The sequence below is a fragment of the Citrobacter sp. CK185 genome, from assembly GCF_030333565.1.
GTDB lineage: Bacteria > Pseudomonadota > Gammaproteobacteria > Enterobacterales > Enterobacteriaceae > Citrobacter_B > Citrobacter_B koseri.
In genome coordinates, this window is sequence record NZ_JAOWFR010000010.1 from 172368 (window position 1) to 227696 (window position 55329).

Annotated in this window: 50 protein-coding genes (1 of these 50 cut by a window edge); 20 read left to right on the top strand and 30 right to left on the bottom strand. The window is 53.5% G+C overall.

Annotation, left to right across the window (positions count from 1 at the left end; translation table 11 throughout):
• A protein-coding gene (locus tag OGV79_RS02035) for a TonB-dependent receptor domain-containing protein (protein ID WP_286466951.1) crosses the window boundary here: on the top strand, positions 1-1423 show its 3' portion. The gene continues 839 nt to the left of window position 1, outside the view; 1423 of the gene's 2262 nt are visible here — the last part of the coding sequence; its start codon lies off the left edge, out of view; the stop codon is at positions 1421-1423.
• Positions 1424-1491: 68 nt separating this feature from the next.
• Positions 1492-2667, top strand: a complete 1176-nt coding sequence (gene senB / locus OGV79_RS02040) for an enterotoxin production-related protein TieB (RefSeq protein WP_286466959.1) — start codon at positions 1492-1494, stop codon at positions 2665-2667.
• Between the two features lie 113 nt (positions 2668-2780).
• Here the strand turns inward: senB and yidA are convergent, their stop codons facing one another.
• From yidA to dnaA, 5 genes are all read right to left on the bottom strand, one after another.
• The gene (gene yidA / locus OGV79_RS02045) at positions 2781-3593 is read right to left on the bottom strand and encodes a sugar-phosphatase (RefSeq protein ID WP_012000803.1); all 813 of its coding nucleotides are present in this window, start codon (positions 3591-3593) and stop codon (positions 2781-2783) included.
• Between the two features lie 212 nt (positions 3594-3805).
• Positions 3806-6220, bottom strand: a complete 2415-nt coding sequence (gyrB, locus tag OGV79_RS02050) for a DNA topoisomerase (ATP-hydrolyzing) subunit B (RefSeq protein ID WP_012000804.1) — start codon at positions 6218-6220, stop codon at positions 3806-3808.
• 28 nt (positions 6221-6248) lie between these two features.
• Positions 6249-7322, bottom strand: a complete 1074-nt coding sequence (recF, locus tag OGV79_RS02055; protein WP_012000805.1) for a DNA replication/repair protein RecF — start codon at positions 7320-7322, stop codon at positions 6249-6251.
• Positions 7322-8422: a DNA polymerase III subunit beta gene (gene dnaN, locus OGV79_RS02060; protein ID WP_012000806.1), complete on the bottom strand. Its 1101-nt coding sequence runs from the start codon at positions 8420-8422 to the stop codon at positions 7322-7324. The genes recF and dnaN overlap by 1 nt, the downstream gene beginning before the upstream one ends.
• 4 nt (positions 8423-8426) lie before the next feature.
• A complete protein-coding gene (dnaA, locus tag OGV79_RS02065; protein WP_024130081.1) occupies positions 8427-9830 on the bottom strand; it encodes a chromosomal replication initiator protein DnaA in 1404 nt (467 codons plus the stop codon).
• A gap of 608 nt (positions 9831-10438) precedes the next feature.
• Between dnaA and rpmH the strand changes: the two genes are divergently transcribed.
• The 9 genes from rpmH to OGV79_RS02110 all read left to right on the top strand — a co-directional run bounded on the left by rpmH (position 10439) and on the right by OGV79_RS02110 (position 18080).
• Positions 10439-10579, top strand: a complete 141-nt coding sequence (gene rpmH / locus OGV79_RS02070; protein WP_000831330.1) for a 50S ribosomal protein L34 — start codon at positions 10439-10441, stop codon at positions 10577-10579.
• 17 nt (positions 10580-10596) lie between these two features.
• On the top strand, positions 10597-10956 hold the full coding sequence (rnpA, locus tag OGV79_RS02075; protein WP_012000809.1) for a ribonuclease P protein component: 360 nt from the start codon (positions 10597-10599) through the stop codon (positions 10954-10956).
• Entirely contained in the window at positions 10920-11177 is a 258-nt protein-coding gene (yidD, locus tag OGV79_RS02080) for a membrane protein insertion efficiency factor YidD (RefSeq protein WP_001307474.1), read from the top strand. Before rnpA ends, yidD begins: the two co-directional genes overlap by 37 nt.
• 2 nt (positions 11178-11179) lie before the next feature.
• Entirely contained in the window at positions 11180-12826 is a 1647-nt protein-coding gene (yidC, locus tag OGV79_RS02085; RefSeq protein WP_012000810.1) for a membrane protein insertase YidC, read from the top strand.
• A 101-nt stretch (positions 12827-12927) separates the two neighbouring features.
• Positions 12928-14292, top strand: coding sequence for a tRNA uridine-5-carboxymethylaminomethyl(34) synthesis GTPase MnmE (gene mnmE / locus OGV79_RS02090; protein ID WP_286466969.1), 1365 nt, complete (start codon positions 12928-12930; stop codon positions 14290-14292).
• Between the two features lie 180 nt (positions 14293-14472).
• Positions 14473-15645, top strand: coding sequence for an MFS transporter (locus OGV79_RS02095; protein ID WP_058668318.1), 1173 nt, complete (start codon positions 14473-14475; stop codon positions 15643-15645).
• Entirely contained in the window at positions 15614-16573 is a 960-nt protein-coding gene (gene yidZ, locus OGV79_RS02100; protein WP_012000814.1) for an HTH-type transcriptional regulator YidZ, read from the top strand. The genes OGV79_RS02095 and yidZ overlap by 32 nt, the downstream gene beginning before the upstream one ends.
• Positions 16574-16720: 147 nt before the next feature.
• Entirely contained in the window at positions 16721-17473 is a 753-nt protein-coding gene (locus OGV79_RS02105) for a 4'-phosphopantetheinyl transferase family protein (RefSeq protein WP_071259092.1), read from the top strand.
• A 40-nt stretch (positions 17474-17513) separates the two neighbouring features.
• On the top strand, positions 17514-18080 hold the full coding sequence (locus OGV79_RS02110) for an NADPH-dependent FMN reductase (protein ID WP_012000816.1): 567 nt from the start codon (positions 17514-17516) through the stop codon (positions 18078-18080).
• 125 nt (positions 18081-18205) lie between these two features.
• On the opposite strand, the gene adeP is transcribed toward OGV79_RS02110, so the two are convergent.
• On the bottom strand, positions 18206-19543 hold the full coding sequence (gene adeP / locus OGV79_RS02115) for an adenine permease AdeP (RefSeq protein WP_012000818.1): 1338 nt from the start codon (positions 19541-19543) through the stop codon (positions 18206-18208).
• 164 nt (positions 19544-19707) lie between these two features.
• On the opposite strand from adeP, the gene yieH reads away from it, so the two are divergent.
• On the top strand, positions 19708-20373 hold the full coding sequence (gene yieH, locus OGV79_RS02120) for a 6-phosphogluconate phosphatase (RefSeq protein ID WP_012000819.1): 666 nt from the start codon (positions 19708-19710) through the stop codon (positions 20371-20373).
• A gap of 121 nt (positions 20374-20494) precedes the next feature.
• Here yieH and phoU read toward each other — a convergent pair whose 3' ends face one another.
• From phoU to asnC, 20 genes are all read right to left on the bottom strand, one after another.
• Positions 20495-21220 (bottom strand): phosphate signaling complex protein PhoU, encoded by a 726-nt coding sequence (gene phoU, locus OGV79_RS02125; RefSeq protein ID WP_012000820.1) that lies wholly within the window; start codon positions 21218-21220, stop codon positions 20495-20497.
• 13 nt (positions 21221-21233) lie between these two features.
• Positions 21234-22007: a phosphate ABC transporter ATP-binding protein PstB gene (gene pstB, locus OGV79_RS02130; protein WP_012000821.1), complete on the bottom strand. Its 774-nt coding sequence runs from the start codon at positions 22005-22007 to the stop codon at positions 21234-21236.
• A gap of 110 nt (positions 22008-22117) precedes the next feature.
• Positions 22118-23008 carry a phosphate ABC transporter permease PstA gene (gene pstA / locus OGV79_RS02135; RefSeq protein ID WP_012000822.1) on the bottom strand — a complete coding sequence of 297 codons (891 nt, stop codon included), beginning with the start codon at positions 23006-23008 and terminating at the stop codon, positions 22118-22120.
• Positions 23008-23967: a phosphate ABC transporter permease PstC gene (gene pstC / locus OGV79_RS02140; protein ID WP_012000823.1), complete on the bottom strand. Its 960-nt coding sequence runs from the start codon at positions 23965-23967 to the stop codon at positions 23008-23010. The genes pstA and pstC overlap by 1 nt, the downstream gene beginning before the upstream one ends.
• A gap of 144 nt (positions 23968-24111) precedes the next feature.
• Complete coding sequence (gene pstS, locus OGV79_RS02145) at positions 24112-25152, bottom strand: phosphate ABC transporter substrate-binding protein PstS (RefSeq protein ID WP_024130085.1); 1041 nt, start codon at positions 25150-25152, stop codon at positions 24112-24114.
• Positions 25153-25471: 319 nt separating this feature from the next.
• Positions 25472-27301 carry a glutamine--fructose-6-phosphate transaminase (isomerizing) gene (gene glmS, locus OGV79_RS02150; protein WP_130028778.1) on the bottom strand — a complete coding sequence of 610 codons (1830 nt, stop codon included), beginning with the start codon at positions 27299-27301 and terminating at the stop codon, positions 25472-25474.
• 241 nt (positions 27302-27542) lie between these two features.
• Positions 27543-28913: a bifunctional UDP-N-acetylglucosamine diphosphorylase/glucosamine-1-phosphate N-acetyltransferase GlmU gene (gene glmU, locus OGV79_RS02155; RefSeq protein WP_110494872.1), complete on the bottom strand. Its 1371-nt coding sequence runs from the start codon at positions 28911-28913 to the stop codon at positions 27543-27545.
• 313 nt (positions 28914-29226) lie between these two features.
• Positions 29227-29646 (bottom strand): F0F1 ATP synthase subunit epsilon, encoded by a 420-nt coding sequence (locus OGV79_RS02160; protein ID WP_012000828.1) that lies wholly within the window; start codon positions 29644-29646, stop codon positions 29227-29229.
• 20 nt (positions 29647-29666) lie between these two features.
• Positions 29667-31049 (bottom strand): F0F1 ATP synthase subunit beta, encoded by a 1383-nt coding sequence (atpD, locus tag OGV79_RS02165; RefSeq protein WP_012000829.1) that lies wholly within the window; start codon positions 31047-31049, stop codon positions 29667-29669.
• A gap of 26 nt (positions 31050-31075) precedes the next feature.
• Positions 31076-31939, bottom strand: coding sequence for a F0F1 ATP synthase subunit gamma (gene atpG, locus OGV79_RS02170; RefSeq protein WP_047460091.1), 864 nt, complete (start codon positions 31937-31939; stop codon positions 31076-31078).
• A gap of 50 nt (positions 31940-31989) precedes the next feature.
• Positions 31990-33531 carry a F0F1 ATP synthase subunit alpha gene (gene atpA / locus OGV79_RS02175; protein WP_012000831.1) on the bottom strand — a complete coding sequence of 514 codons (1542 nt, stop codon included), beginning with the start codon at positions 33529-33531 and terminating at the stop codon, positions 31990-31992.
• A gap of 12 nt (positions 33532-33543) precedes the next feature.
• Positions 33544-34077, bottom strand: a complete 534-nt coding sequence (gene atpH / locus OGV79_RS02180) for a F0F1 ATP synthase subunit delta (RefSeq protein WP_012000833.1) — start codon at positions 34075-34077, stop codon at positions 33544-33546.
• A 14-nt stretch (positions 34078-34091) separates the two neighbouring features.
• Positions 34092-34562: a F0F1 ATP synthase subunit B gene (atpF, locus tag OGV79_RS02185; protein WP_003827022.1), complete on the bottom strand. Its 471-nt coding sequence runs from the start codon at positions 34560-34562 to the stop codon at positions 34092-34094.
• Positions 34563-34621: 59 nt separating this feature from the next.
• Positions 34622-34861 (bottom strand): F0F1 ATP synthase subunit C, encoded by a 240-nt coding sequence (atpE, locus tag OGV79_RS02190; protein WP_000429386.1) that lies wholly within the window; start codon positions 34859-34861, stop codon positions 34622-34624.
• Positions 34862-34908: 47 nt separating this feature from the next.
• Positions 34909-35724, bottom strand: coding sequence for a F0F1 ATP synthase subunit A (gene atpB / locus OGV79_RS02195; RefSeq protein ID WP_047460083.1), 816 nt, complete (start codon positions 35722-35724; stop codon positions 34909-34911).
• Positions 35725-35732: 8 nt separating this feature from the next.
• Positions 35733-36113 (bottom strand): F0F1 ATP synthase subunit I, encoded by a 381-nt coding sequence (gene atpI, locus OGV79_RS02200; RefSeq protein ID WP_012131096.1) that lies wholly within the window; start codon positions 36111-36113, stop codon positions 35733-35735.
• Between the two features lie 615 nt (positions 36114-36728).
• Positions 36729-37352 carry a 16S rRNA (guanine(527)-N(7))-methyltransferase RsmG gene (gene rsmG / locus OGV79_RS02205; protein WP_047460080.1) on the bottom strand — a complete coding sequence of 208 codons (624 nt, stop codon included), beginning with the start codon at positions 37350-37352 and terminating at the stop codon, positions 36729-36731.
• A gap of 102 nt (positions 37353-37454) precedes the next feature.
• Complete coding sequence (gene mnmG, locus OGV79_RS02210) at positions 37455-39344, bottom strand: tRNA uridine-5-carboxymethylaminomethyl(34) synthesis enzyme MnmG (RefSeq protein ID WP_047460077.1); 1890 nt, start codon at positions 39342-39344, stop codon at positions 37455-37457.
• Between the two features lie 372 nt (positions 39345-39716).
• A complete protein-coding gene (mioC, locus tag OGV79_RS02215) occupies positions 39717-40166 on the bottom strand; it encodes an FMN-binding protein MioC (protein ID WP_012131099.1) in 450 nt (149 codons plus the stop codon).
• 88 nt (positions 40167-40254) lie between these two features.
• Positions 40255-40713, bottom strand: a complete 459-nt coding sequence (gene asnC, locus OGV79_RS02220) for a transcriptional regulator AsnC (protein ID WP_012131100.1) — start codon at positions 40711-40713, stop codon at positions 40255-40257.
• A gap of 151 nt (positions 40714-40864) precedes the next feature.
• On the opposite strand from asnC, the gene asnA reads away from it, so the two are divergent.
• Positions 40865-41857 carry an aspartate--ammonia ligase gene (gene asnA, locus OGV79_RS02225; RefSeq protein WP_024130086.1) on the top strand — a complete coding sequence of 331 codons (993 nt, stop codon included), beginning with the start codon at positions 40865-40867 and terminating at the stop codon, positions 41855-41857.
• 4 nt (positions 41858-41861) lie between these two features.
• On the opposite strand, the gene viaA is transcribed toward asnA, so the two are convergent.
• Together viaA and ravA are read right to left on the bottom strand one after the other, a co-directional pair.
• Complete coding sequence (gene viaA, locus OGV79_RS02230; RefSeq protein WP_049010841.1) at positions 41862-43313, bottom strand: ATPase RavA stimulator ViaA; 1452 nt, start codon at positions 43311-43313, stop codon at positions 41862-41864.
• Positions 43307-44803 carry an ATPase RavA gene (ravA, locus tag OGV79_RS02235; RefSeq protein WP_049010843.1) on the bottom strand — a complete coding sequence of 499 codons (1497 nt, stop codon included), beginning with the start codon at positions 44801-44803 and terminating at the stop codon, positions 43307-43309. The genes viaA and ravA overlap by 7 nt, the downstream gene beginning before the upstream one ends.
• Before the next feature lie 304 nt (positions 44804-45107).
• Between ravA and kup the strand changes: the two genes are divergently transcribed.
• The 7 genes from kup (at position 45108) to rbsR (ending at position 53039) form a co-directional block, all read left to right on the top strand.
• Positions 45108-46976 carry a low affinity potassium transporter Kup gene (kup, locus tag OGV79_RS02240; RefSeq protein WP_049010844.1) on the top strand — a complete coding sequence of 623 codons (1869 nt, stop codon included), beginning with the start codon at positions 45108-45110 and terminating at the stop codon, positions 46974-46976.
• A 172-nt stretch (positions 46977-47148) separates the two neighbouring features.
• Positions 47149-47568, top strand: coding sequence for a D-ribose pyranase (rbsD, locus tag OGV79_RS02245; RefSeq protein ID WP_275165879.1), 420 nt, complete (start codon positions 47149-47151; stop codon positions 47566-47568).
• A 7-nt stretch (positions 47569-47575) separates the two neighbouring features.
• Complete coding sequence (gene rbsA, locus OGV79_RS02250) at positions 47576-49081, top strand: ribose ABC transporter ATP-binding protein RbsA (protein WP_058668328.1); 1506 nt, start codon at positions 47576-47578, stop codon at positions 49079-49081.
• Between the two features lie 5 nt (positions 49082-49086).
• On the top strand, positions 49087-50052 hold the full coding sequence (rbsC, locus tag OGV79_RS02255; RefSeq protein ID WP_286466997.1) for a ribose ABC transporter permease: 966 nt from the start codon (positions 49087-49089) through the stop codon (positions 50050-50052).
• 24 nt (positions 50053-50076) lie between these two features.
• Positions 50077-50967: a ribose ABC transporter substrate-binding protein RbsB gene (rbsB, locus tag OGV79_RS02260; RefSeq protein ID WP_012131108.1), complete on the top strand. Its 891-nt coding sequence runs from the start codon at positions 50077-50079 to the stop codon at positions 50965-50967.
• 140 nt (positions 50968-51107) lie between these two features.
• Positions 51108-52037 (top strand): ribokinase, encoded by a 930-nt coding sequence (gene rbsK, locus OGV79_RS02265; RefSeq protein WP_286467001.1) that lies wholly within the window; start codon positions 51108-51110, stop codon positions 52035-52037.
• 3 nt (positions 52038-52040) lie between these two features.
• Positions 52041-53039: a ribose operon transcriptional repressor RbsR gene (gene rbsR / locus OGV79_RS02270; RefSeq protein ID WP_101744155.1), complete on the top strand. Its 999-nt coding sequence runs from the start codon at positions 52041-52043 to the stop codon at positions 53037-53039.
• Here rbsR and mdtD read toward each other — a convergent pair.
• Both mdtD and OGV79_RS02280 read right to left on the bottom strand, forming a co-directional pair.
• A complete protein-coding gene (gene mdtD / locus OGV79_RS02275) occupies positions 53005-54432 on the bottom strand; it encodes a multidrug transporter subunit MdtD (RefSeq protein ID WP_058668330.1) in 1428 nt (475 codons plus the stop codon). The genes rbsR and mdtD overlap by 35 nt on opposite strands.
• Before the next feature lie 11 nt (positions 54433-54443).
• Positions 54444-55148 (bottom strand): FadR/GntR family transcriptional regulator, encoded by a 705-nt coding sequence (locus OGV79_RS02280; RefSeq protein ID WP_012131112.1) that lies wholly within the window; start codon positions 55146-55148, stop codon positions 54444-54446.
• Positions 55149-55329 lie beyond the last annotated feature (181 nt).

Below are 55329 nucleotides of genomic sequence, written 5' to 3' on the forward strand. Positions count from 1 at the left end.
AAATAAATTTACACGTCGCGATATAACCAGTGACGACTATTACATTAAATATCATTACACCCCTTTTTCTGAATTAATTGACTTTAACGTAACGGCCAGTACCAGCCGCGGTAATCAAAAGTATCGTGATGGCTCGCTGTATACTTTCTACAAAACCTCAGCGCAAAATCGTTCTGACGCGCTGGATATCAACAATACCAGCCGGTTCACTGTCGCGGACAATGACCTGGAGTTTATGCTGGGCAGCAAACTGATGCGTACCCGCTATGACCGGACCATTCACTCAGCGGCGGGCGACCCGAAAGCGAATCAGGAAGCGATCGAGAACAATCCGTTCGCACCCTCCGGCCAGCAGGATATTTCAGCGCTGTATACCGGGCTGAAGGTTACGCGCGGCATCTGGGAGGCAGATTTCAATCTCAACTACACACGTAACAGGATCACAGGGTACAAGCCCGCCTGCGATTCACGCGTTATCTGCGTGCCACAGGGTAGCTACGATATTGACGATAAGGAGGGTGGCTTCAACCCTTCAGTTCAGCTTTCTGCTCAGGTAACACCATGGCTTCAGCCGTTCATTGGTTACAGCAAATCCATGCGCGCCCCGAACATCCAGGAAATGTTCTTCTCTAATTCAGGAGGCGCATCCATGAACCCATTCCTGAAGCCTGAACGTGCAGAAACCTGGCAGGCGGGTTTTAACATTGATACCAGAGATTTACTGGTCGAACAGGATGCCCTGCGCTTTAAGGCTCTGGCGTACCGCAGCAGGATCCAGAACTACATCTACAGCGAGTCTTATCTGGTTTGTTCTGGAGGTCGTAAATGCAGTATGGCTGAGGTGATTGGCAATGACTGGGAGGGCATGAGCGATGAATACAGCGACAATATGTACATCTACGTTAACTCGGCAAGCGACGTTATCGCAAAGGGCTTCGAACTGGAGATGGATTATGATGCAGGTTTTGCCTTTGGCCGACTCTCTTTCAGCCAGCAGCAAACAGACCAGCCAACCTCCATCGCCAGCACCTACTTTGGCGCAGGGGATATGACCGAACTGCCCAGAAAATACATGACGCTGGATACCGGTGTTCGCTTCTTCGATAACGCGTTGACCCTGGGCACTATCATAAAATACACAGGCAAAGCTCGTCGCCTGTCGCCTGATTTTGAGCAGGACGAACATACCGGCGCAATAATCAAACAGGATTTGCCGCAGATTCCAACGATTATCGATCTCTATGGTACTTACGAGTACAACCGCAATCTGACACTGAAACTTTCGGTACAAAACCTGATGAACAGAGATTATTCGGAGGCGCTGAATAAGCTCAACATGATGCCAGGTCTTGGTGACGAGACCCACCCAGCCAATTCCGCGCGTGGCAGAACATGGATATTTGGCGGGGACATTCGTTTCTGATGACAATTTCCGCCAGGTTCAGACAATACGTTTTCTCTCTTATGTCAATTTTATTGCAGGAACGAAAAATGAATATTTTCACTTTATCCAAAGCACCGCTATACCTGTTAATTTCACTATTTTTACCCACGATGGCCATGGCTATCGATCCACCTGAACGCGAACTTTCGCGATTTGCCCTGAAAACGAATTACCTTCAGTCCCCTGATGAAGGCGTCTATGAACTGGCGTTTGATAATGCCAGTAAAAAGGTGTTTGCAGCAGTCACCGATCGTGTAAATCGTGAAGCCAATAAAGGCTATCTGTATTCGTTTAATTCAGATTCGCTGAAAGTCGAAAATAAATACACGATGCCATACCGGGCATTTTCGCTGGCGATAAATCAGGATAAACATCAGCTCTATATCGGACACACCCAGTCAGCGTCCCTGCGTATCAGTATGTTTGACACCTCAACCGGCAAACTGGTAAGAACCAGCGACAGGTTAAGTTTTAAAGCGGCAAACGCTGCAGATTCGCGTTTTGAGCATTTGCGCCATATGGTTTACAGCCAGGATTCCGATACCCTGTTTGTGAGTTATAGCAATATGCTGAAAACGGCCGAGGGCATGAAGCCTCTGCATAAGCTGTTAATGCTCGACGGGACGACGCTTGCCTTAAAAGGCGAGGTTAAGGATGCTTACAAAGGTACAGCGTATGGTCTGACGATGGATGAAAAAACACAGAAAATCTACGTTGGCGGAAGAGATTACATCAACGAAATTGATGCGAAAAATCAGACGCTGCTGCGTACCATCCCGTTGAAAGATCCGAGACCACAAATCACAAGTGTGCAGAATCTGGCGGTGGACTCCGCTTCTGACCGTGCCTTTGTGGTGGTATTCGACCATGACGATCGCTCCGGTACAAAAGATGGACTCTATATTTTTGACTTACGCGACGGTAAACAGCTTGGCTATGTGCACACAGGAGCCGGAGCTAACGCGGTGAAATACAATCCGAAATATAACGAACTGTATATCACCAACTTCACCAGCGGCACCATCAGCGTAGTGGATGCCACCAAATACAGCATCACCCGTGAATTTAACATGCCGGTCTACCCAAACCAGATGGTGTTATCGGACGACATGGATACCCTTTACATTGGCATCAAAGAAGGCTTTAACCGCGACTGGGATCCAGATGTGTTTGTAGAAGGGGCTAAAGAACGCATTCTGAGCATTGATTTGAATAAGTCGTGATCGGACCGTTCCCCCGTCAAACTGGCCGGGGGAACGGCAAACCAGCGAAGTACTGTAGTCCGCCGCGTCAGCGGGTTCTCGGATGGCGGCTTCTCTTAATCCAGGCCAGCCACTTAATTCAGCACAAATTTCTCAATTGCGTATGCCACACCGTCTTCCAGGTTGGATTTAGTGACAAAATTAGCCACCTCTTTCACCGACGGAATCGCGTTGTCCATCGCCACCCCCATGCCTGCATATTCGATCATCGCGATGTCGTTTTCCTGATCGCCAATCGCCATGATTTCTTCCGGCTTGATCCCCAGCGCATCAGCCAGCGACTTCACGCCAGTGCCTTTATTGACGCGTTTATCCAGGATTTCGAGGAAGTACGGCGCACTTTTTAACACGGTATATTTCTCTTTTACTTCCGCCGGAATACGCGCAATGGCCTGATCAAGGATGACGGGTTCATCAATCATCATCACTTTCAGGAACTGCGTTGCCGGGTCCATTTTCTCCGCTTCACAGAACACCAGCGGAATGGTGGCGACATAGGATTCATGTACGGTGTAGTAGCTGATATCACGGTTTGCGGTGTACAGCGTGTTGCGATCCAGCGCGTGGAAGTGTGAGCCGACTTCGCGGGACAACTTCTCCAGAAAGCGGTAATCGTCATAGCTCAGCGCCGTTTGCGCAACGGTACTGCCATCGCCCGCTTTCTGCACCAGCGCGCCATTGTAGGTGATGCAGTAGTCGCCGGGTTGTTCCATGTGAAGCTCTTTCAGATAGCTATGGACACCCGCATACGGACGGCCAGTGGTCAGCACCACGTTAACGCCACGGGCGCGTGCGGCGGCAATCGCCGTTTTTACCGCAGGTGAAATGGTGTGATCGGGCAGCAAAAGGGTGCCATCCATATCGATAGCAATGAGTTTGATAGCCATGAGTTCCCCGGATTAAATGAGTCGCGTCCTCATGCTAACGCGATTCCGCTCAAAAAACAGCAACGAAAAGGGGGATGGAAAGGGGAACCGGGATTCCCCTTTTGCAGATCGGTTGTAGGCCGGATAAGGCCTAAGCCGCCATCCGGCAAAGGCTGACGAACTGCCTGATGGCGCTTCGCTTATCAGGCCTACAGGAGAGGCCTACAAGCTGATTAGATATCGATGTTTGCCGCTTTCAGGGCGTTCTCTTCGATAAAGGCGCGACGCGGTTCAACAGCATCGCCCATCAGCGTAGTGAACAGCTGGTCGGCGGCAATCGCATCTTTCACGGTGACGCGCAGCATACGACGGCTTTCCGGGTCCATCGTGGTTTCCCACAGCTGATCCGGGTTCATCTCGCCCAGACCTTTATAGCGCTGAATCGCCAGGCCACGACGGGACTCTTTCACCAGCCACTCCAGCGCCTGCTCGAAGCTCGCAACCGGCTGACGGCGCTCGCCACGTTCAATGAACGCATCGTCTTCGATCAGACCGCGCAGCTTCTCGCCGAGCGTGCAGATGCGACGGTATTCGCCGCCGGTAACAAACTCGTGATCCAGCGGATAGTCGGTATCCACGCCGTGAGTACGCACGCGAACAATCGGTTCGAACTGCTGCTGTTCGGCGTTCTCGCGAACGTCAAACTTCCACTGGCTGCCGTGCTGCTCTTTCTCGTTCAGCTCGGTAATCAGCGCGTTCACCCAACGGGTGACAGCCTGTTCGTTGCTAAGATCGGCTTCCGTCAGCGTCGGCTGATAAACCAGCTCTTTCAGCAGCGCTTTCGGGAAGCGACGCTCCATACGGCCAATCATTTTCTGCGTCGCGTTGTAATCAGAAACCAGTTTTTCTAACGCTTCGCCCGCCAGTGCCGGTGCGCTGGCATTGGTGTGCAGCGTTGCGCCATCCAGAGCGATGGAGATCTGGTACTGATCCATCGCTTCATCGTCTTTAATGTACTGTTCCTGCTTGCCTTTCTTCACTTTGTACAGCGGCGGCTGCGCAATGTAGACGTGACCGCGCTCGACGATTTCCGGCATCTGACGATAGAAGAAGGTCAACAGCAGCGTACGGATGTGCGAGCCATCGACGTCCGCATCGGTCATGATGATAATGCTGTGATAGCGCAGTTTATCCGGGTTGTACTCGTCACGACCGATGCCGCAGCCCAGTGCAGTGATCAGCGTCGCCACTTCCTGGGAAGAGAGCATCTTGTCAAAGCGCGCTTTCTCCACGTTGAGGATTTTACCCTTCAGCGGCAGAATCGCCTGGTTCTTGCGGTTACGACCCTGTTTAGCAGAGCCGCCCGCGGAGTCCCCTTCCACAAGGTACAGTTCAGACAGCGCCGGGTCGCGTTCCTGACAATCCGCCAGTTTACCCGGCAGACCCGCCAGATCCAGCGCGCCTTTACGACGCGTCATTTCACGCGCACGACGCGCGGCTTCACGCGCACGCGCCGCATCGATAATTTTGCCGACCACGATTTTGGCGTCGGACGGGTTTTCCAGCAGGTATTCGCTCAGCAGCTCGTTCATCTGCTGTTCCACCGCCGATTTCACCTCGGAAGAGACCAGTTTATCTTTGGTCTGGGAGGAGAATTTAGGGTCCGGCACCTTCACGGAAACCACGGCAATCAGGCCTTCACGCGCATCGTCGCCGGTGGCGCTGACTTTGGCTTTCTTGCTGTAGCCTTCTTTATCCATATAGGCGTTCAGGGTACGGGTCATCGCCGCACGGAAGCCTGCAAGGTGCGTACCGCCGTCACGCTGCGGAATGTTGTTGGTAAAGCAGTAGATGTTTTCCTGGAAACCGTCGTTCCACTGCAATGCCACTTCCACGCCGATACCGTCTTTTTCGGTGGAGAAGTAGAAGATATTCGGGTGGATCGGCGTTTTGTTCTTGTTGAGGTACTCAACAAACGCTTTGATGCCGCCTTCGTAGTGGAAATGGTCTTCTTTGCCGTCGCGCTTGTCTTTCAGACGAATAGAGACGCCGGAGTTCAGGAAGGACAGCTCACGCAGACGCTTAGCCAGAATTTCGTATTCAAATTCGGTGACGTTGGTGAAGGTTTCCAGGCTCGGCCAGAAACGCACCATCGTACCGGTTTTGTCAGTTTCGCCAGTCACCGCCAGCGGCGCCTGCGGTACGCCATGCTCATAGATCTGACGGTGGATTTTGTTATCGCGCTGGATAACCAGTTCCAGTTTCTGGGACAGGGCGTTAACCACGGAAACACCCACGCCGTGCAGACCGCCGGACACTTTATAGGAGTTATCGTCGAATTTACCGCCCGCGTGCAGCACGGTCATGATCACTTCCGCAGCAGAAACGCCCTCTTCCGGGTGAATACCGGTCGGGATGCCACGCCCGTCATCCTGCACGGATACGGAGTTATCGGCATGAATGGTGACGATAATGTCTTTACAGTGACCCGCGAGCGCTTCGTCGATAGCGTTATCTACCACCTCGAATACCATGTGGTGCAGACCGGTGCCGTCATCCGTGTCGCCGATATACATACCCGGGCGCTTACGCACCGCATCCAGCCCTTTCAGGACTTTGATACTGGAGGAGTCATAAGAATTCGACATCAACGTTTCTCGCTCAATTTATCTTGGGTTAATCCGTTATTTTACCCTTTTCCACGGTGAACATCTTCGAATTTTTGTCCGACATGTCCAGAACGTGTTCAGCGCTGATTGCGCTGACAAAGACCTGTGATTGCGTCGCTTTCAAGCGGCTGGCCAGCAGCCCGCGACGCGCATCATCAAGTTCAGAGGCAAAATCATCTATCAGGTAGAGACACCGCCGCCCGCTTTCACGGGTGAGGAACTCCCCTTGCGCCAGTCGTAAAGCGCACATCAGCAGTTTAAGCTGCCCACGCGATAAGGTATCTTCCACCGGCGCACCGTCAGCACGAATGCGGAAATCCGCTTTGTGCGGGCCATGCGCGGTGTAGGTCAACATGCGATCGCGTTCGAAGCTCCGCTCCAGCACCTCGGCATAATCCGTCTCTTTTTCCCAACCGCGCTGAAAAGAGAAGGTGAGGGAGAACTCCGGTAGAAATTGCTGGCAGGTATCCGCCATATCCTGCGCAATACCAGCACTGTACTCAGCACGCCAGGTACTGATTTGTTCCGCGAGAGGAATCAACTCCTTATCCCACGGACGCAATTGTTCATAACGGCTTACCTGGCGCAGCGCCGCGTTGCGCTGCTTGAGCAACCGCTTCAGGTTGCTCCAGGCGGTAAAAAAACCGACTTCGTTGTGAAAGCATCCCCAGTCAAGGAACGCTCTTCTGTATTTGGGGCCGCCGTTGAGTAAAGTAAACCCCTCAGGGGTAATCAACTGCATCGGCATCAGGTGCGCCAGCTCCGCCACTTTGTGACCGTCGGTGCCGTCGATGCGCACTTTGCTGTCGCCCAGCTTGTCTTTCGTCAGGCCGATGGCGGTTTCGCGCTCTTCCCCTTGCAAACGTCCGTGGAGGACAAACGACTCCTGCTCGTGACGAATGACGCGGCCAATCTGCAAACTGCGAAACGCCCGGCCGTGGCCGAGCGTATAGATAGCCTCCAGCACGCTGGTTTTGCCGCTACCGTTTGCGCCAACCAGGAAGTTAAAGCCGGGGGATAAAGCGAGATCCGCATTTTCAATATTGCGAAAGTCGCGGATCAACAGGCGGGTGAGCGACATTACAGTCTCATTGGCATCACAACATACGCAGCACTTTGAGACGCCGCATCTTCAATCTGTACGCTGGAAACGGAGTCTGTCAGCAGAATACGCACGGTTTCACATTTCAGCGCGTTCAGCACATCGAGCACGTAGCTGACGTTAAAACCGATCTCCATCTCAGTACCGCCGTAGGTGACGTCCAGAATTTCTTCCGCTTCTTCCTGTTCCGGGTTGTTGGCGGTGATTTTGAGTTGGTTTTCGCTCACATACAGGCGTACGCCACGGAATTTCTCGTTGGAGAGAATCGCCGCGCGGGCAAACGCCTGCTTGAGAATATCGCAACCCGCTTCCAGCGTTTTGTCCGGGTTCTTCGGCAATACGCGGCGATAATCCGGGAAACGACCATCAACCAGCTTGGACGTAAAGATAAAATCACCGACGTGGGCGCGGATGTTGTTACTGCCGATCTGTACGCGCAGCGGGGTTTCGCCGCCGTCGAGCATACGCATCAGCTCAATCACGCCTTTACGCGGCACAATCACCGAATGGTTAGGCAGAGATTGCCCGACCGGCATAGAGCAGACCGCCAGACGGTGACCGTCGGTCGCGACGGTACGCAACTCTTCACCTTCAGTCTCAAACAGCATGCCGTTTAAGTAGTAACGCACGTCCTGATGCGCCATTGAGAACTGGGTGGCTTCAATCAGGCGCTTCATCGTTGCCTGCGGCAGGGTGAATTCGACTTCGCTCTGCCAGTCATCCAGATTAGGGAAATCGGCGGCAGGCAGCGTGGAAAGCGAGAAACGGCTACGCCCGGAGCGCACCAGCATCCGATCGCCTTCCAGCTGGACGGCAATTTCAGCCCCTTCCGGCAAGCCACGGCAGATATCAAAGAATTTCCGCGCCGGGACGGTAGTTGCGCCTGGTTCATGAGGCTGAATCAACGCAACGCGCGCCACCATTTCCATTTCAAGATCGGTGCCCGTCAGCGACAGCGTACCGTCAGCCACCTGCAACAGCAGGTTACCGAGAATGGGCAGCGTAGGACGACCGCCCAGCGGGCCACTGACCTGCTGAAGCGGTTTTAATAAATGTTCACGTTCAACGGTAAATTTCATAGCGTCACGAAGATAATGTTCTGATTAAGTTTGAGAAATCTTCTTTAATATCATGGCTTTCTTCACGCAACTGCTCAATCTTACGGCAGGCATGAAGTACGGTAGTGTGGTCACGTCCACCAAACGCGTCGCCAATTTCCGGCAGACTGTGGTTGGTGAGCTCCTTTGCCAGCGCCATAGCCATCTGACGCGGGCGCGCTACCGAGCGAGATCGACGCTTGGAAAGCAGATCCGCAATTTTAATTTTGTAATACTCCGCCACCGTTTTCTGGATATTGTCGATGGTGACCAGCTTTTCCTGCAACGCCAGCAGATCGCGCAGCGCTTCACGCACAAAGTCGATAGTGATAGCGCGTCCGGTAAAGTTAGCGTTAGCGATCACGCGGTTCAGCGCCCCTTCCAGCTCACGCACGTTAGAGCGTAGTCGCTTGGCAATAAAGAACGCCACCTCGCCAGGCAGACGAATATCATTTTCGTCCGCTTTTTTCATCAGGATCGCCACGCGAGTTTCCAGCTCAGGCGGTTCGATCGCCACCGTCAGCCCCCAGCCGAAGCGGGATTTCAGACGATCTTCAACGCCATTGATCTCTTTTGGATAACGATCCGACGTCAAAATGATCTGCTGATTACCTTCTAACAGGGCGTTAAAGGTGTGGAAAAACTCTTCCTGGGATCGTTCTTTATTGGCGAAGAATTGAATGTCATCGATAAGCAGTGCATCAACGGAACGATAGTAGCGTTTAAACTCTTCGATCGCGTTGTTTTGCAAGGCTTTAACCATGTCCTGCACAAAGCGCTCGGAGTGCATATACACCACTTTCGCATTCGGTTTGCGCGCCATAATACCGTTGCCCACCGCATGCAACAGGTGAGTTTTACCCAGACCGGTGCCGCCGTAGAGGAACAAGGGATTGTAGGCGCCGCCGGGGTTGTCCGCCACCTGACGCGCCGCCGCGCGCGCCAGTTGGTTGGATTTACCTTCGACGAAGTTATCAAACGTGTGTTTCACGTTGACGTTAGAGCGGTAGGTCGGTTCTGCCGGAGCCGGCACGTTATCCCAGCCCGGGCGCGCCGCGGCTGGCACCGCACGCTGTGGCTGCGCCTGAGCGACCTGCGCAGGTGCAACAACATTGTTGACCGGCGTTTTGAGCGTTTGAGTGACGGGTTTCGTCCCGACCTCAAAACGCAGTTGTGGGGCATCCGCTCCGCAGAAATTATTCAGCAGTCCATTGATATTATTGAGGTACTTGTCTCTTACCCAATCGAGCACAAAACGGTTTGGCGCATACAAAGCCAGCGTGTTATCGCTCAGTTCCGCCTGCAACGGGCGTATCCACATACTGAATTCTGTGGCTGGTAACTCATCCTGCAATCGGGCAAGACACTGCTGCCAAAGCGAAAGTGACACGGCGGACTCCACTCGAACAAAAGTCGATAAATGACAAAGGCTGAAACATTCATGATTGTTGACGCACGTCGAAAAGACCCTGTGCATAAAAGGGTGACGTGCGAATTGCTATCTGCAATTTTACCCGATCAGGATCCGTTGAAACGATCAGGACCGCGGATCATAGCCTAAACTGAGCAAGAGATCTTCTGTTTCTCACAGATTCTTCCCGATTTATCCACAGGATGATCCAGAACCGGGTAAGTGTAAACGATCCAGGCGAAGTGCTGCACGATTTCGCGCGCATATTGAAAAAATTAATGAGTAAAGACGCTATACTGCATAAACGATCTAATAAAGATCCCGTGCGATCCTTGCGCTTTGTTCGGCAGTCCGTATAATCCTCCACCCGTTGTACAATGCCCATCGTACGGCGTTAGCGCTGCTTGTTTTTCGCGCGAAAAGGTGCGGAAAAACGCAGGGTTTTAAGGAAAGAGAATTGACTCTGGAGTGTACAATTATTACAATCCGGCCTCTTTAATCACCCACGCTGAGGCGTAAGTCGTTCGATAATCGTTCGGGTATACGCAAAAGTCAGTGAATTTATTCAAGTTTAGGTAGAAATCGCCATGAAACGCACTTTTCAACCGTCTGTACTGAAGCGCAACCGTTCTCACGGCTTCCGTGCTCGTATGGCTACTAAAAATGGTCGTCAGGTTCTGGCACGTCGTCGTGCTAAAGGCCGCGCTCGTCTGACCGTTTCCAAGTAATAAAAGCTAACCCCTGAGTGGTTAAGCTCGCATTTCCCAGGGAGTTACGTTTGTTAACTCCCAGTCATTTCACATTTGTCTTCCAGCAGCCACAACGGGCTGGCACGCCGCAAATCACCATTCTCGGCCGCCTGAATTCGCTGGGGCATCCCCGCATCGGTCTAACCGTCGCCAAGAAAAACGTTCGACGCGCGCATGAACGCAATCGGATTAAACGTCTGACGCGTGAAAGCTTCCGTCTGCGTCAACATGAACTCCCTGCAATGGATTTCGTGGTGGTGGCGAAAAAAGGGGTTGCCGACCTCGATAACCGTGCTCTCTCGGAAGCGTTGGAAAAATTATGGCGCCGCCACTGTCGCCTGGCTCGCGGGTCCTGATAGCCCTTATACGGGTCTATCAACGCCTGATCAGTCCGCTGCTTGGGCCGCATTGCCGTTTCACGCCAACCTGCTCAAGCTACGGAATTGAGGCATTGCGCAGGTTTGGAGTGATAAAAGGCAGTTGGTTGACGGTGAAACGCGTATTAAAATGCCACCCTTTACACCCTGGTGGTGACGATCCCGTCCCGCCCGGACCATTTGATACCAGAGAACACTAACGATGGATTCGCAACGCAATCTTTTAGTCATCGCTTTGCTGTTCGTGTCTTTCATGATCTGGCAAGCCTGGGAGCAGGATAAAAATCCGCAGCCTCAGACCCAACAGACCACGCAGACAACGACCACCGCAGCGGGTAGCGCCGCCGACCAGGGCGTACCGGCCAGTGGCCAGGGGAAACTGATTACGGTTAAGACCGACGTGCTTGATCTGACCATCAACACCCGTGGCGGTGATGTTGAGCAGGCCTTGCTGCCAACTTACCCGAAAGAGTTGGGTTCTAAAGAACCGTTCCAGTTGCTGGAAACGACTCCGCAGTTTATCTACCAGGCGCAGAGCGGCCTGACCGGTCGTGACGGCCCGGATAACCCGGCTAACGGCCCGCGTCCGCTGTACAGCGTCGATAACGACACGTTTGTCCTCGCGGATGGCCAGAACGAACTGCATGTTCCGATGACCTGGACTGACGCCGCTGGCAACACCTTCACCAAAACGTTTGTCCTCAAACGCGGTGAATATGCGGTCAACGTCAACTACAGCGTGCAGAACGCCGGTGAGAAACCGCTGGAGATCTCCACCTTTGGTCAGTTGAAGCAATCCATCAATCTGCCGTCTCATCGCGACACCGGTAGCAGCAACTTTGCACTGCATACCTTCCGTGGCGCGGCGTACTCCACGCCGGATGAGAAGTACGAAAAATACAAATTCGACACTATTGCCGATAACGAAAACCTGAACGTCAGCTCCAACGGCGGTTGGGTCGCCATGTTGCAGCAGTACTTCGCAACGGCATGGATTCCGCGTAACGACGGCACCAATAACTTCTATACCGCTAATCTGGGTAACGGCATTGCCGCTATCGGCTATAAATCTCAGCCGGTTCTGGTACAGCCGGGTCAGACTGGCGCAATGACCAGCACCCTGTGGGTTGGCCCGGAAATTCAGGATAAAATGGCGGCCGTTGCACCGCACCTGGATCTGACCGTTGATTACGGTTGGCTGTGGTTCATCTCTCAGCCGCTGTTCAAACTGCTGAAATGGATTCATAGCTTCCTGGGTAACTGGGGCTTCTCCATCATCGTTATCACCTTTATCGTTCGTGGCATCATGTACCCGCTGACGAAAGCGCAGTACACCTCCATGGCGAAGATGCGTATGCTACAGCCGAAGATTCAGGCTATGCGCGAGCGTCTGGGCGATGACAAACAGCGTCAGAGCCAGGAAATGATGGCCCTGTACAAAGCTGAGAAGGTTAACCCGCTGGGCGGCTGCTTCCCGCTGATCATCCAGATGCCTATCTTCCTGGCGTTGTACTACATGCTGATGGGCTCCATTGAACTGCGTCATGCGCCGTTCGCACTGTGGATCCATGACTTGTCCGCACAGGACCCGTACTACATCCTGCCGATCCTGATGGGCGTGACGATGTTCTTCATCCAGAAGATGTCTCCGACCACCGTGACCGACCCGATGCAGCAGAAGATCATGACCTTTATGCCGGTCATCTTCACGGTATTCTTCCTGTGGTTCCCGTCAGGTCTAGTGCTGTACTATATCGTCAGCAACCTGGTAACCATCATCCAGCAGCAGCTGATTTACCGTGGTCTGGAGAAACGTGGCCTGCATAGCCGCGAGAAGAAAAGCTCCTGATTCCATGTAAGCCGGGTAAGCATAGCGCCACCCGGCAATCAGAACAGCGATGACAGGGCGGTCAATTGACCGCCTTTTTTATTAGCAAAAAAGAGAAGATCATGAGCCATAACGACACTATCGTCGCCCAGGCTACCCCACCGGGACGCGGTGGCGTCGGTATCCTGCGCATTTCCGGCCTCAAGGCGCGCGAGGTGGCCGAAGCCGTATTGGGCAAGCTACCAAAACCGCGTTACGCCGATTACCTGCCGTTTAAAGATGCCGATGGCACGGCGCTGGATCAGGGGATCGCGCTGTGGTTTCCTGGCCCGAACTCGTTTACTGGTGAAGACGTACTGGAACTGCAAGGGCATGGCGGCCCGGTCATTCTCGACCTGCTGTTAAAACGTATTCTGACGCTCCCCGGCCTGCGCATTGCCAGACCGGGCGAGTTCTCCGAGCGCGCGTTCCTCAATGACAAGCTCGACTTAGCCCAGGCAGAAGCGATTGCCGACCTGATCGACGCCAGTTCCGAGCAGGCGGCACGCTCGGCGCTGAACTCGCTACAGGGGGCATTTTCCGCGCGTGTAAATCATCTTGTGGAAGCACTTACTCACCTGCGCATCTATGTGGAAGCGGCCATTGACTTCCCGGACGAGGAGATCGACTTTCTCTCCGACGGCAAAATTGAAGCCCAGCTCAACGGCGTGATCGCCGATCTCGATGCGGTACGCGCCGAAGCGCGTCAGGGCAGCCTGCTGCGTGAAGGGATGAAGGTGGTCATTGCCGGACGCCCTAACGCCGGGAAATCGAGCCTGCTGAACGCCCTGGCGGGCCGTGAGGCCGCCATTGTCACCGATATCGCTGGCACCACCCGCGACGTGCTGCGCGAGCATATTCACATCGACGGAATGCCGCTGCACATCATCGATACCGCCGGTCTGCGCGATGCCAGCGATGAAGTGGAACGTATTGGGATTGAGCGCGCCTGGCAGGAGATAGAACAGGCCGACCGCGTGCTGTTTATGGTGGATGGCACAACCACCAATGCCGTTGATCCGGCGGAAATCTGGCCGGACTTTATCGCCCGTTTACCGACAAAACTGCCGATCACCGTTGTGCGCAACAAAGCTGACATCACTGGCGAGACGCTGGGTATCAGCGAGGTGAATGGTCACTCACTTGTCCGTCTTTCCGCCCGTACCGGCGAAGGCGTGGACGTATTGCGTAACCATCTCAAACAAAGCATGGGCTTTGACACCAATATGGAAGGCGGCTTCCTTGCCCGCCGTCGCCATCTTCAGGCGCTGGCAGAAGCCGCAGAACATCTCCAGCAGGGCAAATCACAGCTGCTTGGCGCCTGGGCTGGCGAACTGCTGGCGGAGGAGCTGCGTCTGGCGCAGCAGGCGCTGAGTGAGATCACCGGCGAGTTTACCTCCGACGATCTGCTGGGCCGTATTTTCTCCAGCTTCTGTATTGGCAAGTGATGTTGTTTTGCCCGGTGGCGCTACGCTTACCGGGCCGACTAAATCTGTAGGCCGGATAAGGCAAAGCCGCCATCCGGCAATAATAAATTTCCTCACAGGAAATCACCGTTGTCCAAATGGCAACTCGCGTCACTGAAAACCTCCCCGTATTCTTAGCGCCACGCTTATTGTGAGGACGCTATGACCCGCTTTCTAATCTGTAGTTTTGCCCTTGTTTTACTCTACCCAGCCGGTATCGACATGTATCTGGTCGGTTTACCCCGTATTGCCGCCGATCTGAACGCCAGCGAGGCGCAGCTGCACATCGCGTTTTCGGTATACCTGGCCGGGATGGCCACCGCAATGCTGTTTGCGGGTAAAGTTGCAGACCAGTCAGGGCGCAAACCGGTGGCGATAGCGGGCGCGGTGATATTCATCATCGCCTCTATGCTTTGCTCACGAGCAACGGACGGGTCGCTGTTCCTGACCGGGCGCTTTATTCAGGGCATCGGGGCAGGGTGCTGTTATGTGGTGGCGTTTGCGATTTTGCGCGACACGCTGGACGATCACCGCCGGGCGAAAGTGTTATCGCTATTAAACGGAATTACCTGCATTGTACCGGTATTAGCGCCAGTGCTAGGGCATTTGATTATGCTTAAATTCCCGTGGCAAAGTCTGTTTTACACGATGATAGCGATGGGTATTGCGGTATGCCTGCTCTCGGTGTTTATCCTGAAAGAAACGCGCCCGGCAACATGCTCATCGACCTCGCGCCCTCAGCAAAATGCAGAGTCGCTGCTCAACCGCTTTTTCCTCAGCCGTCTGGCGATCACCACGTTGAGCGTGTCGGTGATCCTCACATTTGTAAACACCTCGCCGGTGTTGCTCATGGAAATGATGGGCTTTGATCGCGGTGAATACGCCACCACAATGGCGCTGACGGCAGGCATCAGCATGGCAGTGTCGTTCTCAACGCCCTTTGCGCTGAGCGTATTTAAACCGCGCACGCTGATGCTCACGTCGCAAGGGCTGTTTCTGGCTGCGGGCATCGTACTCAGCCTCTCATCCTCTCACGCCGTCACGCTCTTTGGCCTGACGCTCATCTGCGCGGGTTTTTCAGTTGGCTTTGGCGTGGCGATGAGCCAGGCATTAGGCCCATTCTCACTGCGTGCTGGCGTCGCAAGCTCTGTACTCGGCATTGCACAGGTCTGCGGGTCATCGCTGTGGATATGGCTGGCGGCAGTCATTGGCTTTAACGCCCTGAATATGCTGATCGGGATTCTGATTGGCTGTAGCATGGTCTGTATCCTGTTACTGATGACCATACAGCCCGCAGCGCACTATGAAAAAATCCATCACCAGTCTCGATCTTAATCTGTTGTTATGTTTGCAGCTTCTGATGCAGGAGCGCAGCGTCACCAAAGCGGCGAAGCGGATGAACGTCACGCCCTCGGCGGTGAGTAAGTCGCTGTCAAAGCTGCGAACATGGTTTGATGACCCGCTGTTTGTGAACACGCCGCTGGGGCTGACGCCGACGCCGCTGATGGTCAATATGGAGCAAAGCCTGGCGGACTGGATGCAGATGAGCAATCAGCTGCTTGATAAACCGCATCACGAATCGCCACGCGGCCTGAAATTTGAACTGGCGGCAGAGTCGCCGCTGGTAATGATCATGTTCAATTCTCTGTCGCAGCAGATTTATCAGCGCTATCCGCAGGCCACAATCAAGGTGCGTAACTGGGATTACGACTCGCTGGATGCCATCACACGCGGCGAGGTGGATCTCGGCTTTACCGGAAGGGAGAGCCATCCCCGTTCGCGGGAGCTTCTCAGCCTGCTGCCGCTGTCTATCGATTTTGAAGTCCTGTTCAGCGACCTCCCCTGGGTCTGGCTGCGGGAAGATCACCCGGCGCTACAAGAAGAGTGGAATCTGGAAACATTTTTACGCTATCCGCATATCAGCATTTGCTGGGAGCAAAGCGACACCTGGGCGCTGGATGATGTATTGCAGGAGATGGGCCGCAAACGCAACATCGCCTTAAGTTTACCGGGGTTTGAACAATCGCTGTTTATGGCCGCCCAGCCGAACCACTCGCTGCTGGCGACCGCGCCTCTCTACTGCCAGCGTTATAACCAGCTCCACCAGCTCCCGTTGGTCGCGCGTCCTCTCCCTTTTGACGCCGCCCAGCGAGAAAAGCTGATGGTGCCTTTTACCCTCCTTTGGCATAAGCGTAACAGCCATAACCCTAAAATTATCTGGTTAAAAGAGACCATCAAAACGCTCTATAGCCACCTCTCCTGACGGTAAATTAACCACGACCGCGTCAGAAATGTAAAAGTCGCGTAAGCGCCGCTGTTTCTGTCGAACTTTTGACCAGTAAAACCTGTCCATAATCTACGTAAATGTTACTCTCGTAATAATCACGGACCATTAATCACGGAGCGAAAAATGGCGACACATTTTGCCAGAGGGATTCTTACGGAGGGACACCTGATTTCAGTCCGTCTGCCTTCTCCATGCCACATCGAAGCCAGAAACCTTCCCGCTCACCGCCGGACACGTTTTTTGGCTTCACGCGGCTTACTCGCTGAACTGATGTTTATGCTCTACGGAACCAGCGAGCTGCCGGAAATTGCTATTCAGGCCAAAGGGAAGCCTGTCTTTCGCGATAAAAATCTGCCCGCGTTCTCCATCTCATATGCCGGGAATATGGTGGGAGTGGCGCTGACAACGGAGGGGGAATGCGGTCTGGATATGGAATTACAGCGAGCCATACGAGGCTTCCATAGTCCACTCTCAGCCGAGAGTCCGGCGTTCTCCAGCAACGAAAATCTGTGGATCAACAATCAGAGCGATCCCAACGAAGCGCGTGCGCAACTGATCACCTTACGCCAGAGCGTGCTAAAGCTAACCGGTGACGTACTGAATGACGATCCGCGTGAGCTCCAGCTCCTTCCCGGCGCAGGCCGCCTGAAATGCGCCCACGTTACGCAGGTGGAGGCAATATGCGACGCGGAAGATATTCTGGTCTGGTCGGTGGCGGTTACGCCAGCCATTGAAAAACTGAATGTTTGGGAGTTTGATAGTAAGCAAGGATGGAAAAGCCTGGCCGATATCCAGACCCGGGCGAATGAACCTACCGGTCGCCTGATGCGATTCGCTCAATTATCCACAGCAAAGTCATCTTATACACTTAGCTGATTCGGCCCTGTCCCGGCCGCCATGATGAAAAGGAGTAATCATGTCCGAAACGTTGAATGTTGTTACGTTACTGGGGAGCCTGCGCAAAGGTTCATTTAACGGTATGGTCGCCCGCACGCTGCCGAAAATTGCCCCGGCAGGCATGGAGGTCAGCGCATTACCTTCGATTGGCGATATTCCGCTGTATGACGCTGATGTGCAGCAGGAAGAGGGGTTCCCGGCGAGCGTTGAAGCGCTGGCGGAGCAAATCCGTAAAGCGGACGGCGTCGTCATCGTCACACCGGAATACAACTACTCGGTGCCAGGCGGACTGAAGAACGCGATCGACTGGCTGTCCCGCCTGCCAGAACAGCCGTTAGCCGGGAAACCGGTGCTGATCCAGACCAGCTCAATGGGGGCAATCGGCGGCGCTCGCTGTCAGTATCATCTGCGCCAGATTCTGGTATTCCTTGATGCGATGGTAATGAACAAACCGGAGTTTATGGGCGGCGTGATTCAGAACAAAGTTGACCCGCAAACCGGGGAAGTGGTTGATCAAAGCACGATTGATCATCTTACCGGCCAGCTAACCGCGTTTGGCGATTACATTCAGCGCGTTAAAGCGTGATAACAGCGCGCGCGTAGGACCGCAGGCCGGATAAGGCGTTTGGCCGCCATCCGGCTATCAAATTTGCCTGATGGCGCTACGCTTGTCAGGCCTGGACACCTCGCGCAGCGCCGTATCAGCGGCAATTAGTGCGCGTCGATAAACACAATCTTCAGCACAAACAACAACGCCACAACCACCACGCAAGGGCTCAGCTCACGCAGACGTCCGGTGCCGATTTTCATCACACAGTAAGAGATAAAGCCCAGCGCGATACCTTCGGTAATCGAGAAGCTGAACGGCATCATCACGGCAGTAATAAACGCCGGAACAGACTCGGTAAGGTCCTGCCATTTCACGCGCGCCAGACTGGAAGTCATCAGTACGCCAACATAGATCAGCGCCCCGGCAGCGGCATAACCCGGCACCATTCCCGCCAGCGGCGACAGGAAGATAACCAGCAGGAACAGCAGACCGACAACAACGGCGGTCAGGCCCGTGCGCCCGCCGACGGATACGCCGGATGAAGACTCGATATAGGCGGTAACCGACGAGGTTCCAATAAACGCCCCGGTCACAGAAGAGACGCTATCGACGAACAGCGCCTGCTTCATCCGCGGGAATTTACCTTTTTCATCAGCCAGACCGGCTTTGTCGGTAACGCCAATCAGCGTGCCGGAGGAGTCGAACAGGTTCACCAGCATGAAGGAGAAAATCACGCCAGCCAGACCAATGTTAAACGAGCCCGCCAGATCCACATGCCCGATCACAGAGCTAACGCTTGGCGGCGCAGAGACAATGCCGTTGTAATGCACATCACCCATCATCCAGCCGAGCAGCGTCGTTACAATAATAGAGACCAGCACGGCGGCATGAATGTTACGTGATGCCAGAATAGCGATGATGAAGAAGCCCAGCACGCCGAGCAGTACGCTGTGAGAGGTCAGATTACCGATGCTCACCAGGGTTTCCGGGTTCGCGACGATAACGCCTGCGTTTTTCAGCCCCATCATGCCGATAAACAGGCCGATACCGCTGGTGATGCCCACGCGCAGACTGACCGGAATGTTAGCAATCATCCAGTAACGCACGCGGAAGATGGTCAGCAGCAGCAGGCCGATCGCTCCCCAGAAGATTGCGCCCATACCAACCTGCCAGGACAGCCCCATCGCGCCAACGACCACGAAGGCGAAAAACGCGTTCAGACCCATAGCCGGCGCCAGCGCGACCGGTAAATTAGCAAACAGCCCCATCAGAATGCTGCCGAACGCCGCGATAAGACAGGTGGTAACGAAGACGGCGCTGGTGTCCATGCCAGCAACGCCAAGAATCTGCGGGTTAACAAAAACGATGTAAACCATCGTCAGGAAGGTGGTAAAACCGGCGATCACTTCGGTTCGTGCCGTCGTGCCATGTTCGCGCAGTTTAAACACGCGTTCCAGCATACCCTGACCAGAAGTCTGGGTGGTGTGTTGTTGACTCATTATCTATTTCCGAACAAGGAGGGAAAATTCGTCGCTATCCTATACCAAAATGCGACAATAAGGGCAGTTGTGAGACACTTTTTTCATTGAATTTGCTTATACGGCAACGATTGCGTCGCACAATAAGGCATTACGAAAACGTTAAACTAGCGAGAAAAGAAAGCATGTCCCAGATTCAAGCGGTATTTTTCGACTGCGACGGTACGCTGGTCGACAGTGAAGTCATTTGCTCCCGCGCGTATGTCGCGATGTTCCAGGAATTCGGCATCACGCTCGATCTCGAAGAGGTGTTCAAACGCTTTAAAGGCGTAAAACTCTACGAAATCATCGATATCATTAACGAGGAGCAGGGTGTGTCGTTAGCAAAAGCGGATTTAGAACCCGTTTACCGCGCCGAGGTCGCACGCCTGTTCGACTCAGAACTGGAGGTGATCGCAGGGGCAAATGCGCTGCTGGACAGCATGACGGTGCCGATGTGCGTCGTCTCTAACGGCCCGGTCAGCAAAATGCAGCATTCACTGGGCAAGCTGGGCATGTTGCATCATTTTCCAGAAAAATTGTTCAGCGGCTATGACATTCAACGCTGGAAGCCCGATCCGGCTCTGATGTTCCACGCGGCAAAAGCCATGAACGTTAACGTGGAGAATTGCATTCTGGTGGATGATTCCAGTGCCGGCGCCCGGTCGGGAATTGATGCGGGAATGGAGGTGTTCTACTTCTGCGCCGATCCGCACAACAAACCGATCGATCATCCGAAAGTGACGACGTTTACCGATCTGGCGCAGTTGCCGGGATTGTGGAAGGCGCGGGGTTGGAATATCGTCGATTAAACCGTAGGCCTGATAAGCAAAGCGCCATCAGGCGAATGGCGCAGAATGCCGGATGCGGCGTAACGCCTTATCCGGCCTACAATAGCGACGCCGGGGGATCCCGGCGAACGCAACAAGCCGCTTATTCCTTCGGATCTTTGCCCGCCAGCAGTTTATCCAGCTCGTCACCGCCGACGTGGCGGAAATCCTGTCCTTTCACGAAGTAGAAGATGTACTCGCAGATATTCTGGCAACGGTCGCCAATGCGCTCAATGGAGCGTGCACAGAACAGCGCAGTCAGCACGCTTGGAATGGTGCGCGAATCTTCCATCATGTAGGTCATCAGCTGACGCACGATACCTTCGTATTCCTGGTCAACTTTCTTATCTTCACGGTAGATACGCACCGCTTCGTCAATATCCATTCGCGCGAACGCGTCCAGCACGTCATGCAGCATCTGTACGGTGTGACGCCCCAGCGACTCCAGGCTCACCAGCAACGGCTGGTGCTGGTGGGAGAATTTCTCCAGCGCGGTGCGACAAATTTTGTCCGCCACGTCGCCAATGCGCTCCAGTTCAGCGATGGTTTTGATGATCGCCATCACCAGGCGCAGGTCGCTCGCTGTCGGCTGGCGTTTGGCAATGATGCGCACGCACGCTTCATCGATCGCCACTTCCATCATGTTGACGTGCTTATCGCCGTCAATAACGCGCTTCGCCAGTTCGCTATCCTGATTATGCATCGCGGTGATCGCATCAGAAAGCTGTTGCTCCACCATACCGCCCATAGTCATCACCTGGGTGCGGATGCTTTCCAGTTCTGCGTTGAACTGGCCGGAAATGTGTTTGTTAAGGTTTAGGTTGTCCATGGTTAGCTCCAAATCAACCGTAGCGGCCAGTAATATAATCTTCGGTTTGCTTTTTAGCGGGCTTAGTGAACAGATCGTCCGTGTTGCTGAACTCAATCAACTCGCCCAGATACATAAACGCCGTGTGGTCGGAACAACGCGCAGCCTGCTGCATGTTGTGCGTCACGATCACCACGGTGTAGTCCTGCTTCAGCTCAGTGATCAGCTCTTCAATACGCCCGGTGGAAATCGGGTCCAGCGCTGAACACGGCTCATCCAGCAGCAGAACTTCCGGGCGAATGGCGATACCACGCGCAATGCACAGACGCTGCTGCTGACCACCCGAGAGAGAGTACCCGCTCTGGTGCAATTTATCTTTGGTTTCGTTCCATAATGCGGCTTTGGTCAACGCCCACTGAACGCGTTCGTCCATATCGGCGCGAGACAGTTTCTCAAACAGGCGCACGCCAAAAGCGATGTTGTCATAGATAGACATCGGGAACGGCGTCGGCTTCTGGAACACCATCCCCACTTTGGCACGCAGCAGAGCGATATCCTGGGTGTTGGTAAGGATATTATCGCCATCCAACAGGATCTCGCCTTCCGCGCGCTGCTCTGGATACAACGAATACATTTTGTTAAAGGTACGCAGCAGTGTGGATTTACCACAGCCAGACGGCCCAATAAACGCCGTGACCTGGTTCTTCGCGATATCCAGGTTGATATCCTTCAGGGCATGGAATTTGCCGTAGTAGAAGTTCAAATCACGAACCTGAATCTTACCCGGAGCAGTATCAACCATACTCATTTCAATCTCTTCCTCATTCGGCGTCGCCGTTGGCCGCGCCGTAAAAAATTAACCGCTGTTCACATCTGTAGGCCGGATAAGGCGTTTACGCCGCCATCCGGCACCTGAAATTAACCGTGTTTACTCTTCGCAAAAATGATGCGCGCCAGAATATTCAGCAACAATACGCACAGGGTAATGATCAACACCCCAGCCCAGGCCAGTTGCTGCCACTCCGCGAACGGACTCATCGCAAATTTAAAGATAGTGACCGGCAGGTTAGCGATAGGCTGCATCATGTCGGTGCTCCAGAACTGGTTGGAAAGCGCAGTAAAGAGCAGCGGCGCGGTTTCACCCGCAATACGGGCAACCGCCAGCAGTACGCCGGTGATGATCCCGGAAATCGAGGCTTTCAGGGTAATCGCCGAGATCATTTTCCATTTCGGCGTCCCCAGCGCATAGGCCGCTTCACGCAGGCTATCCGGCACCAGTTTCAGCATGTTCTCTGTGGTACGAATGACGATAGGCACCTGTAGCAGCGCCAGCGCAATCACGCCCGCCCAACCGGAGAAGTGCTCCATTTGCGCCACCACGATGGTGTAAACAAACAGACCGACCACGATAGACGGCGCGGAAAGCAGGATGTCGTTAATGAAACGTATCACTTCCGCAAGCCAGGATTTACGACCATATTCCGCCAGGTAGATCCCCGCCATGATGCCAAGCGGCGTACCAAATACCGTCGCCCACAAAATTAACAGTCCGCTCCCCGCCAGGGCGTTCGCCAGACCACCGCCAGCGGTATTCGGCGGCGGCGTCATTTCGGTAAACAGCGCCAGCGACATGCCGTCGAAACCACGCGTAATGGTGGACATCAGGATCCAGATGAGCCAGAACAGCCCAAACGCCATCGTCGCCATTGAGAGCGTCAATGCGATGCGGTTTCTCGTGCGGCGCTTAGCCTGCATTTTACGGCGGGATTCCGCCAGTTCTGCGGTCGTTTGCATTTCAAGCGTAGCCATTAGCGTGCCCCCTCATTCTTCGCCAGACGCATAATCATCAGCTTAGAAATCGCCAGCACAATGAAGGTAATCACAAACAGAATCAGACCCAGTTCCATCAACGCGGCAACGTGCAGACCAGACTCCGCTTCGGCAAATTCGTTCGCCAGCGCAGAGGTGATACTGTTGCCCGGCATGTACAGCGAAACGCTGTCGAGCTGGTAGGTGTTACCGATGATAAAGGTCACCGCCATGGTTTCTCCCAGCGCACGACCCAGTCCCAGCATAACGCCGCCAATCACCCCATTTTTGGTGAACGGAAGGACAATACGCCAGATAACTTCCCAGGTGGTGCAGCCGATGCCATAGGCCGACTCTTTCATCATCACCGGGGTTTGTTCGAAGACATCGCGCATAACGGCCGCGATGTAAGGAATGATCATAATGGCGAGAATAACGCCCGCCGCCAGAATACCGATACCAAATGCCGGGCCAGAGAACAGTGCGCCAACAAACGGAATGTTGGAAAGAATATTCCCGACCGGTTCCTGGAACCAGGTGGCAAACAGCGGCGCGAAGATAAACAGGCCCCACATGCCGTAGACGATACTGGGGATAGCCGCCAGCAGTTCGATGGCGATGCCCAGCGGGCGACGCAGCCAGCCCGGCGCCAGTTCCGTCAGAAACAGGGCAATACCGAAGCTCACCGGAACAGCGATCAGCAGAGCGATAAACGAGGTAACCAGCGTGCCATAAATGGGAACCAGCGCGCCGTAGATATCGTTTGGCGCGTCCCACTCTTTAGTCCACAGGAACGAGAAGCCAAACTTCTCAATGCTTGGCCAGGAGGAGATAATCAGCGAGACAATAATGCCACCCAACATCAATAGCACAATCAGCGCAGCCAGTTTTACCAGCGCGCTGAATATCATGTCACCCTTTTTACCCGGCGGGTTAAAAGCAGGCTTGGTTGCAGCCATAAATTACTCTTTCCATTAAACGCGTTTACGAAGTTGCCCATGCCGGATGGCGCTACGCTTATCCGGCCTACAAATCGGGCCTACAGTCGGAACTGTAGGGCGGATAAGCGTAGCGCCATCCGCCAGTTCGTTAAAGATATTCTATTAGTACAGCGCTTTACCGCTGCTGTCCTTCACATTGGTCTTCCATGCTGCACGAACCTGCTCAACAACGCTGTCCGGCAGGCTGGCGTAATCCAGGTCATTCGCCTGTTTGCCGCCATTTTTGTATGCCCAGTCGAAGAACTTCAGCACTTCAGCGCCCTGCTCAGGTTTCTTCTGCTCTTTATGGACCAGGATGAAGGTGGTGGAAGTGATTGGCCACGCATCGTCACCTTGCTGGTTCGTCAGATCCTGAGCGAAAGAGGTGCTCCAGTCAGCGCCTTTCGCGGCGTTAGCAAAGCTCTCTTCGGTCGGGCTTACGGGTTTACCATCCGCTGAAATCAGTTTGGTGTAAGCCAGGTTGTTCTGCTTCGCATAAGCGTATTCAACATAGCCGATAGAGCCCGGCAGACGCTGTACGAATGCGGCGATACCGTCGTTACCTTTACCGCCCAGACCGGTCGGCCAGTTAACGGTAGAGCCAGCGCCGACTTTAGATTTCCACTCTTCGTTCACTTTCGCCAGGTAGCTGGTGAAAACGAAAGAAGTGCCGGAACCATCTGCACGACGCACAACGGCGATGTTCTGAGAAGGCAGTTTCAAACCCGGGTTCAGTTTGGTGATGGCTTCATCATCCCACTTCTTAATTTTACCCAGATAGATGTCACCCAGGGTTTTTCCATCCAGCACCAGTTCGCCAGACTTCAGACCCGGGATATTCACCGCCAGCACTACGCCGCCAATGACGGTCGGGAACTGGAACAGACCTTCCTGCTCCAGTTTTTCGTCAGACAGCGGAGCGTCGGATGCACCGAAATCAACGGTGTTAGCCGTAATTTGTTTTACACCACCGGAGGAGCCGATACCCTGGTAGTTTACTTTGCTACCGGTCTCTTTCTGATAGGTATCAGCCCATTTGGCATACACCGGCGCAGGGAAAGTTGCACCTGCACCTGTCAGGCTCGCTGCTGCGAAAGCAGAGAACGCGCTCATGGATAAGGTCGCGGCGACAACAGTTGCGACAGTGGTACGCATGACTTTCATAATGTCTCCTGCAAGATTTTCGTAAATCATTGTTAAGTGGCTACGATGAGCAAAATAGGACAAACAGGTGACAGTTAAATGTACGAAATATGACAGTTTTATGACAACGAAAACTGATGAAATAAATCACAGAAAAAATAATTTATAAACAATCAGTTAATTCACTTCATGACAATGCGATTTCATGAAAATTTTCTTTTTATGACACTGAAAACAGTAGCTGAAGATGACGGTTTGTCACATTAAAACGACGGGAGAATTGATTAAAAACAGAACAGCGCAGAAAAAAATGCCCCGCTTTCGCAGGGCATCGTCACGATTACTCAACGGTAACTGATTTCGCCAGGTTACGCGGCTGGTCCACATCGGTGCCTTTGATCAGCGCAACGTGATACGCCAGCAGTTGCAGCGGAACGGTGTAGAAGATGGGTGCAATCACCTCTTCCACATGCGGCATCTCAATGATGTGCATGTTGTCGCTGCTGACAAAACCGGCATCCTGGTCGGCGAAGACGTACAACTGGCCGCCACGGGCGCGGACTTCTTCGATGTTGGATTTCAGTTTTTCCAGCAATTCGTTGTTCGGCGCCACCACGATAACCGGCATATCTGCGTCGATCAGCGCCAGCGGGCCGTGTTTCAGCTCACCTGCCGCATACGCTTCTGCGTGAATATAAGAGATCTCTTTCAGCTTCAGCGCGCCTTCCAGCGCGATCGGATACTGATCGCCACGGCCCAGGAACAGGGCATGGTGTTTGTCAGAGAAATCTTCCGCCAGCGCTTCGATACGCTTGTCCTGAGACAGCATCTGTTCGATACGGCTCGGCAGCGCCTGCAAACCGTGAACAATATCGTGCTCGATAGACGCATCCAGACCTTTCAGACGCGCCAGCTTCGCCACCAGCATCAGCAGAACGGTCAGCTGAGTGGTAAACGCTTTGGTGGAGGCCACGCCGATTTCCGTCCCGGCGTTGGTCATCATCGCCAGATCGGATTCACGCACCAGGGAAGAGCCCGGAACGTTACAGATGGCGAGAGAACCCAGATAGCCCAGCTCTTTCGACAGGCGCAGACCGGCCAGGGTATCTGCCGTTTCGCCAGACTGAGACAGGGTGATCATCAGGCTGTTACGACGCACGGCGGATTTGCGGTAGCGGAATTCAGAGGCGATTTCGACGTCGCACGGAATACCGGCCAGCGATTCAAACCAGTAGCGAGAGACCATACCGGAGTTATACGACGTGCCGCAGGCGATAATCTGAATATGTTCAACCTGAGACAGCAGTTCGTTCGCTTTTGGCCCCAGCTCGCTTAAATCCACTTCACCGTGGCTGATACGCCCGGTCAGCGTATTTTTAATCGCATTCGGCTGTTCGTAGATCTCTTTCTGCATGTAGTGGCGGTAGATACCTTTATCGCCCGCATCATATTGCAGACTGGATTCGATATCCTGACGTTTCACTTCCGCGCCGAATTTATCGAAAATGGAGACCGAACGACGGGTCACTTCCGCAATATCGCCTTCTTCCAGGAAGATGAAGCGACGGGTTACCGGCAGCAGCGCCAACTGGTCGGAAGCGATAAAGTTTTCGCCCATACCCAGACCGATAACCAGCGGGCTGCCAGAGCGCGCCGCCAGCAGCGTATCCGGGTGACGGGTATCCATGATTACCGTGCCGTACGCGCCGCGCAGTTGCGGAATCGCACGCATAACCGCTTCACGCAGCGTCCCGCCCTGTTCCAGCTCCCAGTGCACTAAGTGAGCAATCACTTCGGTGTCGGTCTCAGAAACGAAGGTATAACCACGCGCTTTCAGTTCTTCACGCAGTGGTTCATGGTTTTCGATGATGCCGTTATGCACCACCACAATGTGGTCAGAAACATGCGGATGCGCGTTTGCTTCCGAAGGTTCGCCGTGGGTCGCCCAGCGGGTGTGAGCAATACCGGTGCCGCCAGACAGAGGATGGTCTTCTGCTGCCTGGGCCAGCATCTGTACTTTACCAAGGCGACGCAGACGGGTCATGTGACCTTCCGCATCAACCACGGCCAGACCGGCAGAGTCATAACCACGGTATTCCAGACGACGTAAACCTTCGAGAAGGATTTCAGCTACATCACGTTGCGCGATAGCGCCAACAATTCCACACATAGTATTTAATTCCGATTTTGGCATTAAGCCTGTCGTTGTCGCCGACCTGTTAATACCCGTATTCCGGGCGCCCCGAGCCTTGTAGAGAGTGGGGTTATTTTTATAGGTACTGCTTTTGGGCGAGCGATATATCTTTATCGCCTCATCCCTCATCTGCCGGATGGCGCTTATGCTTATCCGGCCTACAGAACGTCATCGAACGTAGGTCGGATAAGGCAAAGCCACCATCCGGCAAAAAGACTTACTTCTTCTTCACCGGACGCTGCCAGCCCTGCTTATGCACCTGCGGCACACGGCTTAACACCAGTTCGTTATCCGCAACGTCGCGGGTAACGGTTGTGCCGGCGGCGATGGTCGCACCTTTCCCCACAGTGACCGGCGCCACCAGCTGAGTATCAGAACCGACAAACACATCATCGCCAATAATCGTTTTGAATTTATTTGCGCCATCGTAGTTGCAGGTAATGGTGCCCGCGCCGATATTCACGTTGTCGCCAATTTCCGCATCACCCAGATAGCTCAGGTGGCCCGCTTTCGAACCTTTCCCCAGACGCGCTTTTTTCATTTCAACGAAGTTGCCGACATGAGCGCCTTCCCGCAGTTCCGCGCCAGGGCGCAGACGGGCAAACGGACCAATAGTACAGGCCGCTTCCAGGTGCGCATCTTCCACCACGCTGTACGGGCTGATGTCACAGTCATCGCCAATCACGCTGTTTTTAATAACGCAACCCGCGCCAATCTTCACGCGGTGACCCAGCGTGACGTTGCCTTCGATGATAACGTTAGTATCAATTTCAACATCGCGCCCGTGGGTGAGAGCGCCGCGCAGGTCAAAACGCGCGGGATCGCGCAGCATCACACCGGCCAGCAGCAGCTTTTCGGCCTGCTCGGACTGATAAACGCGTTCCAGACGAGAGAGTTGCAGACGGTTGTTTACGCCTTCCACTTCGCTTAAACGATCCGGGTGTACAGCAGCGATTTCGCGGCCTTCCTGATACGCCAGCGCAATGATGTCGGTAATGTAATATTCACCCTGAGCATTATTGTTGGTCAGTTTCGCCAGCCAGCGCTTCATGTCCGCACCATTAGCGATCAGGATACCGGTATTGATTTCCTGGATCTGACGCTGTTCGTCGGTGGCATCTTTATGCTCAACGATGCCGGTCACTTTACCGTTCTCACGCGTAATACGACCGTAACCGCTCGGATCGTCCAGCTTCACGGTTAACAAACCAATGCCGCCCTGCGGTTTGGCGTCACGCAGACGCTGTAAGGTTTCCACAGAGATCAGCGGCACATCGCCATAGAGCATTAAAATGTCTTCGTCATCGCTAAAGAACGGCGCCGCCTGCTGCATCGCATGACCCGTCCCCAGTTGCTCTGCCTGCAAAACCCAGTTCAGGTTGTCATTTTTAAGGGTGTTTTTAAGCAGATCGCCGCCGTGACCATAGACCAGATGCACCTGAGATGCGCCTAATTCATTAGCGGCATCAATGACATGCTGAACCATCGCTTTTCCCGCAAGGGTATGCAGCACTTTAGGAAGATCGGAATACATACGCGTGCCTTTGCCTGCGGCAAGGATCACTACGCTCATAGCACTATTCAACATACGCGTCCTGACTGTAATTTGAGAACGAATTTATACCGTTTCACATTGAAAATACTACATTTTTTTCATCGTGAAATGGGTAGAAGAGAAAACGCTCAACGCGGGGTTTTCACCGCTTGTTAATGGGATATTTTCGTTCATCGCCCTGCCTTTTGTCTTCAGAAAAGTCAGACTTACCTTTCATTAAAGGCTTAGGTTAATGTTTTTGCTATTTTTTTGACCCATGAATAAAGATGAAACAGCACGGAATAACATTCAGGCAAAAAAAAAACCAGCCTGATTTCAGACTGGTTTTTATGCTTTCAAGCCGGTGTTACATCGCTTTTTTGGTCAACTCGATAACGCGCAGTTTGGCGATCGCTTTGGCCAGTTCCGCAGATGCCTGAGCGTAATCCACGTCACCATGAGAGCTCTTAATGCGCTCTTCAGCCTTACGTTTCGCTTCCAGAGCTCGCGCTTCGTCGAGATCCTGGCCGCGAATCGCGGTATCAGCCAGTACGGTCACGCTGCCAGGCTGCACTTCAAGAATGCCGCCAGACAGGTAGATAAACTCTTCATGACCGAACTGTTTAACGATGCGGATCATACCAGGCTTAATGGCGGTGAGCAGCGGCGCGTGGCCCGGGTAAATACCCAGTTCACCTTCACTACCCGTTACCTGGATTTTTTCGACCAGACCAGAGAACATTTGTTGCTCTGCGCTGACGACGTCCAGGTGGTAAGTCATTGCCATATCACCCTCCGATTAAGGCGTTAAAGTTTTTTGGCTTTTTCCACGGCTTCGTCGATGGAACCGACCATGTAGAACGCCTGCTCCGGCAGGTGATCGTATTCGCCTTCCATGATGCCTTTAAAGCCACGGATGGTGTCTTTCAGGGAGACGTATTTACCCGGAGAACCGGTAAATACTTCTGCCACGAAGAACGGCTGGGACAGGAAGCGCTGGATCTTACGTGCGCGAGCTACCACCAGTTTGTCTTCTTCAGACAGTTCATCCATACCCAGGATGGCGATGATGTCTTTCAGTTCCTGGTAACGTTGCAGGATAGACTGTACGCCACGCGCGGTGTCGTAGTGCTCCTGACCAACAACCAGCGGGTCCAGCTGACGGCTGGTGGAATCCAGCGGGTCAACGGCCGGGTAGATACCCAGAGACGCGATCTGACGGCTCAGTACCACGGTTGCGTCAAGGTGCGCAAAGGTGGTGGCTGGAGACGGGTCAGTCAAGTCATCCGCAGGTACGTATACCGCCTGTACGGAGGTGATAGAACCGGTTTTGGTGGAGGTGATACGTTCCTGCAAAACACCCATCTCTTCCGCCAGGGTCGGCTGGTAACCTACCGCTGAAGGCATACGACCCAGCAGTGCGGATACTTCCGTACCGGCCAGGGTGTAACGGTAGATGTTGTCGACGAACAGCAGAACGTCACGACCTTCGTCACGGAATTTCTCCGCCATGGTCAGGCCGGTCAGCGCAACGCGCAGACGGTTTCCCGGCGGCTCGTTCATCTGGCCGTAAACCAGGGATACTTTGTCGATAACGTTGGAGTCGGTCATTTCGTGGTAGAAGTCGTTACCCTCACGAGTACGTTCACCTACGCCCGCAAACACGGAGTAACCGGAATGTTCGATCGCGATGTTACGGATCAGCTCCATCATGTTTACGGTTTTACCTACACCCGCACCACCGAACAGACCCACTTTACCGCCCTTCGCGAACGGACACATCAGGTCGATAACTTTGATACCGGTTTCCAGCAGTTCCTGAGAGTTTGACAACTCTTCGTAGGACGGTGCCGCACGGTGGATAGCCCAACGCTCTTCTTCACCGATCTCGCCTTTCATGTCTACTGGTTCGCCCAGTACGTTCATGATACGACCCAGCGTTGCTTTACCTACCGGGACTTCGATCGGGTGCTCAAGGTCTTTCACATCCAGACCACGACGCAGGCCGTCGGAAGAACCCATGGCGATGGTACGTACGATACCGCCACCGAGCTGCTGCTGAACTTCCAGCACCAGATGTTCATTACCATTCTGCACCTCAAGGGCGTCGTACACGCGCGGTACGGCATCCTGAGGGAACTCGACGTCAACTACGGCGCCGATTACCTGGACAATTTTTCCAGTAGCCATCTTGAATCCTCTACGAATTAACCTGGTTATACCGCGGATGCACCACCGACGATTTCGGTGAGTTCCTGAGTAATGCTGGCCTGACGAGCTTTGTTGTATACCAACTGCAACTCTTTAATCAGGCTGCCGCCATTGTCGGTCGCGGCTTTCATCGCCACCATACGTGCGGCCTGCTCGCTGGCCAGGTTTTCTACCACGCCCTGATAAACCTGAGATTCCACATAGCGACGCAGGAGGGTATCCAGCAGCGCTTTCGGATCGGGTTCGTACAGGTAATCCCAGGTTTTACGTTTCAGTTCATCATCTTCTGAAGCCGGTAACGGCAGCAGCTGAGTGATAGTCGGAACCTGAGACATGGTGTTAATAAATTTGTTGCTGACAATGTAAAGCTTGTCCAGACGGCCTTCATCATAGGCCTGCAACATCACTTTAACCGGGCCGATCAGTTCGGACAGGGATGGGTTATCCCCCATACCCGTCACCTGGGCGACAACATTGCCACCTACGGAACTAAAGAAAGACACGCCTTTAGAGCCGATCATTGCGAGGTCGCACTGAACGCCTTTATCGGACCATGCTTTCATATCCGCCAGCAGTTTCTTGAACAGGTTAATATTCAAGCCACCGCACAGACCACGGTCGGTCGACACCACCAGGTAGCCCACGCGCTTAACGTCGCGTTCTTCCAGATAGGGGTGCTTATATTCCAGATTACCGTTCGCAAGGTGACCAATCACTTTGCGCATGGTATCTGCATAAGGACGGCTGGCCGCCATGCGATCCTGCGATTTACGCATTTTGGAAGCGGCGACCATCTCCATCGCTTTAGTGATCTTTTGCGTGTTCTGGACGCTTGCGATCTTACTACGTATCTCTTTTGCGCCGGCCATGAGCTTCTCCTCAATGCCTTGCGGCCTGCCTTAAGGCAGGCCACCAGACGTTACCAGGACTGGGTTGCTTTGAAGGAATCGAGGATGCCTTTCAGCTTGCCTTCGATTTCGTCGTTATAGCCACCGGACTGGTTGATCTCTTGCATCAACGGAGCGTGATCACGGTCGACGTAAGCCAGCAGAGCGGCTTCGAAGCTACCGATTTTCGCCAGTTCTACATCCGCCAGATAACCACGTTCTGCCGCGAACAGAACCAGAGACTGCTGCGCAACGGACATCGGCGCATACTGTTTCTGTTTCAGCAGCTCAGTCACTTTCTGACCGTGGTCAAGCTGTTTACGGGTTGCATCGTCAAGGTCAGATGCAAACTGGGAGAACGCCGCCAGTTCACGATACTGCGCCAGCGCGGTACGGATACCACCGGACAGTTTCTTCATGATCTTGGTCTGCGCTGCACCACCAACACGGGATACGGAGATACCCGGGTTAACCGCAGGACGAATACCAGAGTTAAACAGGTTGGTTTCCAGGAAGATCTGACCATCGGTAATAGAAATTACGTTGGTCGGAACGAACGCAGAAACGTCACCCGCCTGGGTTTCGATAATCGGCAGCGCAGTCAGAGAACCGGTTTTCCCTTTCACTTCACCTTTAGTGAAGGCTTCAACGTATTCAACGTTAACACGCGCAGCACGCTCCAGCAGACGAGAGTGGAGGTAGAATACGTCGCCCGGGAATGCTTCACGTCCTGGCGGACGACGGAGCAGCAGGGAGATCTGACGATAAGCAACAGCCTGTTTGGACAGGTCATCGTAGATGATCAGCGCATCTTCGCCGCGGTCGCGGAAGTATTCGCCCATTGCGCAACCGGCATACGGCGCCAGGTATTGCAGTGCGGCAGATTCAGATGCGGTTGCAACCACAACGATGGTATTTTGCAGCGCGCCGTGTTCTTCCAGCTTACGAACCACGTTAGAGATGGTGGACGCTTTCTGGCCAATAGCCACGTAGACGCACTTGATGCCGGAATCACGCTGGTTGATGATGGCGTCGATTGCCAGAGCGGTTTTACCGGTCTGACGGTCACCGATGATCAATTCACGCTGACCACGACCGATTGGGATCATGGAGTCAACGGCTTTATAACCCGTCTGAACAGGCTGATCAACGGACTGACGTTCGATTACGCCCGGCGCGATAGCTTCAACAGCAGAGAAGCCGTCGTGCTCAACCGGACCTTTACCGTCGATTGGCGCGCCCAGGGTGTTAACCACACGGCCCAGCAGGCCACGGCCAACCGGAACTTCCAGGATACGGCCAGTACATTTAACCTTCATGCCTTCGGCAAGGTCAGCGTACGGACCCATCACAACCGCACCTACAGAGTCGCGCTCCAGGTTCAGTGCGATAGCGTAACGGTTACCCGGCAGGGAGATCATTTCACCCTGCATACAATCGGCCAGGCCGTGAATGCGGATAACACCGTCACTTACAGAAACAATAGTACCTTCGTTGTGAGCTTCACTCACAACATTGAACTGAGCAATGCGCTGCTTGATCAGTTCGCTGATTTCGGTGGAATTCAGTTGCATGCTCCAGTCCCCTTAAGACTGCAAGACGTCTGCAAGGCGTTCAAGACGGCCGCGTACGCTGCCATCAATGACCATATCACCCGCTCGGATGATAACGCCTGCCATTACAGACTTATCGATTTTGCAATTCAGCTTAACTTTGCGTGACAGACGTTTTTCCATCGCAGCGCTAATTTTCGCAAGCTGTTCTTCACTCAATGCGGTGGCGGAAGTTACCTCAACTTCAGAGGTGGACTCACTCGCGGCGCGCAGGTGAATAAACTGCTCCAGAACATCCGGGAGCGCGTTCAGACGATTATTTTCAGCCATCACCCGAATCAGGTTCTGACCGTTTTCGTCCAGCTGCTCACCGCAGACTGCGATAAACGACTCAGCGAGCGTTTCCGGCGCCAGCGCGCCAGAGAGAAGCTCTGCCATTTGTTCGTTCTTGGTTACCTCGGCGGCAAACGCCAGCATGTCCTGCCAGCGCTCTACACTTTGGTGTTCGACGGCAAAGTCAAAAGCTGCTTTGGCGTAGGGGCGAGCTACCGTAACAAATTCAGACATCAGCCCCTCCCTCCTTACAGTTCAGCGACAAGTTTGTCCACGATGTCGCTGTTAGCAGCTTCATCCACGGAACGTTCGATGATCTTCTCGGCGCCAGCAACAGCCAGGATAGCAACTTGCTTACGCAGCTCTTCACGGGCACGTTTACGCTCGGCGTCAATTTCCGCCTGCGCCTGGGCCACGATTTTAGTACGTTCCTGCTCTGCTTCAGTTTTGGCTTCATCCAGGATCTGAGCGCGACGTTTGTTCGCCTGCTCAATGATTACCTGAGCTTCCGCCTTCGCTTTTTTCAGCTGGTCGGTCGCGCTGGCCTTTGCAAGGTCAAGGTCCTTATGTGCTCGTTCTGCGGAAGCAAGACCGTCAGCAATTTCTTTTTGACGTTTTTCGATGGCAGCCATTAACGGCGGCCATACGTACTTCATGCAGAACAGAACGAACAGGACAAACGCGATGGCCTGGCCGAGGATTGTTGCGTTAAGATTCACAGCACAATGCCTCTATCTAGTTAACGTTCTGATATTGCTCTTAATTCAAGCAACGCTTACTACGCGACAGCGAACATCACGTACAGACCCAGACCTACAGCGATCATCGGGATAGCATCCACCAGACCCATAACGATAAAGAACTGAGTACGCAGCAGAGGAATCAGATCAGGTTGACGCGCTGCGCCTTCCAGGAATTTACCCCCGAGGATGCCGATACCGATCGCAGCACCGATTGCCGCCAGACCCATCATCACAGCGGCAGCCATGTACAGCAGATCCATATTCAGGTTTTCCATGACAGTCTCCAGTTTGTTTCAGTTAAAACGTAGTAGTGTTGGTAAAATTAATGCTCTTCAGACGCCATCGACAGATAGACAATCGTCAGAACCATGAAGATGAAGGCTTGCAGCGTAATGATCAGGATGTGGAAAATGGCCCACGGCACATTCAGAATCCACTGTGACCACCACGGCAACAGACCAGCAATCAGAATGAAAATCAGCTCACCGGCATACATGTTGCCGAACAGTCGCAGACCGAGTGATACCGGTTTGGACAGCAGACTTACCCCTTCAAGGATTAAGTTGACAGGGATGAACGCCCAGTGATTGAACGGCTGTAGCGTCAACTCTTTCGTGAAGCCGCCGATGCCTTTCATTTTGATGCTGTAGAACAGAATGAGGATAAATACGCCCAGCGCCATCGACAGGGTGATGTTCACGTCAGCGGACGGAACGACACGCAGTGCCGGCAGACCGAAGATATGCTCGCCGATATACGGCAGCAGATCGATAGGCAGTAAGTCCATCAGGTTCATCAGGAATACCCAGACGAAGATCGTCAGGGCCAGCGGCGCAATCAGCTTGCTTTTGCCATGGTACATGTCTTTCACGCTACCATGCACAAAGCCGATGACCAGCTCAATCGCGGTCTGAAATTTACCTGGTACGCCGCTGGTCGCCTTTTTGGCTACGCTGCGGAACATAAGCAGGAACAACAGACCCAGCACCACCGAGAAGAACATGGAGTCAATATTGAGCGTCCAGAAGGTGGCTGGGGGGTTATGCGGATCCACCAGCGAGAATGTACGCAGGTCCAGCTGAAGGTTGTTCAGATGGTGTCCTATGTAATCCTGCGGCGTCATATTTTCTGAAGCCATGATGCCTTTTACCCTTTGTTGTTAATTACAGCCGGCGCCAGTATCTGAACCACCAGCACCAAAACCCACGTAACGATCAGCGGCAAAAATACCGCCTTAAAAACCGCCAACGCCACCACCAGTAGAACCAGCATCGCTAACACCTTGAAGGCTTCGCCGAAGGCGAATGACCAGGCCACGCGGCCTTTCGCAGGTGTATGCGCCTGGTGACGCCAGGCAAATATCATAAACAACATGTTAGGCAGCAACACTGCCAGGCCTCCGCATAAGGCGGAAGCGCCCCAGAAGGGGTCTTTGAGGCTAAACAGCAATCCACTTGCTATTACCGCCAGAAGCTGAATGAACAGAAGCTTACGAGCAACGTTTCGACTCAAGAGCGACACAGACATCACGTTTTTACTCCTGCTCCCTTCGAGGTATGCCGCGTGTCGTATAAAACGTTCTTTAAGGCTTAGAGTCAAGCATCAAAAAGCGGTCAAATTATACGGTGCGCCCTCGTGATTTCAAACAATAAGTAGCTAAAAGGTGAATAAATGTTTAAATATTTTTCCCTGGTGCACATTTATCACTTTTCATCAAACTGTGAACGATCATGCAAAACTGCAAATGGCGCGTAAATACTGGTGATAAAGCGTGCTTCGGATCACATATTGAGCATATTCGCCCCGGCAGTATTTATTTACTTGGCAAATGATGCCTTTTCATCTTTCTGATATTTAAGCCTAAAATCACTCACTATTTAAAAAACACCCGGTTACAAGCTAAAAACCATTCATTGACATTTATAATAAAAATTCAACATACCTGAGTGATTCTTAGATTCAATTTTTAGCAACCTGATATTTTCAATGTTGATTAATTCATTTTTTAATAAAAAGAGCTACGTTGTAGCAATGATACAAAACGGTGAACTCATGGTTAATGGTAACAAGGTATAACTATTCGTTACCTCGCGATTGTTAACACGCGAGCGCCCGTTTTTTTTCTATTTTTTTTGATAAAAATTAAATTTTGTTTGGCTTAATGACCACCAAATGACGTTCGCCTTCCAGCTGCGGGACACGCAGTTTAACCACGGACTCGACGCTGAACGCCGCAGGCAGTGAGGCGATTTCCTCTTCCGGCAACTGACCCTTTAACGCATAAAAGCGGCCATTTTCCCCCGGCAGGTGGCGACACCAGCTCAACATGTCATCGAGAGAGGCGAATGCACGGCTGATCACGCCATCAAACGGCGGCTCAGAAGGGAACTCTTCAACGCGGCTCTGCACTGGCGTAATATTTTCCAGCTTGAGTTCGTGCTGAACCTGGCGCAGAAAGCGTACCCGCTTGCCCAGGCTATCCAGCAGCGTGAAATGCGATTCAGGACGGACAATGGAGAGCGGGATCCCCGGCAGCCCCGGTCCCGTACCGACGTCAATAAAACGCTCCCCTTGCAGGTGCGGCGCCACAACGATGCTGTCCAGAATATGGCGTACCAGCATCTCGTTAGGATCCCGCACTGACGTCAGGTTGTAGGCTTTGTTCCATTTGTGCAGCATATCGACATACGCAATCAGCTGATTTTTCTGGTGATCGGTAAGCGAAATGCCTGCTTCATCCAGCAGACGGGAGAGTTTGTTAAGCACGGTCGTTACCTGTTAATAATCAAATGCCCGATGCGCTTTCGCTTATCGGGCCTACAAATTTGTAGGGCGGGCAAGCGAAGCGCCCCCGCCAAATTAGTGTTATCAAGCGCTGCGACGCAGCATTCCCTGTTTCTTCAGCCACACCAGTAAAATTGAAATCGCCGCGGGCGTAACGCCGGAAATGCGCGACGCCTGACCTATAGAGACCGGTTTGTGATCGTTCAGCTTGGCGATAACTTCATTCGACAGACCAGAAACCTGGCGATAATCCAGCGTTGCAGGCAGCAATGTGTTCTCGTTACGCAGCTGTTTTTCGATCTCATCCTGCTGACGGGCGATATAGCCTTCGTATTTTACCTGAATCTCAACCTGCTCAGCGGCCTGCGCATCATCAAGACCCGGAGCGAACGGCGTCAGCGAAGTCAGCTGCGCGTAGGTCATTTCCGGGCGACGCAGCAGATCTTCGCCGCTGGCTTCACGCGACAGCGGCGCAGTCAGGTGAGCGTTCACTTCGCCGGCCGATTCCGCCGACGGCGTTACCCAGGTGGATTTCAGACGCTGACGTTCGCGTTCGATATTCTCCAGCTTCTCGTTGAAGCGCGCCCAGCGCTCATCATCCACCAGGCCCAGCTCACGGCCCATTTCGGTCAGACGCAGGTCGGCGTTATCTTCACGCAACATCAGGCGGTATTCCGCGCGGGAGGTAAACATGCGGTACGGTTCTTTGGTGCCCAGCGTGCAAAGATCGTCCACCAGCACGCCGAGGTAAGCCTGAGAACGCGCAGGCGCCCAGCCTTCTTTGTCCGCAGACAGACGGGCGGCGTTCAGACCAGCGAGCAAACCTTGCGCGGCCGCTTCTTCGTAACCTGTCGTCCCGTTGATTTGCCCGGCGAAGAACAATCCCTGGATAAATTTGCTCTCCAGCGTTGGTTTCAGGTCGCGCGGATCGAAGAAATCGTACTCAATGGCATAACCTGGACGCACAATTTTCGCGTTTTCCATCCCCTGCATTGAGCGGACGATCTGCATCTGCACATCGAACGGCAGGCTGGTGGAGATACCGTTCGGGTAAATTTCGTTAGAGGTCAGTCCTTCCGGTTCCAGGAAGATCTGATGCTGGTTGCGATCGGCAAAGCGCATGACTTTATCTTCGATCGACGGGCAGTAACGCGGGCCGATCCCTTCGATCACACCGGCATACATCGGGCTGCGATCGAGGTTGTTGCGGATCACATCATGGGTTTTTTCGTTGGTATGCGTGATGTAGCACGGCACCTGCTGCGGATGCTGGGACGCATTGCCCATGAACGAGAACACAGGCATCGGGTTATCGCCGTGCTGCTGCGCCAGTACGCTGAAATCAATGGTGCGCGCATCAATACGCGGCGGCGTACCGGTTTTCAGGCGGCTGACGCGCAGCGGAAGTTCACGCAGGCGACGAGACAGTGGAATGGATGGCGGATCGCCAGCACGGCCGCCGCTGTAGTTATCCAGACCAATATGAATTTTGCCGTCAAGGAAAGTCCCGACGGTGAGAACCACCGCTTTAGCCCGGAATTTCAGGCCCATCTGGGTAACAGCGCCCACGACGCGATCGTTTTCAACAATCAGATCTTCAACCGCCTGCTGGAAGATCATCAGATTGGGCTGATTCTCCAGCGCAGTACGTACCGCCTGGCGATATAGCACGCGATCCGCCTGTGCGCGAGTTGCACGAACGGCCGGACCTTTGCTTGCGTTTAGTATCCTAAACTGGATACCCGCCTGGTCGATCGCTTTCGCCATCAGCCCGCCGAGCGCATCCACTTCTTTTACCAGGTGTCCCTTCCCAATACCGCCAATGGCCGGGTTGCAGCTCATTTGCCCCAGCGTGTCGATATTGTGTGTCAAAAGCAGGGTCTGTTGCCCCATACGCGCTGCGGCCATTGCGGCCTCAGTGCCTGCATGACCCCCGCCAATGATGATGACGTCAAAAGGATCCGGATAAAACATGGTAATTGCCTCGCATACGGCGGTGTGAAAGTGGATTGAAGCCCGGGTCGTGGATTCTACTCAACTTTAGCCGCTGGAGAAAGTCCCGGGATCCTGGGTATTAAAAAGAAGATCTTTTTATTTAGAGATCTGTTTTATTGTGATCTCTTATTAGGATCGCGATTGTCTGTGGATAACCAGGAACCGCTGAATAAGATCAACAAGTTGTTGAGGATCATTAGCTGTGAATGATCGGTGATCCTGGCCCGTATAAGCTGGGATCAGAATGAAGGGTTATGCACAACTCAAAAACTGAACACCGGTTGTTCTTTGGATAACTACTGGTTGATCCAAGCTTCTTACCAGAGTTATCCACACTCGATCGCACGATCTTTACACTATTTTGAGTAAATTAATCCAGGATCCCAGCCAAACCTCTGCCGGATCTTCAGGAATATCGTGTTCAAGGATGTTGATCTTGAGGGTTTCCCCGATCGGTTTTGCGCCTGATGTCTTGAGCGCGGCCTCTATTTTATCGATGGCGCCGCAGAATGTGTCATATTCACGACTTCCGATGCCGATGGCGCCGAAACGAACCTGAGAAAGATCGGGGTTCTGCGACTGAAGCGCTTCATAGAAAGGAGCAAGGTTATCCGGGATATCGCCCGCGCCATGCGTGGAGCTGATAACCAGCCAGGTTCCTGACGCTGACAGATCCTCTAATAGCGGACCGTGCAAGGTTTCGGTTGAAAAACCTGCATCTTCCAGCTTTTCAGCCAGATGTTCTGCAACATATTCGGCACCGCCAAGGGTGCTGCCGCTGATAAGAGTAATGTCTGCCATACGAGCCCATCCTTATAAAGAGGGGCTATTGTACGCTGTGAGCGAGCTGGGATCTACCTGTGGAAAAATGTGGGATTAAAAAAGCCGATCACGGCCGGATAGTACGCATGATCGGGTTTTGCAGGGAGATCAATGTCTCGGTGGACTGAATTTCATCAATTGTTTGGATCTTGTTGATAAGTACCTGTTGCAGGGCGTCGATGGATCGGCACATAACCTTAATAAAGATGCTGTAGTGGCCGGTGGTGTAATACGCTTCGGTCACTTCGTCCAGGCTTTCGAGCTTCGCCAGCGCGGATGGGTAGTCTTTCGCGCTTTTTAAAATAATGCCGATAAAGCAGCAGACGTCGTATCCGAGCTGTTTTGGACTGACGTCAATCCGCGCGCCGGTAATGATCCCCGCCTGCTTCATTTTTTCTACGCGAACGTGAATCGTCCCCGGGCTGACGCTAAATTGTTTGGCCAGTTCAGCGTATGCCGTACGCGCATTTGCCATTAACGCTTCCAGGATGCCGCGATCCAGATTGTCGATCTGATAATTTTCCATAGGTTTTTCTTATGTAGATTAGTGATTCACTCTATTTTAGCGTCTTATTTTATCGAATCAAAAGTGAAGTGGGCTTTTTGTTTGTGGATTATTGAATATCACCCTCAATCTGTTGCTTAATCATAGGCAACAGGACGCAGGAGTATACAAAATGAAAACCGCTTACATCGCCAAACAACGTCAAATTAGCTTCGTGAAATCTCACTTCTCTCGTCAACTGGAGGAGCGTCTGGGTCTGATTGAAGTTCAGGCGCCGATCCTTAGCCGCGTAGGAGATGGCACGCAGGATAACTTGTCGGGCTGTGAAAAAGCGGTACAGGTAAAAGTGAAAGCGTTGCCGGATGCCCAGTTTGAAGTGGTGCATTCACTGGCAAAGTGGAAACGCCAGACGCTGGGACAACACGACTTCAGCGCGGGTGAAGGGCTGTACACGCACATGAAAGCCCTTCGCCCTGACGAAGACCGCCTCTCCCCGCTCCACTCCGTCTATGTCGACCAGTGGGACTGGGAACGCGTTATGGGCGACGGTGAGCGTCAATTCGCCACCCTGAAAAGCACGGTAGAGGCTATCTGGGAAGGCATTAAGGCAACCGAAGCCGCGGTAAGCAAAGAATTTGGTCTGGCGCCGTTCCTGCCGGAGCAGATCCACTTTGTTCACAGCCAGGAGCTGCTGGCGCGTTACCCGGATCTGGATGCGAAAGGGCGCGAACGCGCGATCGCGAAAGAGCTTGGCGCCGTTTTCCTGGTCGGTATCGGCGGGAAACTGAGTGACGGTAAACGCCACGACGTGCGTGCGCCAGATTATGATGACTGGAGTTCTGCTTCTGATCTGGGCCATGCTGGTCTGAACGGCGATATCCTGGTCTGGAACCCGGTACTGGAAGATGCGTTTGAGCTTTCTTCAATGGGGATCCGTGTCGACGCCGATGCGCTGAAACGCCAGCTTGCTCTGACCGGAGATGAAGATCGCCTGAGTCTGGAGTGGCACCAGGCGCTGCTGCGCGGCGAGATGCCGCAAACGATCGGCGGCGGTATTGGTCAGTCTCGCCTGACGATGCTGCTGCTGCAACTGCCGCACATTGGTCAGGTTCAGTGCGGCGTGTGGCCTGCGCAGGTTCGTGAAAGCGTCGCTTCCCTGCTGTAATTCTCTAACGCCGCCAGCGTCGTAGCAGGCGGCTTCGCATCCCGGTATCAAAGCGCCAGATATGGTCGAAAATGCGCATGATGCCGGGTTTGCCATGTGCCGACATCGCCACCGCATGAAAACGGTGCTGGTGTACCCGCTGTAACTCCCCTACTTTATTCACAACATCGTCAGGTAAGCGCTGGGCGATAAAATCTGAAATGACTACCGCATCCGCATCAAACCACTCTCGCCCCTGCATCCGTTCAATAATGGCGCGAAAACAGCTGGCGATATCCGTGCCGCCGCGAAAGCGCTGGCTCAAAAAGCGGATGGCCTGCTCGATGCCTTCTGGACCAGACAGTTCATAGCGCACGACCTCTGTGGAAAACAGCATGATGAAGCAGCGACGGTTATCCGCCAGCGCGACGCGCATCAGCGCCAGGCAAAAGGCTTTCGCGCACTGCTCGTTAAATCCGCCCATTGAGCCGGAGGTGTCCACGCAAACAATGAATGGCCCGCGCGGCTGTTCGTCAAAATCCTGATGAACGACCGGGCGCTCAGTCACTTTCTCACGCCACGCTTCGCCGTGCAGACGGTACGTGAGCAGCTGTTTTTCCACCAGCCGTCGGTAGAATTCATATTCCAGTTCGGTAATGCCGAGCGTTGCCAGCTCAGGCGGCAACAGGCGCAGAATGTCGTCGCTTTGCTGAATGCCGTCAACCTGTTCTGGAACGGTCGCCGGTTCGCGCACCAGCGTACGAAACGTCTCCATCGGCGCATCTTTGCGCGGCACCGATTTGGCTTCCCTGGAGCGGCCTAACTGTTCCGCCAGGCGTTTCAGTTCGGGTTGTTCTGCCAGGAAGTCGCCATATTTTACGATCATCTGATAATCGCCGCGTTTGAGTTGCCCTGCGCTCATGTCCCACAGGCGGCCGGCTGCATGGTCATTTTCCGCCAGGACCGGCTCCAGTTGCCCGCTGAGCGTCATGCGTTCCTGCACTTCACTCAGCAACTGCTCGCGCTCCTCTTCCAGCAACTGGTGATTTAAGGCCGTGGTTTGCACGATCAGGCTTAAACGCCAGCGTTGCAGAAAAAGCGTGTGCAGCGCTGGCGTAAAAGTGGCGTTACTGTCCACCAGTTGCTGGGCTTGCCCGGCATAGGGCGAATGTAGCCGGTGCAGCAACGCTAATATCTGCGGCAATTGCACAATAAACTGCGTTGTTCCGAGAAGCTGGCTTTGTTGATAGCACATCACCTCTTCCGTGAGTTCCGGCGGCACGCGCGCGTCTTTAAGACGGCTGCGCAGCGCTTCGCGCCAGCGGGGAAGATCGTCGGAAATGGCTCTCTTTAATCGGGGGAATTTCTCGAAGAAGATAGCCAGCTGCGGGGAGGCCAGCAAAGTGAGGATAATCTCTTCGATAATCCCCTCTTCACTGACCGCCAGCATGACATTCAGCGTGTCCAGTGTCAGCATTGCTGCGCCTGGCGGATCTGCGCACCAACATCCTGTAGGCTGGCTTCAATACGACCTAACCAGTCGCTATGGATAAACAGACATTTTTGCTGTTCGCTGAACCGGCTGTGCTGCTGGTGCCATTCGCTGTCCAGCGCCTCAAGCTGCTGTTTGATTTCGCCGGGCATTCCCTCTTCTGAACTGCCCGGTAGCGCCAGACTGCTGCCCTGTAGGCTGACGTCGCGCACCACCAGATGCTGAGCGCTATCAACTTCCATATTCAGCGTCTGGGCAAAACCGATCCCGTTGAGTTTGCCGCGGATCTCTCCGCCTTTTGCCAGCCACTGCTCAAGGGCGCTGCGTTCAAAAGCGATATGAATGACTTCCATATCATGCAGTTTAAGCGGTTGTTGCAAAAGCAAGGTTAGCACTGGCGCGCTCGCCTCTGGCGGCAGATCGTAATGGGGACGGCGGCTGAACATTCCTCCCTGACGAACAACGGTAAAGGCTGTTTTATCGCTTTGCTGCTGTTGCAACTGGAGGCGACGTTGCACAATGCCGCCGAGGCGCGTCAGCATTGCCTGTTGCTGCCAGGCGTGCCCGGTCATCAATATTTCAAGCTGTTGCTGCATCAGATTCAGGCTTTGCGCGTCATACCACAGGCAATCTTTCAGCAGGATAAGATCGATTGGCGCAACGGCGTCGCGTCCGCTAAAGAACGCGCTGGCCTGTAACAGACGAATGGCTTTTTTCCAGCGACGGTCGGAGACATAGGGGGCGTCTGGCAGCGCATCAAGCTGCTGGCGCAGCGTGAAAATCAGTTCAAATACATGATCGGGCAGCGTAATGGCGGAAATATCCTTCTGCCACTGATAATACTCTTCATCAGTCACCTGTAATGAGGCCGGCACCGGGTTGTCGCTTTCGTCCTGCTGGCTTACCAGCATGGAGCGGAAATTCGCCTTATCCTGTACTTTATCCAGCCACAGACGAATGAGCATACGGTCGTATAACGCCTCCAGACTGCTGTCTGCTTCGGGAAGCTCGTTTGAGGCCGCTACCAGCAGGCGCATCGGAATTTTTTCTTCGTGCGCGCCGTTACGGAAATGGCGTTCGTTAATGGCGGTCAGCAGAGTGTTCAGGATTGCCGGACCCGCTTTCCAGATCTCATCCAGAAAGACGATTTCCGCTTCAGGAAGATAACCCGTGGTCAGACGCTCATAGCGACCTTCATCTTTTAGCGCCTGAATGGAGAGAGGACCAAAAACCTCCTCGGGCGTGGAGAAACGCGTCATCAGATACTCAAAGGCGCGGGCGTGCTGAAAGGCGAACTTCAGACGACGGGCTATCAGGCTTTTGGCAATGCCTGGCGGGCCAAGTAAAAAGACGCTCTCACCGCTCAACGCTGCCAGCAGGCAAAGGCGAATGGCGTGGCTACGTTCATAAAGTCCCTTTTCCAGGGCGCTGCTCAGACGGGAAATTCTTTCCGCTAATAAATGTGGGTGAGCCATAATAAGGTGGCGTCCTTCCGCCAGATGTATCATGTTAACAGCGAGTATAGACGTTTCGCCACGAAGCAATAATAGACTGAAGCATCGTTTCTTTTTCTTTGCGCCAGGTTAATCTGACGTCGATTAGGGGTACGATTTTGCGATTAATCGTGCATACTGTGCGCCTTTTTTGTGGGCCAAGGGACTACGCACACATTTCATATATATACACTAAATCATTCAAACTGCATCAAGGTGGCAAAGGAGTGGATCCCCGGGAGCCTTGTCGTTTGAAAGATGCCATGTATAAACGAAAGACGAGTCTATGAGCACTGATAATAAACAATCATTGTCTGCGATCACTCTCGCAGCGATTGGGGTTGTCTATGGTGATATTGGTACCAGCCCACTTTATACACTTCGTGAATGCTTGTCCGGTCAGTTTGGTTTTGGTGTTGAACGTGATGCCGTATTTGGCTTTCTGTCGCTGATTTTCTGGCTGCTGATCTTTGTTGTTTCCATCAAGTATCTGACTTTTGTCATGCGCGCAGATAACGCCGGTGAGGGCGGGATTCTGACCTTAATGTCGCTAGCCGGGCGTAATACGTCGGCGAGAATGACGTCCACGCTGGTCATTATGGGGTTAATTGGCGGTAGCTTCTTCTACGGCGAAGTGGTGATTACACCCGCGATCTCAGTCATGTCGGCCATTGAAGGTCTGGAAATTGTGGCGCCGGAACTGGATACCTGGGTCGTCCCGCTTTCTATTATTGTGCTTACTCTGCTGTTTATAATTCAGAAACACGGGACGGGGATGGTCGGTAAGCTGTTTGCGCCGATTATGCTGACGTGGTTTTTGATTCTGGCTGGACTCGGCCTGCGCAGTATCATCGCTAACCCGGATGTGCTTCATGCCCTCAATCCCATGTGGGCGGCGAAGTTCTTCCTTGAGTACAAAACGGTGTCGTTTATTGCGCTGGGCGCCGTGGTGCTTTCGATTACCGGGGTTGAGGCGCTGTATGCGGATATGGGGCATTTCGGCAAGCTGCCGATTCGTCTGGCCTGGTTCTCGGTTGTTCTTCCTTCATTAACGTTAAACTACTTTGGTCAGGGCGCATTGCTGCTCAAACACCCGGAAGCGATTAAGAACCCGTTCTTCCTGTTGGCGCCGGAGTGGGCGCTGATCCCGCTGCTGATTCTTGCCGCGCTGGCGACGGTTATCGCCTCTCAGGCGGTGATTTCCGGTGTCTTCTCGCTGACGCGCCAGGCGGTGCGGCTGGGATATTTATCGCCCATGCGCATTATCCACACCTCCGAAATGGAGTCCGGGCAGATCTATATTCCGTTCGTGAACTGGATGCTCTATTTTGCGGTGGTTATTGTTATTGTCAGCTTTGAGCGTTCCAGCAACCTGGCGGCGGCATACGGTATTGCCGTTACCGGTACGATGGTGCTGACCTCGATTCTTTCTACCACCGTGGCGCGTAAAAACTGGCACTGGAATAAGTATTTTGTCGCGCTGATCCTGGTGGCGTTCCTGTGCGTTGATGTTCCGCTGTTCTCGGCAAACCTCGACAAGCTGCTGTCGGGCGGCTGGTTGCCGCTGACGCTGGGGATCGTGATGTTCATCATTATGACGACCTGGAAGAGCGAGCGTTTCCGTCTGCTGCGTCGTATGCATGAGCACGGTAACTCCCTGGAAGCCCTGATCGCCTCGCTGGAGAAATCGCCTCCGGTACGCGTCCCCGGTACGGCGGTGTATATGTCCCGCGCGCTGAACGTCATTCCGTTTGCGTTGCTGCATAACCTCAAGCATAACAAGGTGCTGCATGAACGCGTGATTCTGCTGACGCTACGCACGGAAGACGCGCCATACGTACACAATGTTCGCCGGGTGCAGATTGAGCAACTGTCGCCAACCTTCTGGCGCGTGGTGGCCAGCTACGGTTGGCGCGAAACGCCGAACGTTGAGGAAGTGTTCCACCGCTGCGGGCTGGAAGGGCTGAGTTGCCGGATGATGGAAACCTCTTTCTTTATGTCGCATGAATCGCTGATCCTCGGCAAACGCCCGTGGTATTTGCGTCTGCGCGGCAAGCTCTATCTGCTGTTGCAGCGTAATGCGCTGCGTGCGCCGGATCAGTTTGAAATCCCACCGAACCGGGTTATCGAACTGGGAACGCAGGTCGAGATTTAAGCCTTTTAAAATGCCGGGCGGCGCAGCGTCGCCGGGCAATTATCCCCTGCCGCATTTCACTTAGCGAAACGTTTCGACCCCGATCACAATTCCGTTACGTCATGATGGTTTTCTGCTCACTTCCGGGAGTAAACTTATTACCAGCGAAACGTTTCGCTAGTGGGGAAAGAAAATGAAGAAAGGCGCGGTACTTAATTCTGATATTTCATCGGTCATCTCCCGTCTGGGGCATACTGATACGCTGGTAGTGTGTGACGCAGGTTTACCTGTTCCATCCAGTACAACGCGTATCGATATGGCGTTAACCCAGGGCGTACCTTCTTTTATGCAGGTACTGGATGTCGTGACCCGTGAAATGCAGGTTGAGGCGGCTATTCTCGCGACGGAAATCAAAGAACATAATCCGCAACTCCACGAAACGTTGTTCAGCCATATTGAGCAACTGCAACAACACCAGGGAAACACCATAGAAATTCGTTACACCACGCATGAACATTTTAAAAAACTAACCGCAGACAGTCAGGCGGTGATTCGCAGCGGGGAGTGCTCCCCGTATGCGAATATTATTCTCTGTGCCGGCGTCACGTTCTGAGGCCATCATGGACGCATTACTGCAACTCAAAGGGATCGATAAAGCGTTCCCGGGCGTGAAAGCGCTATCTGGCGCCGCGTTAAATGTCTATCCAGGCCGCGTAATGGCGCTGGTGGGCGAAAATGGCGCGGGCAAATCCACCATGATGAAAGTCCTGACTGGTATCTATACCCGTGATGCGGGATCGTTATTGTGGCTGGGTAAAGAAACGACCTTCAATGGCCCAAAATCCTCGCAGGAAGCCGGGATCGGCATCATTCACCAGGAACTGAACCTGATCCCGCAGCTCACGATTGCCGAGAATATCTTTCTGGGGCGTGAGTTTGTAAATCGCTTTGGCAAAATCGACTGGAAAAAGATGTATGCCGAAGCGGATGTTCTGCTTGCCAGACTCAATCTGCGCTTCAAAAGCGACAGGCTGGTGGGCGAACTCTCTATCGGCGATCAGCAGATGGTCGAAATTGCCAAGGTACTGAGCTTCGAATCCCGAGTCATCATTATGGATGAACCCACGGATGCGCTCACTGATACCGAAACGGAATCGCTGTTCCGCGTCATCCGCGAGTTGAAATCGCAGGGGCGCGGCATTGTCTATATCTCCCACCGCATGAAAGAGATCTTCGAGATTTGCGATGACGTGACGGTTTTCCGCGACGGGCAGTTTATTGCCGAGCGTGAAGTGGCATCGCTGACCGAAGATTCGCTGATTGAAATGATGGTAGGACGTAAGCTTGAAGATCAGTACCCGCGTCTGGATAAAGCGCCAGGCGAGGTACGCCTGAAAGTCGATAACCTGTGCGGTCCCGGCGTTAATAATGTCTCCTTTACTCTGCGCAAAGGGGAAATTCTGGGGATCTCCGGTTTGATGGGCGCCGGGCGTACGGAACTGATGAAAGTGCTGTACGGCGCGCTGCCGCGCACCAGCGGTTACGTCACGCTCGACGGGCATGAAGTGGTTACCCGTTCACCGCAGGATGGCCTGGCTAACGGTATTGTTTATATCTCTGAAGACCGTAAACGTGACGGCTTAGTGCTCGGCATGTCGGTAAAAGAGAATATGTCGCTCACCGCGCTGCGTTATTTCAGCCGCGCTGGCGGCAACCTGAAACATAAAGATGAACAGCAGGCGGTGAGTGACTTTATCCGTCTGTTCAATGTGAAAACGCCGTCGATGGAGCAGGCTATCGGGTTGCTCTCTGGCGGCAATCAGCAGAAAGTCGCCATTGCGCGTGGACTGATGACCCGCCCCAAAGTGCTGATCCTCGATGAGCCAACCCGCGGTGTGGACGTTGGCGCGAAAAAAGAAATTTATCAGCTTATCAACCAGTTTAAGGCCGATGGTCTGAGCATCATTCTGGTCTCATCTGAGATGCCAGAAGTATTGGGTATGAGCGATCGCATTATCGTCATGCATGAAGGGCATCTCGGCGGTGAATTCACTCGCGAGCAGGCCACCCAGGAAGTGTTAATGGCTGCCGCTGTGGGCAAGCTTAATCGCGTGAATCAGGAGTAAAAAAGATGACTATCCAGGCTGTTTCTGGTCGCCGTTATTTCACTAAAGCGTGGCTGATGGAGCAGAAATCGCTCATCGCTCTGCTGGTGCTGATCGCGATTGTTTCTACCATGAGTCCCAACTTTTTTACCGTTAATAACCTGTTTAACATTCTCCAGCAAACGTCCGTCAACGCCATCATGGCCGTTGGGATGACGCTGGTTATCCTGACGTCAGGCATCGATCTGTCCGTTGGTTCCCTGCTAGCGCTTACCGGCGCGGTTGCCGCTTCAATTGTAGGGATTGAAGTGAATGCGCTGGTGGCCGTTGCGGCGGCGCTGGCGTTAGGTGCCGCCATTGGCGCGGTGACCGGTGTGATCGTGGCGAAAGGTCGCGTGCAGGCGTTTATCGCCACGCTGGTAATGATGCTTCTGCTGCGCGGCGTCACGATGGTGTACACCAACGGAAGCCCGGTGAATACCGGCTTTACGGATAACGCCGACCTCTTCGGCTGGTTCGGGATTGGCCGCCCGCTGGGCGTTCCGACGCCGGTCTGGATTATGGGCATCGTCTTCCTGGCGGCGTGGTACATGCTGCATCATACTCGCCTGGGCCGCTATATCTATGCGCTGGGCGGCAACGAAGCGGCAACGCGTCTGTCGGGTATCAGCGTCAGTAAAGTCAAAATCGTCGTCTATTCGCTTTGTGGTCTGCTGGCCTCGCTGGCGGGCATCATCGAAGTGGCTCGTCTCTCCTCCGCGCAGCCAACGGCGGGTACGGGTTATGAGCTGGATGCCATCGCAGCGGTCGTGTTAGGCGGCACCAGCCTGGCGGGCGGTAAAGGGCGCATTGTTGGGACATTGATCGGCGCATTGATTCTCGGTTTCCTTAATAATGGTTTGAATTTGTTAGGTGTTTCCTCCTATTACCAGATGATCGTCAAAGCGGTGGTGATTTTGCTGGCGGTACTGGTAGACAACAAAAAGCAGTAACAACGACTACAGGACATCTTAAATATGAACATGAAAAAACTGGCTACCCTGGTTTCTGCTGTTGCGCTGAGCGCCACCGTGAGCGCGAATGCGATGGCGAAAGACACCATTGCTCTGGTGATCTCCACGCTCAACAACCCGTTCTTTGTCACCCTGAAAGAGGGGGCGCAGAAAGAAGCGGATAAACTGGGCTATAACCTGGTCGTGCTGGACTCCCAGAACAACCCGGCGAAAGAGCTGGCTAACGTTCAGGATTTAACCGTTCGCGGCACTAAAATTCTGCTGATCAACCCAACCGATTCCGACGCGGTAGGCAACGCGGTTAAGATGGCTAACCAGGCGAAGATTCCGGTTATCACCCTTGATCGCCAGGCAACCAAAGGCGACGTTGTCAGCCACATTGCTTCCGATAACGTGCTGGGCGGCAAAATCGCCGGTGATTACATCGCGAAGAAAGCAGGTGAAGGCGCGAAAGTGATTGAACTGCAAGGCATCGCCGGAACATCCGCAGCGCGTGAGCGTGGCGAAGGCTTCCAGCAGGCCGTTGCAGCACACAAATTTAATGTACTGGCCAGCCAGCCTGCTGACTTTGACCGCACCAAAGGTCTGAACGTCATGCAGAACCTGCTGACTGCGCATCCTGATGTGCAGGCGGTATTCGCACAGAACGACGAAATGGCGCTGGGTGCGCTGCGCGCTCTGCAAACCGCAGGTAAATCTGATGTGATGGTGGTTGGATTTGATGGTACGCCGGATGGCGAGAAGGCGGTAAATGATGGCAAACTGGCTGCGACTATCGCTCAGTTGCCGGATCAGATTGGCGCTAAAGGCGTTGAAACCGCTGATAAAGTACTGAAAGGCGAGAAAGTTCAGGCCAAATATCCGGTTGACCTGAAACTTGTCATCAAGCAGTAATAACGGCTCAGGCCGTTCGCGGTCTGATGGCGACATAAATACGCCATCCTCAGAGAGTTGTTTGAAGATGAAAGCGTAAAAAGAAAAGCAGGGCACGCGCCACCCTAACCCGGTGGCGCACTTTACTGGACATCCCGAACATGAAAACCGCAGGCAACCTTGTCGTCCTTGGCAGTATTAATGCCGATCACATCCTCAACCTCGAATCTTTTCCTGCGCCAGGCGAAACCGTAACGGGCACCCAATATCAGGTGGCATTCGGCGGTAAAGGCGCGAATCAGGCGGTGGCCGCAGGGCGCAGCGGCGCAAATATCGCGTTTATTGCCTGTACTGGCGATGACAATATTGGCGAGAGCGTGCGTAAACAGTTAGCCAGCGATAACATTGATATTGCTCCGGTCAGCGTGATTAACGGGGAATCTACCGGAGTCGCGCTGATTTTTGTTAATGGCGAAGGGGAAAATGTCATCGGCATTCATGCTGGCGCCAATGCCGCATTGGCACCAGCGCTGGTGGAAGCGCAACGCGAGCGTATCGCCGGGGCTTCTGCGCTATTGATGCAGCTCGAGTCGCCGATTGAAAGCGTGCTGGCGGCGGCAAAAATTGCGCATCAGAACAACACTACCGTTGCGCTTAACCCGGCTCCGGCGCGTGAACTGTCTGATGAGCTGCTGGCGCTGGTGGACATCATTACGCCAAATGAAACCGAAGCGGAAAAGCTCACGGGAATTCGCGTCGAAAGTGATGAAGATGCCGCTAAAGCAGCGCAGGTGCTGCATGATAAAGGCATTCATACCGTACTGATTACGTTAGGCAGCCGCGGCGTGTGGGCCAGCGTGAAGGGCGAAGGTCGTCGTGTGCCGGGGTTTAAAGTGAACGCCGTTGATACGATAGCCGCCGGGGATACTTTTAATGGTGCGTTAGTTACCGCCTTACTGGAAGAGACGCCGCTGCCGGAGGCCATTCGCTTTGCCCATGCCGCTGCTGCGATTGCGGTGACACGCAAAGGTGCGCAACCTTCTGTTCCGTGGCGTGAAGAGATAGAGGCGTTTTTAGGTCAGCAGAGGTAACGTTTGGCTACAATGAAGGATGTTGCCCGTCTGGCGGGCGTTTCCACTTCAACTGTTTCGCACGTTATTAATAAAGATCGCTTTGTCAGTGAAGCTATCACCGGGAAAGTGGAAGCGGCGATTAAAGAGTTAAACTATGCGCCTTCAGCGTTGGCGCGTAGCCTGAAATTAAATCAGACCCGCACAATCGGCATGTTGATCACCGCCAGTACCAATCCTTTTTATTCAGAACTGGTGCGCGGCGTTGAACGTAGCTGCTTTGAGCGGGGCTATAGCCTGGTATTGTGTAATACCGAAGGCGATGAGCAGCGAATGAACCGCAATCTGGAAACGTTGATGCAAAAGCGGGTCGATGGCTTATTGCTGCTCTGTACGGAGACGCATCAACCCTCCCGGGAGATCATGCAGCGTTATCCCTCTATTCCTACTGTGATGATGGACTGGTCGCCCTTTGATGACGAAGGGGATTGCGATCTGATCCAGGACAACTCCCTTCTGGGCGGCGATTTAGCGACGCAATACCTGATTGATAAAGGTTTTACCCGAATAGCCTGCATTACCGGCCCACTGGATAAAACGCCCGCGCGTTTGCGGCTGGAAGGGTATCGGGAGGCGATGAAACGCGCGGGGCTGGAAATTCCTGAAGGGTATGAGATCACAGGAGATTTCGAGTTTGGCGGCGGATTTGAAACCATGCAAATGCTGCTGTCCCATAAACAACGCCCACAGGCGGTATTTGCCGGCAATGATGCGATGGCCGTCGGCGCGTATCAGGCGCTTTATCAGGCAGGGCTGCGCATCCCGCAGGATATGGCGGTGATTGGCTATGATGATATTGAACTGGCGCGCTACATGACGCCGCCGCTGACGACGATTCATCAACCGAAAGATGAACTGGGTGAGTTGGCCATCGACGTGTTGATTCACCGTATGGCACAACCCACGTTACAACAGCAGCGTCTGCAACTTACTCCTGTTCTGATGGCGCGGGGGTCGGTTTAGGTTTGTGCCGTTCTTTGATCAGATTGCGGCCATCTTTGGCTTTCAGCAACATGAACATCAGCGCGGATACCACCGTAATAGCGCCCATCGTAATAAAGGTATAGTGGAACTGTTCAACCGTATTGGTTCCCTCAATCCCTTCATAGAGACGCAATACGGCGGCGCTGATCGCTACCCCTAAACTGATGGAAAGCTGCTGCGTGACGGCCAGCAGACTGTTGCCGCTGCTGGCGTTATCATCGGTCAGGTCCGCAAGGGTGATGGTGTTCATGGCGGTAAACTGCGTGGACATCGCCATCCCCAGAACAAACAGCGGCAGAATCAACATCCATACCGGCATGGCGGGGGATTGCAAAGAGAACTGCGCAATCATCAGGCCAATAAATACCGTAATGCCGACCAGCGTCGTCTTGTACCCCAGTTTGCGCAGCACCTGAGTGACCGCTGATTTCGCCAGAATAGAACCCAGCGCCGTCGGGGCCATCATGCAGCCGGCTATCAGCGCCGGGTATCCAAATCCTACCTGTATCATCAGCGGCATCAGGAAGGGAACGCATCCCGTTCCCAGACGCGTGGCGAGGTTTCCTGCTATCCCAACGGAGAACGTGCGCGTTCTGAACAGCGAAAGTGAAATCAACGGCGTTGGGTGTCGACGTGCATGGCGAATATAGGCCAGTAGCAGCACGATACTGCTCAGAATAATGGTTAATGCTATCCAGGTTGCGACGATCTTCTCGCCGAAAAGCTCCATTCCGCTGGAGAACAGCACCAGACTCAAACCAAAGAGGAAGAAGCCGGTCATGTCGAAACGGCGTCGCGGCGTGGTGAAGTTTGGCATGTACTTACGGGCATACAGGATACCGACAATGCCAATGGGAATATTAATCAGGAAGATCCAGTGCCAGCTTGCCCATGTCACCAGTATGCCCCCCAATACCGGGCCGAGGATAGGGCCGACCAGGCCTGGCATCGTCACGAAATTCAGAACCGGAAGCAGTTCACTTCGGGGGTAAGCGCGTAATAATGCCAGACGGGCGACCGGCATCATCATTGCGCCGCCGATCCCCTGCACCACGCGGAAGACAACCAATTCAGCTAATGAGCCAGAAAGCGCGCATGCCAGCGAGCCGAGCGTAAACAGACTGACGGCAATAATAAAGACGCGACGGGTGCCAAAGCGATCGGCCAGCCATCCGCTTACCGGAATCAGCATCGCGACCGTCAGGGTATAACTGATAATAGCGGACTGCATGGCAAGAGGAGAACGGTTGAGGCTGTGCGCGATAGCGGGTAGAGCGGTATTAAGAATGGTGGCATCCAGCGCCTGCATAAAAAAAGCCATGGCCGCTATCCACGGCAACCCGGCCATACTGCGCGCTTTTTTCTCTGACATTCGGTATCCCGTTACTTGTCCGGTTGTTCGTTCGGCGCTATCAACAATGCCTGGCACGCTTTAAAGGCGCGATCGCCATCACTGTCGGCTATGGCATCTACAATAGCCTGGTGTAAATCCAGCTTCACCACATCGTTATAGGTAATAGAGGTGAAGTAGGTGTGATAGACCGAATGGAACAGCGAGGCAAAAGAGATTAAGAACGGATTCGCGCTCATTTCATAAATATGCTCATGCCACGCCATATCGACTTCAATCCAGCGTTCGCGTCTGAAGTTCTTCTTCAACGCCACCATCTCTTCCATTAAGGTATTCAGATGCGCTTTCTGTTCCGCTGATCCGATCGTCGCTGCCAGTGAACATGCCTGCGGTTCGAGACTGATACGCATCACCAGAAAATGATTAATAACCTGATGGAAGTTTTCTTCTGTCATCCACCAGGTGAGCAGTTCCTGATCGAGGAAGTTCCAGTTTGCCTGCGGCATAACCCGCGTACCAATACGAGGACGGGGCAACACCATGCCTTTTGCTGTTAGCGTCTTCACTGCCTCACGTACCGCCGTGCGACTCACGCCAAACTGCTCGCCCAGTTCGATTTCTCCGGGAAGAATGGTGCCGGGCGCGTATTCACCCTTTAAGATTCGCTGCGCCAGCTTCTCAGCCAGAACGTAGGAAAGATTTTTCTGTGCAGCTAACTGTTGTGCGCTTAAAGGCATAAATGTTTGTCCTTTCTCTTTTCTTATTCATTAGTATGCCATCAGGAAGTGTGATTAAGGTTGTAAAAACGGCAAATTGCTTATTTTATGGCATGTTAATAGTGGTTTTGCTTAAAAAGAAAGCAGTCGGAAAATAATTTTAAATTTCCCCTTGTCAGGCCGGAATAACTCCCTATAATGC

Bases quoted from the DNA above. Each gene is read 5' to 3' on its own strand.
- senB (WP_286466959.1), top strand. From the start codon at position 1,492: ATGAATATTTTCACTTTATCCAAAGCACCGCTATACCTGTTAATTTCA.
- yidA (WP_012000803.1), bottom strand. From the start codon at position 3,593: ATGGCTATCAAACTCATTGCTATCGATATGGATGGCACCCTTTTGCTG.
- gyrB (WP_012000804.1), bottom strand. From the start codon at position 6,220: ATGTCGAATTCTTATGACTCCTCCAGTATCAAAGTCCTGAAAGGGCTG.
- recF (WP_012000805.1), bottom strand. From the start codon at position 7,322: ATGTCGCTCACCCGCCTGTTGATCCGCGACTTTCGCAATATTGAAAAT.
- dnaN (WP_012000806.1), bottom strand. From the start codon at position 8,422: ATGAAATTTACCGTTGAACGTGAACATTTATTAAAACCGCTTCAGCAG.
- rpmH (WP_000831330.1), top strand. From the start codon at position 10,439: ATGAAACGCACTTTTCAACCGTCTGTACTGAAGCGCAACCGTTCTCAC.
- yidD (WP_001307474.1), top strand. From the start codon at position 10,920: ATGGCGCCGCCACTGTCGCCTGGCTCGCGGGTCCTGATAGCCCTTATA.
- yidC (WP_012000810.1), top strand. From the start codon at position 11,180: ATGGATTCGCAACGCAATCTTTTAGTCATCGCTTTGCTGTTCGTGTCT.
- mnmE (WP_286466969.1), top strand. From the start codon at position 12,928: ATGAGCCATAACGACACTATCGTCGCCCAGGCTACCCCACCGGGACGC.
- OGV79_RS02095 (WP_058668318.1), top strand. From the start codon at position 14,473: ATGACCCGCTTTCTAATCTGTAGTTTTGCCCTTGTTTTACTCTACCCA.
- yidZ (WP_012000814.1), top strand. From the start codon at position 15,614: ATGAAAAAATCCATCACCAGTCTCGATCTTAATCTGTTGTTATGTTTG.
- OGV79_RS02105 (WP_071259092.1), top strand. From the start codon at position 16,721: ATGGCGACACATTTTGCCAGAGGGATTCTTACGGAGGGACACCTGATT.
- OGV79_RS02110 (WP_012000816.1), top strand. From the start codon at position 17,514: ATGTCCGAAACGTTGAATGTTGTTACGTTACTGGGGAGCCTGCGCAAA.
- adeP (WP_012000818.1), bottom strand. From the start codon at position 19,543: ATGAGTCAACAACACACCACCCAGACTTCTGGTCAGGGTATGCTGGAA.
- yieH (WP_012000819.1), top strand. From the start codon at position 19,708: ATGTCCCAGATTCAAGCGGTATTTTTCGACTGCGACGGTACGCTGGTC.
- phoU (WP_012000820.1), bottom strand. From the start codon at position 21,220: ATGGACAACCTAAACCTTAACAAACACATTTCCGGCCAGTTCAACGCA.
- pstB (WP_012000821.1), bottom strand. From the start codon at position 22,007: ATGAGTATGGTTGATACTGCTCCGGGTAAGATTCAGGTTCGTGATTTG.
- pstA (WP_012000822.1), bottom strand. From the start codon at position 23,008: ATGGCTACGCTTGAAATGCAAACGACCGCAGAACTGGCGGAATCCCGC.
- pstC (WP_012000823.1), bottom strand. From the start codon at position 23,967: ATGGCTGCAACCAAGCCTGCTTTTAACCCGCCGGGTAAAAAGGGTGAC.
- pstS (WP_024130085.1), bottom strand. From the start codon at position 25,152: ATGAAAGTCATGCGTACCACTGTCGCAACTGTTGTCGCCGCGACCTTA.
- glmS (WP_130028778.1), bottom strand. From the start codon at position 27,301: ATGTGTGGAATTGTTGGCGCTATCGCGCAACGTGATGTAGCTGAAATC.
- glmU (WP_110494872.1), bottom strand. From the start codon at position 28,913: ATGTTGAATAGTGCTATGAGCGTAGTGATCCTTGCCGCAGGCAAAGGC.
- OGV79_RS02160 (WP_012000828.1), bottom strand. From the start codon at position 29,646: ATGGCAATGACTTACCACCTGGACGTCGTCAGCGCAGAGCAACAAATG.
- atpD (WP_012000829.1), bottom strand. From the start codon at position 31,049: ATGGCTACTGGAAAAATTGTCCAGGTAATCGGCGCCGTAGTTGACGTC.
- atpG (WP_047460091.1), bottom strand. From the start codon at position 31,939: ATGGCCGGCGCAAAAGAGATACGTAGTAAGATCGCAAGCGTCCAGAAC.
- atpA (WP_012000831.1), bottom strand. From the start codon at position 33,531: ATGCAACTGAATTCCACCGAAATCAGCGAACTGATCAAGCAGCGCATT.
- atpH (WP_012000833.1), bottom strand. From the start codon at position 34,077: ATGTCTGAATTTGTTACGGTAGCTCGCCCCTACGCCAAAGCAGCTTTT.
- atpE (WP_000429386.1), bottom strand. From the start codon at position 34,861: ATGGAAAACCTGAATATGGATCTGCTGTACATGGCTGCCGCTGTGATG.
- atpB (WP_047460083.1), bottom strand. From the start codon at position 35,724: ATGGCTTCAGAAAATATGACGCCGCAGGATTACATAGGACACCATCTG.
- atpI (WP_012131096.1), bottom strand. From the start codon at position 36,113: ATGTCTGTGTCGCTCTTGAGTCGAAACGTTGCTCGTAAGCTTCTGTTC.
- mnmG (WP_047460077.1), bottom strand. From the start codon at position 39,344: ATGTTTTATCCGGATCCTTTTGACGTCATCATCATTGGCGGGGGTCAT.
- mioC (WP_012131099.1), bottom strand. From the start codon at position 40,166: ATGGCAGACATTACTCTTATCAGCGGCAGCACCCTTGGCGGTGCCGAA.
- asnC (WP_012131100.1), bottom strand. From the start codon at position 40,713: ATGGAAAATTATCAGATCGACAATCTGGATCGCGGCATCCTGGAAGCG.
- asnA (WP_024130086.1), top strand. From the start codon at position 40,865: ATGAAAACCGCTTACATCGCCAAACAACGTCAAATTAGCTTCGTGAAA.
- viaA (WP_049010841.1), bottom strand. From the start codon at position 43,313: ATGCTGACACTGGACACGCTGAATGTCATGCTGGCGGTCAGTGAAGAG.
- ravA (WP_049010843.1), bottom strand. From the start codon at position 44,803: ATGGCTCACCCACATTTATTAGCGGAAAGAATTTCCCGTCTGAGCAGC.
- kup (WP_049010844.1), top strand. From the start codon at position 45,108: ATGAGCACTGATAATAAACAATCATTGTCTGCGATCACTCTCGCAGCG.
- rbsD (WP_275165879.1), top strand. From the start codon at position 47,149: ATGAAGAAAGGCGCGGTACTTAATTCTGATATTTCATCGGTCATCTCC.
- rbsA (WP_058668328.1), top strand. From the start codon at position 47,576: ATGGACGCATTACTGCAACTCAAAGGGATCGATAAAGCGTTCCCGGGC.
- rbsC (WP_286466997.1), top strand. From the start codon at position 49,087: ATGACTATCCAGGCTGTTTCTGGTCGCCGTTATTTCACTAAAGCGTGG.
- rbsB (WP_012131108.1), top strand. From the start codon at position 50,077: ATGAACATGAAAAAACTGGCTACCCTGGTTTCTGCTGTTGCGCTGAGC.
- rbsK (WP_286467001.1), top strand. From the start codon at position 51,108: ATGAAAACCGCAGGCAACCTTGTCGTCCTTGGCAGTATTAATGCCGAT.
- mdtD (WP_058668330.1), bottom strand. From the start codon at position 54,432: ATGTCAGAGAAAAAAGCGCGCAGTATGGCCGGGTTGCCGTGGATAGCG.
- OGV79_RS02280 (WP_012131112.1), bottom strand. From the start codon at position 55,148: ATGCCTTTAAGCGCACAACAGTTAGCTGCACAGAAAAATCTTTCCTAC.